The organism is Pseudomonas sp. UF-293, from assembly GCF_058245595.1.
This window is the reverse complement of record NZ_JBSICA010000023.1, coordinates 1-57,671: the sequence shown is the minus strand read 5'-3', so window position 1 is coordinate 57,671 and position 57,671 is coordinate 1. Positions and strand designations below refer to the sequence as shown.

Below are 57,671 nucleotides of genomic sequence, written 5' to 3'. Positions count from 1 at the left end.
TCGGAAAACTTTGAACGCTGGACTGAATATCTGTAGGAGCTGACGAGTGCAACGAGGCTGCGATCTTTTGATCCTGATCTTTAAAAGCAAGACCAAAAGATCGCAGCCTTCGGCAGCTCCTACGGTAAATCTGCAGGCCAACCCTCAAGCTATCCGGTGCAGTTTGAAAAAGGTCGCGCAGTGTAACGGCAAAAATCGCGATTGCTAAGTGCCAATCGGCGCCAATTCATGTGTTCTTTGCGACGTCGCTTTGCTGCGCCTTGAGATAGCGCTTCAGCGCGGCCAGAGAGTCCGGGCAATAAGGCTTTTCGCTGATTTCGCGCATGACCTGTTCAACCGGGATGAATCGCGCTTCGAGGACTTCTTCCGGCTGCAGTTTCAGCGGCCCGTCCCACACGGCGGAAAACGCCGAACACCACAGACGATTGCCGGTGTCTTCGAAGTAGAAGTGATCGTGAGCGGTGAGTTCGACGCCGCTGACGCCCAACTCTTCCTCCAACTCGCGCGCCGCCGACTCGGCGTAGCTTTCGTCAGCCTGAACCATGCCGCCTGCGGCGACATCCCAGTAACCGGGGTAAATCGCCTTGCTCAACGTGCGCCGGTGCACGCACAGCTCACCGGCGGAATTGAACAGCATGATGTAGGTGCCACGGCCGATCAGCCCGCGCTCGCGCAAATCGGCGCGCACCAGCGCGCCGAGCAGGTTGTCCTGCTCGTCGACCCAAGCGATCTGTTCAGCGTCCGAGGCGGCGCGATGGGCCGCCTCTCTTGCAGTCTGGCTCACGTATCAGCCCTGATTGAGCAGTTGACGCAAATCGATCACCGCCGCGTTGGCCCGGGAAATGTAGTTGGCCATGACCAGCGAGTGGTTGGCCAACACGCCGAAACCGCTGCCATTGAGGATCATCGGACTCCACACCGGCTCTTGCGAAGCCTCCAGCTCACGGATGATCTGGCGCACGCTGACGGTGGCGTTCTTCTTCGCCAGCACATCGGCGAAGTCGACTTCGATGGCGCGCAGCAGATGCGACAGCGCCCAGGCCTGACCGCGTGCTTCGTAGAACACGTTGTCGATTTGCATCCACGGGGTTTCCACGACTTCTTCGTCAACCTGCGGCACTTCGCCGACCGCCGGGACTTCGGTCTTCAGCGCAGTATTGAGCTTGACCCGACCGACACTGGCCGACAGGCGTTGCGACAGCGAACCGAGACGGGTACCGACATCGCCCAGCCAGTTGTTGAGGTTGTCGGCGCGCGCATAGAACAGCGCGTTTTTCTGATTCGGATCCGACAAGCGCGACTGATAGCGGCTCAGGGAGTTGATCCCTTCCTGATACTCCGACTCGCTGGACGGCAGCACCCAGCTCTTGTTGTCGAAGTTGAAGCGCGGTTCGGCCTTGGCCAGATCGGCGTCTTCGGCGGACTGCGATTGCGAGCGGGCGAAGTCTTTGCGCAGGGCGCGGGTCAGGTCACGCACCTGCACCAGCACGCCGTATTCCCAGCTCGGCGTGTTGTCCATCCACAGGCCCGGCGGGAAACGATCGTTGGAAATGTAACCGCCCGGCTTGTTGAGCAAGGTGCCGGCGACGGTCTTCAGGGTTTCGACCGTGGTGTAGCCGACCACCATTTGCTTGCCTTCCTTCTCGGCAGCGACCTGGGCGTTCTGCGCCACCGGAAACAGCTCCGGTTCCTGGCTCCAGTACCAGCCCAGCGCGATGGTGACCAGCAAGTACAGACCGACCACTGTGGCCAGCGCCCGGCTGAACAGCAGCCCGCCGACATAGCTGCGGGTGGCCGACTTGGGCTCGGCGGCACGTTCAGGCGCGCTGCCCGCGCGGTTTTTCCAGTCCAGCATGGCGATATCCTTTCAATCACTTGGGTTCAACGGTTCGACCACAACCATACAACAACGTGCCAAGGCCTAGCACCCGCTATCGCGGCACTGGCGCAAAACAAGCGAAGGACGTCGCGAAAGAAAGAATAAACGCAGGTTTCAGACGTTGAAGATGCGCAGCGAAAGCTGCCGCACTTGATCGTCGGTAAACAGATGAGCAATGCCTAAGACGTCAGTTCGACGCTGACTGGGTATTCCATCGATCGTGGCGATGTAGGCCTGCGCGGGTAAAGGCTCACCGGTAACACTGTCGACCAGACGAAAGATTCGCGCCGTGCGGGTGGGCTGCTCGGGAGGGTTGTTCATCAGCTCGAGCACGGCTTGTTGGAACACCGCTTCGGCGCCCTGCCAGTAGCCATAGTCGGCTTCGGCTTTGATCAGGCACCATTCACCCTGCTTGATCTGCGCCAGGACTTCGCTGTCCAGATTGATCATCAAGCCCGCGCGCAATTGGTCCAGCCCTTCGAGCGATTGGCGCATGCTCAACAGGCTGCTGACGTGGGCCAGCGCCTCCTCCACGCAACAGACATGCTGGCGCTCGTGGTCGGTCAGGCTCATTTCACGGACCAGCCTCAACGGAGTTCCTCGCCTTGCCACTCGTCCGAGCCCATCGTCCGGCTGATTTCGTGGCGCCAGTAGATGCGCCGGTAGCTGAAGTGGACTTTCTCCAGTTGGGTGAGATGCGACGTGGCCGTGTCGAGACAGTTCGGCATCAATAGTTCGCTGCCGACGACCAACGCGTCCTCCAGTTCCACCGTGTAGAAGTGCTCCTGCACGCCGCTGGCCGACGTGCGATAGAACTCCACGCGACACTCGCTCAGCAACTCGCCGCTGGACAGCGCCATGTTCAGCAAGGGCGAAGCCTTGTCGAGGGTTTTGGTGATGATCAATGGCCTGTGCATCCGCCGCCCGGCGCCCTGATCCTTGGGGATATACATGCCATGGCTGAGGGCCTGAACCATGATCTTGTCTTCGCGCCCGCTCTGGTAGGTATTGCCCACCGAAGCTTCAGTGAAAGCGCCGGCGGTGATCAGGCCCTGGCGGCTGCCGTGAATGGTCATGAAGGCTGGGATGGGCATGGGATGGCTCCTTTTTCGGGTAGGGGTGGGAGGAAATGATGGGATTCGAGGCGGCGATCTTCCATCTCGTCGAAAGGAATCCACGGTTCGGCAACGTCGAGAGTGATGAGGTAGCGCTCCTGATCGAGGTGCCTTGAATCTCTGAAGCGCGCAAGAATCAGCATTGCCTGGTATTTATCACCGGCCTGCCAATAGGACACCCCCGAAAGCACTCCCTGTCTGACGTATGCGCGCCATTCGGGGGTGTCCGCGATTGTCGGGTCACCCTGCGTACCCATCGGTTTCCAGCCTTTGGCGCACCATTGGTTCTGCAGATCGGTGACAACCTTCATGGCGTCGTCGATCAGCAGAGGTTCGATTTGCGGAGACATGCGGATGCTCACGGTCAGATTGTTGACGAACGTCACGGTGAAAAACCGAGCCAGCGGCGTCTCGAACCCGTACTGCGGATCAACGAAGCGCAGGCGCGCATCCGTCTTCGGAATGCCACCGGAAACAGACTTGCTACCCCGCCCCCACACACTGAACGGAGCGGTCGAATGCGCCTCCATGTACTCGTAGGTTTCGCCGATCCCCAAAATAATGACTGGTTCGTTCCACAGCGGTTGCATCAGTTGCCGTAAAGCGGCCAATGCAACAGCAGCACTTACCACCAACCACACCCAGCGACGCCGGCCTATTTGCCTAAGGCGCAAGCTCATCAGCCCTCCTCCCTCATCGCAATCTCGCGAATTGACTGCGCCAACAATCCTCTGTTGCTGTCGTTGAGCAAGAGATCAAAACGACTTGCCGCCCGCAGCACAAACTTCATCCGCTGGTCGATATCGGACAAATCCGCCAGCGGATTGCTATCAAAATCAATGGTCCGGCCGTCATCGACACGCTGGCATTGGCTGGTCAGCGTCAGCTCCATGGCCTGAGCGACACCGGAAGGAAAGTTGGTGACGAAAGAAAAATGATTGCCGCGCAAAAGCGCAACCAGGTGGCTGTTTTCGTAAATGGTCGGCTGGAGGATATTTTGCTGCTCGTGCCACGCCAAATGCTTCACGCTTTCGGCAACGCTGCCCGCGTCTATAGCTTCGAAGGCTTTCTCTATTTCAGAATAATCACGACCGAAACCAAGCGTTTCCTCACCTACCGGCCAAAGCACCGGCCACTTCGCATGCGCATGAATCTTCCGCCTTTCACGAAGACATTTCTTCAACTCCGCCAATCCCCGCACCGCATAGAACTGATGCAACGGATAAACATCCAGAAACAGCGTGGTATTGCCCATCGCCATCATCTCGTAGACATGCCGGAACTGTTGCCCGGCCACCGACAGCTCTTCGCCCGGCACCCGGACATCCATGACAGACAGCGGATTACGCGCCTGAGCCTGTTGATATTCACGCAGGTCTTCGGCCTGCCCCGGGATTTTTTCCGGCGTGAGCAATCCGGATTCGCGTCGGCTGTCTCGCAGCCGCTGCCGCGCTTCGTATTCCTCGCGGATGCGTTCAATACTCTGTGCCGCATGCAGCAAGCCACAGCCGACCTGCTTGGAGGCAAACGCCGCCAGGCCCGCCCATTGAAAACGTGAGTCGTGCAACCACAACCGGGCATAAGCCGCGTTGATCGCTCGGTTGCGCGCGACCGGATCGGCAATCAGCACGCCGTTCGGCGCGACGATTGCTTCGGCCTCTCGCTGATAGCGCCGCCAGAGGCATTGGCAGGTCAGCACTGGCACCTCTGTCACCTGCACCCTCTCGCCATACAACAACTCTTCGCCGCAAGCGCAGTCGTCGATGGGCGTGATGTTGTGATTGAGGCGCTGGGCATCACTGGCGAGTTCGGTGAAACATTGGCTCATGGCGGATGGACGGCAACTAGGGGAATCCCTGAACCGTACCAGCCAACCGGGCCGGTGAAAGCGCTTAGAAAAAAAATCAGAAAGCGCTGTCAGACGCCGCCCATCAAGGCCGGTGAAATGTCGACAGCGCTGGCAGGATTGCTCGTAAAACCCCAGCATGCGGGCACTTGGAAAAAATCAGAGGTAAAAACAAAACCACCCGGTCAGAAACTGAATCGTGTCGTCCAGCAGATTATTGACGTACGACACTCGTCTAAGGGAAAAGAGGTGCTAGCATAGAGCCACCAGTCGATCTCAGCATGCACCCTAACTAGTAGTCAGGATATGACCGAGCCAGAAGACCCCAGCCGTGAGCGTCTCAAGCACCACTTTGCCCAGCGGGTAATTCATCAGGCACGTCAGATTCTTGAGATATGGCAGCGCCTGCAACGCAGTGAGTGGTCCACCGTCGATCTCGCCGAACTGAGCGAGGCGAATCTGCGTCTGCTGCGTTTTGCCGAGCGCTTCGAACAGCCGGAACACACTCAGTTGGCGCACCACATCAGCCAGTCGTTGCAAGCGGTGGATGCCAACCGTGGGCGCCTCAGCAGCGGCCTGATCACCGACCTCAATCGGTTGATGCAGCGCCTGTCGCGCACCGGCCTGCGCCATGGCGACCAGCTCGACCAGACGTTCCTGCCGCCGCTGCGCAAGCCGATCTACGTGATGTTGCAGGATCACGATCGGGCCGAACGCCTGGCCAAGCAGCTCGAATTCTTTGGCCTGAGCGCACAGGCGCTGGACAGCGTGGCGGCGTTTCGCTCGTCGATGGTCGAGCGCTTGCCCGCGGCGATTGTCATGGACGTGGATTTCAGTGGCCCCGGCATCGGCCTGAAACTCGCCGCCGAAGCTCAGGTCGGGCTCGAAGAACCACTGCCGCTGCTGTTTTTCAGCCTGCACGAAACCGACACCCCGACCCGCCTCGCCGCCGTGCGCGCTGGCGGTCAGGAATTTCTCACCGGCACCCTCGAAGCCTCGAGCCTGCTGGAAAAAATCGAAGTGCTGACCTGCGTCGCTCAATACGAGCCTTATAAAGTGCTGATCATCGACGACTCGCGCGCCCAGGCCTTGCACACCGAGCGCCTGCTCAACAGCGCCGGAATTGTCACCCGCACCTTGATCGAACCGATTCAGGCGATGGCCGAACTGGCGGATTTCCAGCCGGATCTGATCATCCTCGACATGTACATGCCGGCCTGCACCGGCACCGAGCTGGCCAAAGTCATCCGCCACAACGACCGCTACGTCAGCGTGCCGATCATTTACCTGTCGGCCGAGGATGATCTGGACAAGCAGCTCGACGCCATGAGCGAGGGCGGCGATGACTTCCTGACCAAGCCGATCAAACCGCGACACCTGATCACCACCGTGCGCAACCGCGCCGCGCGGGCGCGCAATCTCAAGGCGCGGATGGTCCGCGACAGCCTTACCGGCCTGTACAACCACACGCACATCTTGCAATTGCTCGAAGACTGCTCGTTCCGCGCCCGCCGCGAAAACAAGCCGCTGAGCTTTGCCATGCTCGACATCGATCACTTCAAGCGGGTCAACGACAGCCACGGCCACCCCATGGGCGACCGGGTGATCAAGAGCCTGGCGCTGTTTCTCAAGCAGCGTTTGCGCAAGACCGACTTCATCGGTCGTTACGGCGGCGAAGAGTTCGCCATCGTCATGCCCGACACCGATATCGACGCGGCGCATAAAGTCCTCGACGAAATTCGTCAGCGCTTCGCCGAGATTCATTACCCGGCGCAGCCGCAGGACCTGTGGTGCACCTTCAGCGCCGGCGTGGTGGAAATGTGCGATGACTCCGACAGCCTGATGATGGCCAGCCAGGCCGACGAGGCGCTGTATCGCGCCAAGGGTGCAGGACGCAATCGGGTGCAGGCCGCGCGACAGTCAAAGCAAAGTGCCACTTTTTCATCGGAATCCACTGATTCGGTCATAACCTTGTAATGGAACCGCAATAAATTCAGGCGCTTACCATTTCTGCCGTTGGTAGCCGTCATGCGCCTGAAGTTGCTCACCAATCTCAACACTCTGCTGCTGGTCGCCGTCTGCGTGGCCCTTGGCGCCACGCTGTGGTGGTCGCAAAAAGCCCTCGAACGTCCGTATCTGTTGATGGAGCGTTACCTCGGGCTGTCGCAACAATTTCAGAACGAGGTGGCGCGCAACGTTGAGGATTACCTCGCCAGCGGCGACGCGCTGCGCCTGAGCAGCGCCGCTCAGGCCATCGACAGCGTGCAGAAACAACTGGATGAATTGCCTCCGGCGTTGGCCGACGCCGTGCGGCCAAGCCTGTCGAGCCTTGATGAATTCAGCAAAACCGACCTGCTCGCCGCCGGCAAACTGGCTGGCGATCCGCAGGCGCTGCTGTTGCAGGCCGAACGCGAACTCAGCGCCAGCCTCGACCAGCTCAATACCTACGCCAATGGCAACGCGACTTATCTCGCGCCACTGCTCGCCGCGTCGCAGCATCTGGGCAGACTGTCGCTGGCGCGGGACAAACTGGTCAGCAGCGGGCGCAGTGAACTGGCCGCCGATGTCGAGCGCGAAGTGAGCAACATGCGCGCTCAGGCCGAGGCCATCGATGCCCTGCCCTTGCTCGGTGTGGTCGCCAGCAACGAATCGAGCAGTGACGATTTCGCCGCATTGATGGGCATCGAAAACACCGAAAAAGCCGCCACCGAAGATGCTGGTGTCGCCCTCAAACGCGAACTGAACAGCTTGCTTGGCCGCTATCCGGCGGAACTGGCGCGCACCCGCGAGCAGATCCAGAAACGCGCCGATCTCAGCGCCGCCACCCACGAAAAAATCGCCAGCGTGCAACACGCCATTGCCGGCCTCGAACCGGTGGTGCGTGCGCAACACGGGCAGATCCAGGGTGAAGTGCGCCTGATGCAAGGCGTGATGATCGGCCTGATTCTGCTGATCGCCCTGCTCATCGATACTTTGCAGCGGCGCCTGGCCCGCACCCTGACCAACCTCGCCCCGGCGCTGTCGACCTGGGCCGAAGGCGATTTCAGTCGCGACATCCAACTGGGCAAGACCAATCGCGAACTGCACGACATCGAAGCCTCGCTCAATCGCTTGCGCGCCTATCTGGTGGACCTGGTCGGCACCATTCGCGGCAACGCCGAGCAGGTCGCGGGCAGCAGCCGCACCCTCGCCGAACTGAGCAATGATCTGCACAGCGGCGCTGAGCATCAGGCCGGCGATACCGCGCTGATTCGCGACTCGCTGGGTGAACTCGAGGCAACCATTCAGCAAGTGGCTGGCGATGCCCGTCAGGCTGCGGACGCCAGCCGCCACGCCGGACTGGCCGTCGAACATGGCCAGACGGTGATCGGCCAGAGCCTGACCGGGCTGCATGCGCTGGTCGGTGAAGTTCAAGGCAATGCGCAGATGATCGAACATCTGGCTGAAGAATCGGCAACCATCGGCGGCGTGCTGACGGTGATTCGTTCGATTGCTGACCAGACCAATCTGCTCGCCCTGAACGCCGCGATCGAGGCCGCCCGCGCAGGGGAGATGGGCCGTGGTTTCGCCGTGGTCGCCGAGGAAGTACGCTCGCTGGCACAACGCACCGCCGGGGCCACGGCGGAAATCCAGACGCTGATCGCCGGCCTGCAGACCGCCGCGCGCCAATCGGTCGAAGGCATGCGCGCGCAGGTCGAACACGCCGAGGCCACGGCCAGTCAGGCGCAAGCGGCGGACGGTGCATTGGACAAAATCGTCGGCGCGATCCAGACCATCGCCGACACGGCTGTGCGCATTGCCGATGTCACCGCGCAGCAAAGTGGCGCGGTCAGCGAAATCCGCGACCACAGCGAGCGCATTCATCAATTGGGTGGGGATAACCTGCTGCGCATCGGCCAGGGGCGCGAACAGGGCGAGAATTTGTTGGTTCTCGGCGGCCAACTGCACACAGCCGTTCAGGCCTTTCGCGTCTGACACACCGCCTTCGCGAGCAGGCTCGCTCCCCCACTGGAATGCATACCCCTGTGGGAGCGAGCCTGCTCGCAAAGAGGCCCTTGCCAACATCGCGAATGACCGGATCAGCTCACCCGGTCACAAATTTCGCGCAAACATCGGCCATCGTGCCGCCTATTGCATGGAACTGGACAGTCACAAAGGCTTTGCGGCATAGTCGCCGGGTTCTGACGACTGCTCATTGATAACAAGGACAATGCAGATGGCAACGCTACTGGTGCTGCACGGCCCCAATCTGAACCTGCTCGGCACCCGGGAACCGGGGACCTACGGGTCGACGACCCTGGCGCAGATCAATCAGGATCTGGAGCGGCGCGCCCGTGACGCCGGGCATCATCTGCTGCATCTGCAAAGCAACGCCGAGTACGAATTGATCGACCGCATCCACGCTGCACGCGGTGAAGGCGTGGACTTCATTCTGATCAATCCGGCGGCTTTTACGCACACAAGTGTCGCATTACGTGACGCGCTGCTGGGAGTGAGCATCCCATTCATCGAAGTGCATTTGTCCAACGTGCACAAGCGCGAACCTTTCCGCCATCACTCCTACTTCTCCGATGTAGCGGTAGGAGTGATCTGCGGCCTTGGCGCCAGCGGTTACCGACTGGCCCTGGAGGCCGCACTAGAGCAGCTTGAACACCAAGCTATACGCCCCTGACCGACCCTTGGGAGTTGATGATTCATGGATATCCGTAAAGTTAAGAAACTGATCGAATTGCTGGAAGAGTCCGGCATCGACGAGCTCGAGATCAAGGAAGGCGAAGAGTCCGTACGCATCAGCCGCCACAGCAAGACCCCGGCGCAGCAGTATTACGCGCCAGCCCCGATGCAGGCTCCGGCCGCTGCCCCTGCCGCCGCGCCAGTCGCTGCCGCAGCCCCGGCTGCCGCTGCTGCACCTGCGCTGAACGGCACCGTTGCCCGTTCGCCGATGGTCGGCACCTTCTACCGTAAATCTTCGCCAACCTCGCCAGCCTTCGTTGAAGTCGGCCAGACCGTGAAGAAAGGCGACACCCTGTGCATCGTCGAAGCCATGAAGATGATGAACCACATCGAAGCTGAAACCAGCGGTGTGATCGAATCCATCCTCGTCGAAGACGGCCAGCCGGTTGAGTACGACCAACCGCTGTTCACCATCGTTTGAACCGCGGAGAGCCTTTGATGACTGCGAAGTTGGAAAAAGTTCTGATCGCTAACCGCGGTGAGATCGCCCTGCGGATTCTGCGTGCCTGCAAAGAGATGGGCATCAAGACCGTCGCCGTTTACTCCAAGGCCGACAAAGAGCTGATGCACCTGGGTCTGGCAGACGAATCCGTCTGCATCGGCCCGGCGTCCGCCGCTCAGTCTTACCTGCACATTCCGGCCATCATCGCTGCCGCTGAAGTGACCGGCGCTACCGCCATTCACCCAGGCTACGGTTTCCTCGCGGAAAACGCCGATTTTGCCGAGCAGGTCGAGAACTCCGGCTTCGCCTTCATCGGCCCGAAAGCCGACACCATCCGCCTGATGGGCGACAAGGTATCGGCCAAGCACGCGATGATCGAAGCAGGCGTACCGACCGTTCCAGGTTCTGACGGCCCGCTGCCGGAAGACGAAGAAACGGCGCTGCGCATCGGTCGTGAAGTCGGCTACCCGGTGATCATCAAGGCCGCCGGTGGCGGTGGTGGTCGCGGCATGCGCGTGGTGCACAAGGAAGAAGACCTGATCGCCTCGGCGAAACTGACCCGCTCCGAAGCAGGTGCGGCGTTCGGCAACCCGATGGTCTATCTGGAAAAATTCCTCACCAACCCGCGCCACGTCGAAGTGCAGGTACTGTCCGACGGCCAGGGCCACGCCATCCACCTGGGCGACCGCGACTGCTCGCTGCAGCGTCGTCACCAGAAGGTTCTCGAAGAAGCGCCGGCACCGGGCATCGACGAGAAGGCGCGCCAGGAAGTACTGGCTCGCTGCGTCAAGGCGTGCATCGACATCGGCTACCGTGGCGCCGGTACTTTCGAGTTCCTCTACGAGAACGGTCGTTTCTACTTCATCGAAATGAACACCCGTGTTCAGGTGGAGCACCCGGTTTCGGAGATGGTCACCGGTATCGACATCGTCAAGGAGATGCTCAGCATCGCCGCTGGCAACAAGCTGTCGTTCACTCAGGATGACGTGGTCATTCGCGGTCACTCGCTGGAATGCCGGATCAACGCTGAAGATCCGAAAACCTTCATGCCGAGCCCGGGCACGGTCAAGCATTTCCACGCTCCAGGCGGCAACGGCGTTCGCGTCGATTCGCACCTGTACAGCGGGTATGCCGTGCCACCGAACTACGACTCGCTGATCGGCAAGCTGATCACTTACGGCGCAACCCGCGACGAAGCCATGGCCCGCATGCGCAATGCCCTGGACGAAATCGTGGTCGACGGGATCAAGACCAACATCCCGCTGCACCGTGATCTGGTTCGTGACGAAGGCTTCTGCAAAGGTGGTGTGAACATTCACTACCTCGAGCACAAGCTGGCCAAACAGTCGTAAGACTGAAGCGCTTGAAAAACCCGATCCCTGCGGATCGGGTTTTTTTATGCCTGGAACAGCCCCTCAGTTCAGCGACACCAGCGAAAAAGCATGCCCTTGAATCAATTCAGGAGTCGCTTGACGCCCGCCCTGATCGACCACCGCGCCAGAGGCATCCTGTTGCAGCGGCTTTTGACGAAACCGCTCCATGAATAACCTGGCGCGTTTCGATACCGGATCGGTGGCATATCCCGCTCGCTGCAAAGGTACCCGACCGGATAATCCTGGCCGGCCAGCATCTCGGCGACGAATGCCGGTTCCAGCGGCTGATTGCGTCGCGAAGGACCACTGGTCACTTCGAGAACAACGGCGAAATCCGTACCGATCGGCCCCGCTGCGAGCAACTCGCTCAGACTGCGGTTCTGCGTCGGCTCGCCAACCGCTGAACGCCATCTCAGGCGAACGTCAATGCGGTCCGGTTCGACCTCCATGTCAAGCTTGAGCTGAATGTAGTCAATCGCCTGTTGCCGGGCATAGGCGCGCAACGAGCCGTAGCCCTCCAGCAGATCATCGAGCGCTGCCTGGGCCTGCGCCGTCTGCTCTTGATAACCGCGCAACCTCGCACGTTCCGGCTCATTCAGCACCCGCAACCAATGTGGCAACTGCGCGTATGACTGCGCTTCGAGCCTCCTCTTTTCTGCGCCCGTTGCCAGCGCCGTCAACCGATAGCGCCGAGCGCCCCGTTCCTGAACCTTTTCGATCTGCCTGCGCAATCGATCCGGCGTCAGTCCCGCGAGACGGTCCGAGTGGAACAGCGCGTCGATATCGCTGATGTAGCGCCGCAACTTGCGCAGGACCAACTGATCGAAGGCAGCCTCCAGCCCTTTGGTTTCCCAATGTGTTCGCAGGTAGTTTTTGTATTGATCAAGGAAGTGCCCGGAAACACTATCCACGGTCTGGACGACCGCTTGACGATGGCCGACCGGCAATCCCCGATCAGTTGCACCCGGCCAGCGGTACGGCGCATCACGGATCGCCAGGTACGTCACCGGCTTGCCGTCGATGATTTTTTGCAGGATCGCATCAATCAAAGCCAGCACGAACCCCGGATCGATATTGCCGTGCGGGTAATGATTGCGCAGCTCGGTCAATGCGAAATCTTCCATGGCCTCCAATAAGGTCAGCTGACTGCTCAGACGCTTGTCGATCAGCACCTGCCAGCGCGTAATCCGCAGCAGAATTTCCTGGGTCGTTCCTGTGGGCGCAGCGGCTTGCGATCGTTTGTCTTCTCCAATCCCTTGTTCATCCGCCATATCGTCCAGCCCGTTTGTACGTATAAATGAGCTTTCACTCTATTTATCGCCATCCGCACGCAGGCGATACCTATGTATATCGCCCCGGCGAATGTGTAACAGCAAAGCGGCGTGTCCACTTTGCCGGCGACCTGGCGTAAACTGCGCGCTTTTGCAGCTTCGGGCTGCCCCACAGATTTTCAAAGGTGCCCGCCATGCCTTGGCTGCAAGTCCGTCTCGCCATCACCCCGGAACAAGCCGAAACCTACGAGGACGCATTTCTCGAAGTCGGCGCCGTGTCGGTGACCTTCATGGACGCCGAAGACCAGCCGATCTTCGAACCGGAACTCAATACCACGCCGCTGTGGTCGCACACCCACTTGCTGGCGCTATTCGAAGGCGGCACCGAACCGGGGCCGGTGCTGGCTCATCTGGCGTTGCTGACCGGCAGCCCGCTGCCCGAGCACCACAGCGAAGTCATCGAAGACCAGGACTGGGAACGCACCTGGATGGACGGTTTCGAGCCGATGCGTTTTGGCCAGCGCCTGTGGATCGTACCGAGCTGGCATGCGGCGCCTGAGCCTGACGCGGTCAATCTGCTGCTGGACCCGGGCCTGGCGTTCGGCACCGGCACCCACCCGACCACCGCGCTGTGCCTGGAATGGCTCGACGGCCAGGATCTGAAAGACTGTCACGTACTGGATTTCGGCTGCGGCTCGGGGATTCTGGCGATTGCCGCCCTGCTGCTCGGCGCCAAGGAAGCCGTGGGCACCGACATCGACGTGCAGGCACTGGAAGCCTCGCGCGACAACGCCGGGCGCAACAACATTGCCGATGAACTGTTCCCGCTGTACCTGCCCGAGGATCTGCCGCAGGTTCAGGCCGACGTGCTGGTGGCCAATATTCTCGCCGGTCCGCTGGTGTCTTTGGCGCCGCAATTGTCCAGCCTCGTCAAGAGCGGTGGGCGTCTGGCGCTGTCGGGCATCCTCGCCGAGCAGGGCGAAGAAGTAGCGGCAGCCTATGCGCAGGACTTCGAACTCGACCCGATCGCCAATCGCGACGGCTGGGTGCGCATCACCGGGCGTCGGCGCTAAAATGACCGCTTGCCTGAACCGGATCGCCGCATGACCGACAGTTTCGTCACCCAGTGCCCGCATTGCCAGACCAGTTTCCGCGTCAACCATGCCCAGTTGAGCGTGGCGCGCGGGGTGGTTCGTTGCGGCTCCTGCCTGCAAGTGTTCAATGCTGCCAAGCAGTTGCTCGAGCAACATGCCGGCAAGGACACGGTGACGCCGGTCGCACCAGCGCTGCCTGAAGCGCCCGCGCCTGTCAGCGATGCTGCGGTCGTCGAACAGCCCCCCGCACCGCGCGCCATCAGCCAGAAGCAATGGAGCGCGTCGGAACTGGATCTGGACAGCCTCGATCTGGACGAAGAACTCGCCCGCCTCGAACAGCGCGAAATCCAGCCGGTCGCCGAATTCGGCCGGGCCCGCGAAGAATCCTTGAGCGCCCGGCGCGACAGCCCGGAACCGGACGAAGGCACATGGTCCGACAGCCTGTTCAGCGAGCCCGCCGATGAGCGCAGCACCGCGTCGGATGTCGAGCCAGATATCGAGCCGTATATCGAGGTCGTAGAAATCCTCGAACCCGAGCGCACCGAACCCTCGTTGTCGCTGGAGCCGGTGGATCTGGATGACGAGCCGCCGATCCCGCAACTGCGCCTGCACGATCCGATCGACCCCAACGCCCGCCGCGAACGGTTCTCGGCCAGCGACGACAGCGATGACGACGATCTGCCATTGATCACTTCGCCGCGCAAAAAACGCGAACGGGCCGAGCCCGGCGTGCGCGCCGAGGTCCTGCAGGATCTGACCGACGACCCGCTGCAGCTGGACTGGCAGCAACGTCGCTCGCCCTGGGGCCGGCGCCTGCTGTGGCTGGTGCTGGTGGTGTTGGCGGCCGGCGGTCTTGCCGCTCAGTACGTTGCCTATCACTTCGAAGAACTGGCGCGACAGGATCAATACCGGCCGTGGTTCCAGCAAATCTGCCCGCAGATCGGCTGCACCGTGCCGTCCAAAGTCGACATCGGCAAAATCAAGAGCAGCAACCTGGTGGTGCGCAGCCATCCGGAGTTCAGCGGGGCATTGGTGGTCGATGCGATCATTTACAACCGGGCGACGTTTTCCCAGCCGTTCCCCTTGCTCGAACTGCGCTTTGCCGACCTCAACGGTCACCTGATCGCCAGTCGTCGCTTCAAACCCGGCGAATACCTGAGCGGCGATCTTGAGGGCCTGGCGGAGATGCCGCCGCAGACGCCGATCCACATCGCCCTGGATATTCTCGATCCGGGGCCGAAAGCGGTGAATTACAGCCTCAACTTCCACTCACCGGAATGAACCGCTTCAGCGTTTCCTGATTGACGGCATTTTTCTGACTGGATCGCAGCCAACCAAACCGTTGGCGATAACAGAATAACTGTTCAGATTTTGTTCAATTCAGCCTTTAACCAGTCATCGAGAGCGGGTATCATGCCCACCCTTTTTCGAACTCTCATGATCCGGCCCCACTTCAGGGAAGTCCTATGTCGGCGGTACGCATCGGCCCATATACATTGCAGAACGGTTTGATTCTCGCCCCAATGGCGGGCGTCACCGACCAGCCCTTTCGTCAGCTGTGCAAGCGTCTGGGCGCAGGGCTTGTAGTCTCGGAAATGGTCACCAGCGACATGAGCCTGTGGAATACCCGCAAGTCGCGCATGCGCATGATCCACGAAGGCGATCCCGAGCCACGCTCGGTGCAGATCGCCGGTGGCGATGCGCAGATGCTGGCCGATGCGGCACGGGCCAACGTCGAGCTGGGCGCGCAGATTATCGATATCAACATGGGCTGTCCGGCCAAGAAGGTCTGCAACAAGGCCGCCGGCTCCGCGTTGCTGAAAGACGAAGCACTGGTGACCGAGATCCTGCAGGCCGTAGTGGCCGCGGTTGATGTGCCGGTCACCCTGAAGATCCGCACCGGTTGGGATCGCGAGAACAAGAATGGCCTGAACGTGGCGAAGATCGCCGAACAGGCCGGGATCACAGCGCTGGCCGTGCATGGCCGCACCCGCGCCGATCTGTACACAGGGGAAGCCGAGTACGACACGATTGCCGCGATCAAGCAGGCCGTGTCGATCCCGGTATTTGCCAACGGCGATATCGATTCGCCGGAAAAGGCCCGTTACGTGCTTGATGCGACCGGTGCCGATGGCCTGCTGATTGGCCGTGCCGCTCAAGGGCGGCCATGGATTTTTCGCGAGATCGAACATTTCCTGCGCACCGGCGAGAAATTGCCCGCGCCGGAACTGAGCGAAGTGGAACGCATCCTGCTGGAGCATCTGGCTGCCCTTCACGCTTTCTATGGCGACGTGATGGGCGTGCGCATTGCCCGCAAGCATGTGGGCTGGTATCTCGCAACCTTGCCGGGCGCCAGGGAGTTTCGCGCCCGTTTCAATCGTTTGGATGGTACGGAAACACAATGCGCCGACGTTCGGGAGTTCTTCGCCGAGCGTTACAAGAGCCTGACAGGGGACGAAGAAGGGGTGGCCGCATGACGATGATGACCGAGACTTTAGTGAGTGGAACAACACCCGTGAGCGACAACGTGAATTTGAAACAGCACCTCAACACGCCGAGCGAAGAAGGCCAGACCCTTCGCGGGAGTGTCGAGAAGGCGCTGCACAATTATTTCGCCCACCTTGAGGGCGCGTCCGTCACGGATGTGTACAACCTGGTGCTGTCCGAAGTCGAGGCGCCCCTGCTCGAAAGCGTGATGAACTACGTCAAGGGCAACCAGACCAAGGCCAGTGAGCTGCTGGGACTGAACCGCGGCACGCTGCGCAAGAAACTCAAGCAGTACGATCTGCTGTAAGCATTCAATCAAACCAGAAAGGCGCCCGCGTAAAAAACGGTCGCCTTTTTTGCTGACTTCCTTTGCTTTTGATGGAAATTGAGATGACCGACCAGACTACCCGCCTGCCGATCCGCCGCGCCTTGATCAGCGTTTCCGACAAGACCGGGATCCTCGAATTTGCCAAGGAGCTTGAAGCTCTGGGCGTCGAGATCCTCTCCACCGGCGGAACGTTCAAGCTGCTGCGCGACAACGGCGTTGCCGCAGTGGAAGTCGCGGATTACACCGGTTTCGCCGAGATGATGGACGGTCGGGTGAAAACCCTGCACCCGAAGATCCACGGCGGCATCCTCGGTCGTCGCGGTACTGACGATGCGATCATGAACGAGCACGGCATCAAGCCGATCGATCTGGTAGCGGTCAACCTTTACCCGTTCGAAGCGACCATCAACAAGCCAGGCTGCGACCTGCCGACCGCCATCGAGAACATCGATATCGGCGGGCCGACCATGGTCCGTTCGGCAGCGAAAAACCACAAAGACGTGGCCATCGTGGTGAATGCCAGCGATTACGCCAACGTTCTGGAAAACCTCAAGGCCGGCGGCCTGACCTACGCTCAGCGTTTCGACCTGATGCTCAAGGCCTTCGAACACACCGCCGCCTACGACGGCATGATCGCCAACTACATGGGCACCGTGAACCAGGCCGCTGAAACCCTCAGCACCGAAGCTCGCAGCGAATTCCCGCGCACCTTCAACAGCCAGTTCATCAAGGCCCAGGAAATGCGCTACGGCGAGAACCCGCACCAGAGCGCGGCGTTCTACGTGGAAGCCAAGCCTGCCGAAGTCGGCATCGCCACCGCGACCCAACTGCAAGGCAAAGAACTGTCGTACAACAATGTCGCCGATACTGACGCGGCACTGGAATGCGTGAAGAGCTTCGTCAAGCCGGCCTGCGTGATCGTCAAGCACGCCAACCCGTGCGGCGTGGCGGTCAGCCCGGACGCTGAAGGCGGCATCCGTCAGGCTTACGAACTGGCCTACGCCACCGACACCGAATCGGCGTTCGGCGGCATCATCGCCTTCAACCGTGAACTGGATGCCGAGACCGCCAAAGCGATCGTCGAGCGTCAGTTCGTTGAAGTGATCATCGCCCCATCGGTCAGCGAAGAAGCCCGTGCCATTGTTGCCGCGAAAGCCAACGTACGCCTGCTGGCCTGCGGCGAGTGGTCGGCTGACCGCGCCGCTGCCTGGGATTACAAGCGCGTCAACGGTGGCCTGCTGGTGCAGAGCCGCGATATCGGCATGATCAGCGCCGATGACCTGAAAGTGGTGACCAAGCGCGCACCGACTGAACAGGAAATCCACGACCTGATCTTCGCCTGGAAAGTCGCCAAATACGTCAAATCCAACGCCATCGTCTACGCCAAGAACCGTCAGACCATCGGTGTCGGCGCCGGCCAGATGAGCCGCGTCAACTCGGCACGCATCGCCGCGATCAAGGCTGAGCACGCCGGCTTGCAGGTGGCCGGCTCGGTCATGGCGTCCGACGCGTTCTTCCCGTTCCGCGACGGTCTGGACAACGCGGCCAAGGTTGGCATCACTGCGGTGATCCAGCCGGGCGGTTCGATGCGTGACAACGAAGTGATTGCTGCTGCTGATGAAGCCGGCATCGCGATGGTCTTTACCGGCATGCGCCACTTCCGTCACTGATTCCGCTCCCTCTGGATGCAGGCTTTGTGTAGGAGCTGACGAGTGAAACGAGGTTGCGATCTTTTGATCCTGTATTCAAATAGCAAGATCAAAAGATCGCAGCCTTCGGCAGCTCCTACAGGGCCCGAGCTCAGAGGTTTGGCAGCGCCCCACAGAATTTGAGGTTTTTGAAATGAATGTTTTGATCATTGGCAGCGGTGGCCGTGAACACGCTCTGGCCTGGAAAGTGGCTCAGGATCCGCGCGTGCAGAAGGTTTTCGTTGCACCGGGCAACGCTGGCACCGCCATTGAAGCCAAGTGCGAAAACGTCGCCATCGACGTGTTGGCGCTCGAGCAACTGGCCGATTTCGCTGAAAAGAACGTGTCCCTGACCATCGTCGGCCCGGAAGTGCCGCTGGTGGCTGGCGTCGTCGATCTGTTCCGCTCCCGTGGCCTGGACTGCTTCGGTCCAACCGCCGGTGCTGCGCAACTGGAAGGTTCGAAGGCCTTCACCAAGGACTTCCTCGCGCGCCACAAGATTCCGACTGCCGATTACCAGAACTTCACCGAGATCGAGCCGGCCCTGGCTTATCTGCGTGAAAAAGGTGCGCCGATCGTGATCAAGGCCGATGGCCTCGCTGCCGGCAAAGGCGTGATCGTCGCCATGACCCTGGCCGAAGCCGAAGACGCGGTGCGCGACATGCTCGCCGGCAACTCGTTTGGCGACGCCGGTTCGCGCGTGGTGATCGAGGAGTTCCTCGACGGCGAAGAAGCCTCGTTCATCGTCATGGTCGATGGCAAGAACGTCCTGCCGATGGCTACCAGCCAGGACCACAAACGCGTCGGTGACGGCGACAGCGGCCCGAACACCGGCGGCATGGGCGCCTACTCCCCTGCTCCGGTGGTCACCGCCGACGTGCATCAACGGGTGATGGACCAGGTGATCTGGCCGACCGTGCGCGGCATGGCCGACGAAGGCAACGTCTACACTGGTTTCCTTTACGCCGGTCTGATGATCGACAAGGCCGGCAATCCGAAGGTCATCGAGTTCAACTGCCGCTTCGGCGATCCGGAAACCCAACCGGTGATGCTGCGTCTGCAATCGAGCCTGGTGCTGCTGGTTGAAGCCGCATTGGCGCAAGCGCTGGACAAAATTGAAGCGCAATGGGATCCGCGTCCGAGCGTCGGCATTGTGCTGGCCGCCGGTGGCTACCCGGGCGACTACGCTAAAGGCGCGGCGATCAATGGTCTGGATGCAGCGGCGGGCCTGGAAGGCAAAGTCTTCCACGCCGGCACCGCATTGAAGGACGGTCAGGTCGTTACCGCTGGCGGTCGCGTACTCTGTGCCACGGCCATGGGCGCCACCGTCGGTGAAGCGCAGCAGCAAGCCTACAGACTTGCTGCTGCCATCGACTGGGAAGGCTGCTTCTACCGCAAGGACATTGGCTACCGCGCCATTGCCCGTGAACGCGGCGAAACCCAGGAGTAAGCGACCTATCAGGCCCGGCGCGGGATGCCATTCCTCGCCGGGCTGTTCGGTCGTCGCGCATCGTTATATTCTGGCATCAACCTACGAAGGGATTTCGCCGTGCGCTGGCTCAGGATTGCCATAAGCTTCACCGTCACGCTGATGACCTTGCTCTGCATGCTCCCGGCCCAGGCCGCGCAAGGCAGTGGCTGGTCGGTATTGCTTGACGATCAGGGCATCCTGCAACTGAGCGACATCCGCTCCGCTCGCTACACCAATCAATTCAGCCCCATCGAGCTTGACCGCCTGACCGCGGCCGAACCCGAGGGCGCCCTGTGGCTGCGCTTCAAACTGGCGCCGGGCAAGCACGAACAAGTGCTGCGCATCTTTGCCCCCGACCTGTCACAGCTCAATCTCTACGTGCTCGACGGCGACCGGCTGATCGAGCAACGCAATACCGGCAACGAACGGCCCCAGGCCGAACATCCTTTGCCGAGCAGCGATTTCATGCTGCCGCTGCCCCAGGCCGACAAGCCGCTGGACGTCTATGTACGCATGGTTTCCGGCCATCAGCTGCGCCCGCACATCACCCTGCAAGCGGCAATCGAAGGCGCAGCCGATCAGAAGCAGACGCTGATTTTCGGCCTGCTGTTCGGCTGCCTCGCGATGCTCCTGCTGCACAACCTGGTGCGCTACGCCTACTCACGCTCGCGCAGCAGTCTGTGGCTGGCGATCTGTGAGGGCCTGCTGGGGCTGAGTCTGTTCCTGTTGCTCAACCTCGCCGGTCCGTGGCTGCCGAACTGGCAAGCCATTCAGACGCCGGGCGCTTATCTGGCATTGCTGCTGACGGCTCCAGCCGGGTTGATGTTTGCCCTGCGCTTCTTTGCGCCACTGGGCCAGCACCCGCTGAACAAACTGCTGTGGGGCGACATTCTGTTGATCGTTACGTGCAGCCTGTTGCTGCTGTTCGTCAACACCCTGCCGCTGAACATCATCACCTACGCACTGGTGGCGCTGGCCGGCCTGAGCATGTTGCTGGTGGGCTTCTATCACTGGCAAAAAGGCTATCGCCCGGCGCGCCTGTTCGTCGCCGCGATGGTCGTGTTCAACATCGGCACGCTGGTCATCCTCCCGGCCCTGCTCGGTCTGACGCTGGTCACGCCGCAGGGCCTGATCATGACGCTGATGGTGTTCATCTGCATCAGCGGCCTGTTGATGAGCATTGCCTTGGGTGAGCGACAGCGCAGCATCACCGAAAGCCGCTTCAGCATCAGCCGCGACCTGGCGGCAAGCAACGCCGAAATCAACGCCAAAGCCGAATTCCTCGCCAAGATCAGCCACGAAATCCGCACACCGATGAACGGTGTACTGGGCATGACCGAGCTGCTGCTGGGCACGCCGCTATCGGTCAAGCAGCGCGATTACGTGCAGACCATCCACAGCGCCGGCAACGAACTGCTGACACTGATCAACGAGATCCTCGACATCTCCAAGCTCGAATCCGGGCAGATCGAACTCGACGACGTGCAGTTCGACCTCAATGCGCTGATCGACGATTGCCTGAGCATCTACCGGGCCAAGGCCGAGCAACAGAACGTCGAGCTGATCAGTTTCATCCAGCCGCAAGTGCCACGGGTGATCAGCGGCGATCCGACGCGCCTGCGCCAGACCTTGCTGAGCCTGCTGGAAAACGCCCTGAAGAAAACCGAAGAGGGCGAAGTGCTGATCGTCGTCGCCCTCGACGAGCGCAGCAGCAAACCGCGCCTGCGCATCGCCGTGCAGGACAGCGGCGCGCCGATGGAGCCGGAAGAGCGCGAAGCGTTGCTGCACGCCGAACTGCACAGCAAGCACTTCCTTTCGGCCAATCGCCTCGGTGGCAATCTCGGCCTGGTGATCGCGCGGCAGCTGATTCGTTTGATGCAGGGCGAGTTCGGCATCAAGAGCGGCGCCACTCAGGGCAGCACTTTGTGGCTGACCTTGCCGCTGGACCCGGATCGCCTCGAGCATCCGACGTCCGACCTGGACAGCCCGCTGCAAGGCGCGCGGGTGCTGGTGGTCGACGATAACGACACCTGCCGCAAAGTGCTGGTGCAGCAATGCAGCGCCTGGGGCCTGAATGTCAGCGCCGTGCCGTCGGGCAAGGAAGCGCTGGCGCTGCTGCGCACCAAGGCGCACCTGCGCGACTACTTCGACGTGGTCCTGCTCGACCAGAACATGCCCGGCATGACCGGCATGCAACTGGCAGCGAAGATCAAGGAAGACCCGAGCCTGAACCACGACATTCTGCTGATCATGCTCACCGGCATCAGCAATGCGCCGAGCAAGATCATTGCGCGCAATTCGGGGATCAAACGGATTCTGGCGAAACCGGTGGCCGGCTATACCCTCAAGACTACGTTGGCGGACGAACTCAATCAGCGCAACAAGGGCCAGGTGGTCTACCAGCCGCAAGTGCTCACGGCGGCTACGGCGGCCAAAGTGCCGAGCGACTTCCGCATCCTCGTCGCCGAAGACAACACCATCTCGACCAAAGTGATTCGCGGCATGCTCGGCAAGCTCAACCTGCAGCCGGACACCGCGAGCAATGGCGAAGAGGCGCTGCAAGCGATGAAGGCCCAGCGTTACGACCTGGTGCTGATGGACTGCGAAATGCCGATCCTCGATGGCTTTTCCGCCACCCAGCAACTACGTGCCTGGGAAGTCAGCAATCAGCGCATCCGCACACCGATCGTGGCCCTCACCGCGCATATTCTCGCCGAACATAAAGAACGCGCCCGCCAGGCCGGCATGGACGGGCACATGTCCAAACCGGTCGAGCTGTCGCAGTTGCGCGAGCTGATCGAGCACTGGGTTGCGCAGCGCGATCAACAGAACCGGGCCACGACCCAGCCGTCGTAAACCGACAGAGCCGGCAGTGCCTGATAGACTCCCCCACGACTCCATCGCCAGTGAGCTTGCACCATGCTCCATGTGTTGTTCAGCGTTTACCTGAAGATGCTGGTGCTCTACAGCCCGTTCTTCGTGTTGTCCTGCTTTATCAGCCTGACCCGCGGCTATTCGCGCAAGGAGCAGCGGCGTCTGGCCTGGAAGGTCGCTCTTGCGACGCTGATTTCCAGTGTTTTGCTCTATTTGTTCGGGCGGGTGATTTTCGATGTCTTTGGTATCACTGTGGATGCGTTCCGCATCGGCGCCGGCAGTGTGCTGTTCATTTCCGCGCTGGGCATGGCCCAGGGCAAACCAGCGGTGCAGGCCGACAATGTGCAGCAGGACGTGACCATCGTGCCGCTGACCATTCCACTGACGGTCGGCCCGGGCACCATCGGTGCATTGCTGGTGATGGGCGTCAGCCAGCCGCACTGGGACGACAAGCTCACGGCGATCATGAGTATCGCGCTGGCCAGTTTCACGGTCGGCGTAGTGCTGTATCTGTCCAATCGTATCGAACGGATACTGGGTGATCAGGGCCTGCAGATCGTCAGCCGCTTGATGGGGTTGTTTGTTTGCGCGCTGGCAGCGCAAATCATATTTACCGGTGTGAAAGGTTACCTGGTGCCCTGAGCGGCGCCGCAGCGCAATGACCACAGCGAAACGCCGCGCACGGTCACCGTGTGCGGCGTTTTAGTGTGCAGCGACCTCAGCGCAGCGCAGCGATCACCCCTGTCAGGCTGGCCGTTGGCTCGGCACCGCGCGCACTGACAAAGGCTTCCAGCCCTTGAGCCAGCATGAAACTGTACGGCAGGCCGGCAATGGGCAGCACCAGCTTCAGCGGCTGGCGCGGATCGAAATTGCGCACGATCAGACTGCGCCCGGAGTCGGGATCGGTCAGCACCACATTGCCATCGACCCGCGACATCAACCAATGCCCACACTCGTCGAGGTCCAGAAACAACAGGCACGGTTCTGTCGTATCAGCGGCGCAAGGCTGCCGCACATCGACCACGATGCAATCCAGACGCTGCCAGGCCTCTTGCGATACCTGGTAGCCGCCAGTCTGCGGACCGAAGGCCAACAGCAGCTTGTCGACGCCATCGGGCAGCAACCTGGCGACCTCGGTAATGTCATGACCCACTTCGAGCGTCATGACCTCAGCATCGCGATGAGCATGACTCTCGGGTAGCCAGACGCCTTCTTTCGGGCCAGCGCTATAGATCAATTGGTCGACCGGGTCGAACAGCAACGGATACCTGGCCCCACGTGTGCCGAGCCAGGCCGACCACTGTCCGTCGCTGCGACCGGCCAGGTCGAATAATCGATCGAGTTTCGGCAAGTAATACAGATAGCGTCCGGGCACGCTTGAGACTTGCACGACAGCCGGGTGGGAATGGTCGCTCAGCAACGCTTTGAGGCGCGCACGTAATTGCTCATCGGTCTGACTCGGCACGTAAGACCAGCGATTTTCCACGGCAACGATCATGGCTGGCTGATTATCCGACAATTGCAGATGCACCCCATCGAGCGTCTGCGCGACCAGCCCTTCACCCTGGCGCCGCACCTCGCTAAAGGCCCATGACGTCCATACCTTTTGAGCCCTGAGCAGCGACTGCGGCTTGAGCAAACGATGCTCAGCCGAAAAAGCTCCGCGCAGCGCTTCGATCGCCACCAGCGGCTGGCGATAAAGTTGTCCCGTGCCTGGCTCTGACAACCACACAGCTTTTTTATCCGGCGTCGGGCCGAGCAGCGATAACTCCTTGCCTTGACCGATATCGGCCAAAGCGATTTGCCCTTCTACGTACCATGCCGCCAGCAAAGCCTGCCCCGCCGCATCGCGCAAACCAAGGATCGGAAAAGGCGTCAACGGTGCGGTTTTGACCAACCCGGGCAGTGCGCTCAACCAATCGGCGTTACGCTGCAGCCAGCGCTGGCCAATGCCGGCAAACCGCAGGATCGAGGGTTTATCTGCCTGATCTCGCCACGCTTCATCGCTTCTGAGGGGTGGCACCCCGAACTTGAGCGCAATGGCTTCGTCGCTCACAGCCGCTGCGGGCACATCAATGATATCGACCTCAAACAGGCGGCCGTCTTCTCTGGTGGCGATGAAGCGCTGACGGGTCTGAGTGAGCTCGACCACATCGCGCTCGATCACCACATTCTCCCAACGCCCGACACGCGGTTCGATGCCGCGACTGATCGTTCCCTCCTGCTGGCTATAGAACAGCACCGCGTTGTTTTCACGGCTGGACGGCATCAGCATCAACAAGTCTTCGGGCCAGGACAGGTCTTGTCCGGCCTGAATGCATTTGCCGGTCGTCTTGTTCAACCAGGCCCGGTCGCTTAACCGCAGCCCCGCATAGCCCTCGACGACTATGAAGGGAGCGTAAGACCACTCGCTGGTGCTGACGGTCGTGCCTGGCGAGTCGTGCGCGAATGGCACGTCGATCTGGCGCAATGCTTCGCGCGGCTCAAACCGGTAGTCCTCGGCCGCGAAAACAACCTTGCAAGCCGTCAACTCCACGTGCTGCGTGGTAATGCGGTACTCGATAGTCGTGGTGCCGTGCGATGTTTCTGCCGTCAGCTTTTGCGAAACCCGCAGCGCGCCATCGGTCAGTTGCTCGCATCCGGTGATCGTCGAGCCTATGCGCGGGTTCTTCAAACGGTAGCGATGCTCAACGGTGCCGGTCAGCACATCGACGCGCCATACCGTGGGATGAGCTCGATGGTAGAACCACGCATGGTGAGCGCTGACACCCGCCAGAACCAGGCCTTCATTGACCTCTTGCGGGGCGTCACGTGCAAACAGCACTCGATCCCGCACAGTGTCGTACCAGGCGGTGGTGACAATTTGCCGACTCGGCGCACTGAACGGCACCCTGAAGTTATGCAAGGGCACATACGCAGTTGTCAGTTGTCCGGTTCTGACCTGAGCCTGCAAGAAGTTCAGCACTGGCGCCGCAATGCCTCTGGTTGCCGCGTTGGCGAGGCGCATTTGCTCGGCGACTTTGTCGCGGCCGGTGCCGTAGTTGAGGATGATGCCGACCAGATGCAGGCTGAGGCCTGTCCAGTCGACCCGGAACAGCCCTTCGGCCAGCTCGATGATGCCATCGAAACGATTCAATACGAGGCCATCGACCAGCATTTCAGGTGCGCTGTCGACACTGTCTCGTGGTTTCCGGCGGAAGCTGACCTGTTCCATCCGTGCCCAAGACGCTTGCACCGTCCAGGTCACTTGTTGCCACCCCTCCGCTTGCTCGAAGTTCACTGCCAGCAAGCCCGGCACCAGTCGAATCCGGTACTGCCCCTGCGGTGCAGTGATCTGGTAGGCGATTTTCCTGCGCCACTCCTGCGGCAGATCCGGGACAACCAGCTCACGCACCTCTTCACTCAAGCGGACCTTGATCGTCGTGACCATGAATACCGGATGCAGTTTGTAGAGGATGTGCGGCGCAAACGGCGTACTGAACAGATAAAACACACGGTTGCCCTGGGTGTCATATTCCAGCTGCTGCGCCAGGCGGTCGTGCAACCGCGGATAGCGGGTGGTGGCAAAAGGCACAGCCCCCGCGCTGCCGATCTGATATTCGTAGCCGTAATAACAAATCGGCGAGCACGGCAGCACCACGGCTTGCGGCGAAGTCCCCCAAATGCTGCCCACAGCAGGTCGCTCAAAGGCACTGGGAATATTGATCGCGGCATGGCGCCTGGCCGGATCGTCGTCGTACTGCGGCAGCTCCAGCGCACTGCCCTTCCAGGGATAGAACTTCTGTCCTTCGAACACGACCCTTCTGCTTTGCAAGTCCAGATCGGTAATCACTGCCAGCGAAGGGAACTGCAAGACCTTGCGATAGCTTTCGTAGGACTCTTGATAAGCGTCGTAGATCTGCGACAGGTGCTCGCCGATGGCTGCAGCCTTGTCCATGATCTGCCCGAGATTACTGGCGATCGCGGTCACGCCGATGCCGATACCCAGCAACGGCACGGACAGCGACGCCGCTACACCGCCAACGATGCCCCCCGCCGCCAGGGCGACCACATCCAGTCCCAGTGCTGCGACGTTGAAGGCCAGCGATGTGGCAAACCGTGCCCCCTGCTCATGGTTTTGCGCCAGCGACAGGTTGTAGATGTCGAAGCCGATATTGGCCACGGAAAAGGCCACGCCGACTCCTGTAGCGGCACGCCCCGCCAGTCGCCCGGCCAACGACGCCTGCTGTAATGCCTGCTCGCCTGCGGCTACTTGCCTGACCAGGTTGGCGATCTGCACCGCGTCAGTGACGACGCCAAACCCCAACTGCGCATAACTGACGTACACCTGGATTTGCAGGGCGGTACTCAGAGTCGGCGGATGATCCGCCACTCGGTAATCGCGCTGGCGCATTTCGCTGATGAGGGTTTGCAGAGCGAAAGCAAAGCTCAGTCGGCTGCCACCGTCGGCGTCACCGGCCTGGCGTGGCTCGCCTGCCGCGACCTGCACGAGGCGATCGACATGCTGCCTGACCCTGCTGAAGCGCTCATCTCGGGTCGAGACTTCGAGGGTGCGTTGCGCATTCCCCGAGTCGACCAAGGTCAGACGGAAGCCACCGTCGTCGGCAGGTTTGACGGTATCGAGCAGCGGCAGGTACTCACGCCCCAGGTTTTGCTCATCGCGTAAACGCAGGGTGGCCGCCTCGAACTCGCCGGCCCAGTAACGCGCATCCAGTTGCGCCAGACTGGCGCCCATTTGCGCGTTTTCACTCAATGAGCGCGCACGGGCCAAGGCTTGCTTGTGCCACACCGAAACAGACCGATGATCCGCATCGGCCTGGTTGTGCAGGAAACTGTCTACGCGCAAATCGGAGGCCAACACCAGTTCGGCGAGGGTCCCGGTCTTCAACTCGATCACGTTGAACTGCGCCGAGGCCATTTCACCCAGGCCATAAAGACGGGCGAGCATGCTGTCATCAGCGCTCAGATAACCGGCGACGCTGCGTTTGAGTTGCGCACCATTGGCAAACGCGTAGATGGCGAAATTGGGGTCATAAAAGCGGTAGACCATTCGCTCCCCCACCCGCACCTTGGCGAGCAGCAAAGCGTGATCGCCGGTGTCGAGCAACAGGACACTGGGCGCACTGTTCGCGTCCAGCGTTTGCAACGCGCCATCAAGGCTTTGCCGGCCGCGACCCTGACCAATCTCAGCGGTAGGCAACGCTCGCAGCTCGTCCAGCGCATTGAGCAAAGCGCGCGAACCGATTTCGTCAGGGCTGAGGGTGGCGGTGGCGACGTGCCCCACCAGCGCCCGCTCCGCAGATTCCCCTGCCGCCACGGCCGCGCCCATCAGCAAAGCCAGCGGATAACAACGCCGACCGGGCTCGCTCACTGTGCTGAGCAGCAGGTCCTGAGACACTTGCCGCGCCGAAAAAGCCCCGGCTCCGACGAAGATCTCGCGCACCTGTGCGCTGCGCTGGAGGATCTGCGTACGGAACTCGTTCTGCGCCGTACGCTTGATTTGCCCGATGCGCTCGCCCCACTGACGCAGCGTCAGGGGTTGCGACATCGCCAGCACCTTGAGTGCTCGCGCGCTTTGCGTTGCCGCACGCGGGCTGCTGGCGAGGCCGGCTTCGAATGCCGGCGAACGGTTCAGGCGCAACTGTTTTTCCACGGCGTCGTAGCGCGCAAAGGTACCCTCGGCTGCGGTTTCGCCAGCCAGTTCGCGCACCGTTTGCCATGTCTGCGCAAAACCGGAATCGTCGAGGCGCGAAGCGCCAAATACGCCACCGAGCAGAACGCGCGCCATCGGGCTCAGTTGTTCCAGCGGCAGCGAGCCATGGGCAATCTTTGTCAGCAATTCGTTGAGGTGGCTGATGACGTCGGCGCCGTGGGAGAGCGGCAATTCGCTCACGGGTTGCGCGAGAATCTGCTGGCGCGTGTCAAAGCTGATGGCGACGGTTTTATCGAAGGCAATCTCGCCGCTCAACTTTTCGCGCATTGCATCGATGAACGGTTCGCCGAGGTCGTCCATCAATTGCTGCAAAACCGACGTCAGCAGCACCGGCTTGCCTTCGATCACCGGCCAGCCGCGCCTGAAGGTCAGCGTCTGCTCCCTGAGGAGTTCCGGCATCTGCCCGGCATACCGGGATTTGAGCTTTCCCTGCTGCCATTTGCCGCGCTCGTTTTCCAGCCATTGCTCGTCCGTGCCTTTGACGATCCAGCCGGACACCGTTTCCTCTTCAGTCTGAAAGTTATATCCCTCGCGCAACTTCAAATGCGCAAGCACCGGATTCAATGCGTCCGGGTCAAGATGCGCGTCGATATATTCCCTCAACCCGGCAAGTGCCGCACCCGGCCCAGTCAAAACGATAGTGCCGCCTGCCTCGTTGCGAATGCCGTCCTGGAAATAGCCGAAAATCGCCTTGAACAAGCCAGCCAGATAAACGTCATCCCAAGCGGTCAGGTTGGCCTGAGTCCTGATCTCATTGATGACGTTTTCAATCACCGTCAACAACTGCTCGGCCTGCGACCAGGCAAAACCGGAAGCCGCCATGGTCGCTTCGACTTTACGCAGAATGTCGTAATTGAAGCGGATCGTTTCCATGATCGACAAGGTCATGCCGCTGGCAGGCTGAGCCAGGAAATGCGCGTTCATCTCCGCGCCCAGCTGTTGCCCCATGCGAAAACCGTTCTCGGCCACGTCTACCACTTTCGGCGCCACGAACAACTCGCGCACGCCGGGCTTGCGCTGGGCAAATGTCACCAGCGCATCTTTATGCTGTTCGGGAATGCGCTCAGTGCTATCGGGATAGCGCTGGCGCTCGCGGCCCGGCATCAACGCCGGATCATGATTGAGCAGAAGCTGCAAGACACCGAGGCGCTGCCCGTCATTGAAGGCCGAGATATCCACACCGCCGAGGCGATCCGCCAGCGGTGGCAGATAATCCATGTCGGTATAGCGCCCACCCTCAAGGTGCTCGGCCTGCAGACGCACGACATCACTGGCGGCAGCAAAATTGCCGCGCAGCGCCACTTCCCGTTGATAGACATCCGCCAGAAAGTGCTCCGCGAACTCCTCGCGGACATCGCGCAAGCGCAGTTGCGGCCCCACCATCGCCAGATGGCTGTCCAGGCACTGTTGACGGAAAGCTTCCAGAGTTGCGCGGTCCTTGCCATACCCGCGCACCAGCAGATCGATGCGCGCCAGGTCTGCGCGACCGGCCCACTGCGGCTGCTGCAGATGCTCGAACATCTGCTGTTTGAGAACCCGGGCGCGCTCTTCAATCATACTGGCCAACTGACCGGGACGACTGACCTGATCGCCTCCTGACTCCATGGCGTCGAGCCGGGCACTGTCGAGAATGACGCGGTTCATTTCGAAGGACAGCAAGGCATCGCTGTCGTACCACAGGTTGAAACGGTAATCCTCCGGCGCGAGGACTTGTTGCCAGATGTTCATGTAGTCGCGTTGAATCGCTCCCACTTCGCTGCCGCCTACCCAGACGAAATGCACAATGTTTGGCGCGGGCCTGGCTGTGCCTGACAACATCGCAAGCGTCTCGGAAAGCCGGAAAATGTAACGCTGCAATTTGCTTGAAAGTTCATCGACAGCAGCCGGGACAGGCGTTGCCTTGCGCTTGAGCAGATTAGCCAGTTGTTCAGTGAACAAACTTGCCAACTCAAGTTTCTGCGCAGTGTCGGCTGCCGCTTTGAAACTTTCATATGTGTATCCAAGCGCTTGGTAAACGCTGTCACCGGCAAATTCACCGAGTGTCTTTTTTATCAATTCATACTCTGGCAGCGAGACAAACTCACGGCCACTGAAGTCACGATTTCTGAGCGCCATTGCGTCATCCTTGATTTATTCATAAATGGCGCAGGCGAACGCATCATTGCGCCGCCAGTGGCCACAGGTGCGGGCTGAAACGACGGCAAAGCGCGCCTCAGGGCAGCAACTTATGGCGCACCACTGGAACATTCAAACATCAACAAATTCAGGAGATTTCGATAACGGCTGGCAACGCCATGCCAGCAATAAATCCGAAACACTTACAGCGCAAAAAAAGCCTGGCCAACGTTGTCGTCGACAAGCACAAAGGCCGTAAATCGGGGATTTACGGCCTTGGCGACAGTTTTCAAGTTGAGTGGCGACCGCTGGAGTTTTACTTACAACTTTTCTGGCAAGTAATTACCCCTCAAGTGACCGGCTTGTTGCCATACCAACGCGGTGTGTAAACCCAGTTACCGCCGTTGGCACGGGCAAAAGTGCATGTCGTGGAGGAACCGATCAACACCATGGTGCGCATGTCGACTTGTTCCACGGTCAATGCGCCCAGTGTCGTGGTACGCAGACTCTGCCCCGGACGGCCAATATCGCGCCCGAGCACAACCGGTGTTTCAGCCGCGCGATGCTGCGCGACGATTTCCAGCGCCCGGCCCAACTGCCATGGGCGTGCGCGGGAAATCGGGTTGTAGAAAGCCAGGGCCAGATCCGCCTCGGCGGCCAGATCCAGACGTTTCTCGATGATCGCCCAGGGCTTGAGGTTGTCCGACAGCGACATCACGCAGAAGTCGTGGCCCAGCGGCGCACCCGCCTGAGCCGCAGTAGCGAGCGAGGCGGAGACGCCCGGGAGGATTTCCAGATCCACGCTGTGCCACGCCGGATCATCCGACTCGTGCAAGGCTTCGAGCACCGCAGCGGCCATGGCGAACACGCCCGGGTCGCCAGAAGACACCACGATCACCGAACGTCCTTCGGCGGCAAGCCTGAAAGCGTGGCGGGCACGCTGCATTTCTTCACGATTGTCGGTGCAGTGTTGCACCTGATCGTCACGGAAAGGGCCAGCCATGCGCACGTAGGTTTCGTAACCGAGCACATCAGTGGCGCGAGCCAGTTCGGCTTTCACCGCCGGCACCATCAGTTCGGCGGCGCCAGGGCCAAGGCCGATCACCGCGAGTCGACCCCGTGGACGACCGATCTGCGCGACGTCCAGCGGTTGCTCGGCAATCGCGATCGCCAGATTTTCACCGCCACTCACGTTCGCCGCTGGCACTGCAACGCGGGCCAATGCCTGCAGATCGCTCTGCGCTGCCACGAAGCGCAGCGGCACGCCCAATTCGAGCGCAGCCTCGCGCAAATTCGTCGCGGCCATATCAGTGTCGGCGGCCACCAGGCAGGCCAGTGCCGGAACGGCGACGTTGGCCGCAAGTAACGCATGGCGAACGACGTTCGGCAGGTCCGACACTTCAGCACTCACCGCCACCGCCACACTACGCGGGTAAATCAGCAGTTCATCGGCACTGGCCACACGCTGCGCACTGCTCACATGAATCGACCGCTGCGCCTGCGGATCCTGCGGCAACTGCGCCTGATCCAGCCACGGCGCCGCGCCTTCAATGCGCACGCTATGTCCGGCGAGAAGATCGGAGACGAAACGTTTGCCCGACTCCAGATCCGCCAGTGCGTAGCCGCTCGGCGGGTTGAGCAGGCAGGTGCCAAAGCGCAATTCGCCGCTGGTGGTGATCGCTGGCGCCACTTGCAGCGCCGCCGCGATTTCCCGGGCCATGACGTTGACTCCGCCAAGTCCACCGAGCAATGGCACCACCGCGCTGCCGTCTTCGGCCACCGCCAGCACCGCCGGTTCGGCACCTTTCTCCAACAGCAGCGGCGCCAACGTGCGAATGACAATCCCGGCCGCACACAGGGCGATGATCGGCGTGTCCTGTTGATAGAGCGAGCGCAGGGTCGCGCCGAATTCCTGATAAACGCTGTCGGCGCCATCGACCCGTCCGGCAAGGCCATGGACCTGCGCCGCCGGATAGACCTGCTGAATGCGCCGTGCCGTCGCGAGGCTGCCCTGGCCGAGGATGACGATGGCGGGAGTCGATTGGCTCATCAACCTTGCCACCGTTCGCCCGGGACGATGATCAGCGAGAAGTATGGCGAGGACATCGGCTCGACCTGATCCATCGGCACGATCTTCTGATTGGCCATGGTTGCCCGTTCGACGTACAGCGCGCGGGCGGCGAGACCGAGTTCTTCCAGCACCTGACGCACTTTGGGAAAGTTGCGCCCCAGCTTCATGATCACTGCCGCGTCGGCATCGGCCAGACGCCGTTTCAGCTCTTCATGGGGCAGCACGCCGGAGAGCACCGACAGGCTCTGATTGCGATACACCAGCGGCGCGCCGAGCACCGAAGCGCCGCCGAGCATCGAGCACACGCCGGGCACGACTTCGGCCTCGTAATGGCTGGCGAGACGATCATGCAAATACATGTAGGAGCCGTAGAAGAACGGGTCGCCCTCGCAGATCACTGCCACGTCGCGGCCGGCGTCCAGATGCTCGGCGACCGCCACAGCGGCTTCGTCGTAGAAATCGCTGATGACTTGCTCATACGACAGCGGCGCCGGCAAGGCCTCGGTGGTCACCGGGTAGACCAGCGGCAGCAGATTCTGCGCCTCGACCAGGTGCGCCTCGATGATGCCGAACGCATTGCCCTTCTTGCCCCTGGCCACGAAGTACGCGACCACCGGCGATTCGCGCAGCAGGCGCAAGGCTTTTACGGTAATCAGTTCCGGATCACCGGGACCGACACCGAGGCCGATCAGACGTCCTTTGGCCTGCATCATTCGATCTCCGTGGCGAGGGCATTGACGGCGGCGGCGGCCATGGCGCTGCCGCCCAGACGACCCTGCATGATCACGAACGGCACGCCGCGACTGTCGGCGGCCAGCGCCGCTTTCGATTCGGCAGCGCCGACGAAGCCGACCGGGAAGCCGAGAATCAGTGCTGGTTTCGGCGCGCCGGCGTCGAGCATTTCCAGCAAGTAGAACAGCGCGGTCGGCGCGTTGCCGATCACCACCACACTGCCTTCGAGGTGCGGGCGCCACAACTCCAGCGCGGCGGCCGAGCGGGTATTACCCAAATCGCGAGCGAGCTCCGGCACGCTGTCGTCGCGCAAGGTGCAGATCACTTGGTTGTTGGCCGGCAGGCGCGTGCGGGTCACGCCTTCGGAGACCATGCGCGCGTCGCAGAGAATCGGCGCGCCGGCCGCCAGTGCATCGCGCCCGGCCTGGCCGGCGCCCTCGGAGAATTGCAGACCGTCGACGGCCTCGACCATGCCGCAGGCGTGGATCACTCGCACCGCGAGTTTTTCCAGATCGGCGGGAATGCGCGCCAGATTGGCCTCGCGGCGAATGATTGCGAAGGAGTTGCGATAGATCTCCTGACCGTCGCGGATGTAATCAAGCATCAAGGGGGCTCCGGGAGCGGTCGTCGAGCAGGGTCGCGGCCGCTTCAATAGTAAGGTTGCAGGCGTGCAGCGAGCCGAAACCGGGCTGTGCCGCATCGCGAATGTAGAGATCGTAATGACCAGGGCTGACGGCCAGCAGCGTCACTGGCGCGCAGTGGGCGGCGGCACAGGAGCGCGAGCAGCCCGACAGGTGCACGCTGAGCCCTGTGGGCAGCAAAGGTGCCAACTGCCGGGCATCCTGTTTGGTGTCGGCCAGGCCTTTGCCGCACCCATCGGAGCCGGTGCAGGCGATCAGGCGAGTCAGGGGTTCGGCTGCGGTCGTCAACAGGCCCAACGCCCGCAACTGCTCAAGGACTTGGTCGGTATCAGTGGTTTTCACGTTCGGCAACAGCAGGGTCTGCCACGGCGTGAAGCGCAGGCTGCCATCGCCCAATTGTCGGGCCAGTTGCGCCGCGCCACGCAGCATCGCCGGATCAAGTCGACCCAGTGGCGGCACCGCGCCGACGTAGCAGAGACCTTGCGCGATCTGCTGATGAGCGCCGATGTGCAGCGCGTCTGCCGACGTCGGGCGCTGCCAGTTGCTGATCGCTTTGAGCGATACGCGCTCGCGCAACGAGTCAAGCAACGCGAGCCTTGGCAACTCCTCGAGCAGATGGCGCATTCGTGTTTGTTCTGGCCGGGCCAGGTCGAGGAACAACTCCAGCACAGCGACCACCAGTGCGTGAGCATTGTCCAGGCTCACAGCGCCGAGCGGGCGATCGGTCGGACAACCGGCCAGACCGAATGCCCAGAGAATTTCGCCGTCACGCTCGAACGCCGACAGCCACAGATCATGCCGATGTTCGAGCATCGCCAGCGCTTCACCGCCATCGAGTTGCACGGCGAACTTGGCGCTCAGCTCGTGGAAACGCGGATGGCTTTGCAAGGTGTCGAGGATGTGTTCGGCGAGCGGCCGTGTGTCGATCAGCATCTGCCGATCGATGCCGGCGCCGGGGCTGAGCATCAGATTGCGCACATCGTCGCCGGCGGCGTTCTTTGGCCCGAGGCCAGCGGCCAGCAAGCGCTCGATCAACTCTGCAGATTGCGCCCCGATACCGCGAACCTGCAGATTGCCACGATTGGTCGCCTCGATCGCGCCGCTGGCGAACTGCTCGGCGGCAGCGGCCACCGCATCGGCCTGATCAACGCTGATTGAACCGCCATCAAGCTTGATCCGACAGATTCCGCCGTCCAGTGCCTGGACGATACGCAGCAACCCCGGGCAGGCCGAGGGGCGTAAGGCAGTGGACATCGGGCGTTCGTTCAAGGGGCTGACCGGTTGTGTGGCAGAAGCGCTTCGCGGGCGAAGGCGCGGTATTATGCCTGCTTTGTCCGGTGGCATGAAAAGTCTGCCCGTCGGAACCCGTCCAACGGACGAACACTATTCATCTTCAGTAGCCAAGGCGATGATTCACGTCAGGGCGAGAACCTGCTCCTGACGCCGTTCGCCGAGCAAGGAGATCACCGTTGCCCGGGAGAAATCATAGTCTTCCCTATCCAACAGAGCCTTGCTGGCAGACACGCAAACGTCACCCACTACGTCTTCCGCAGTGAAGCGATGTTGAAGAATATCCGCCCCTATCACCCCGCAGTATTCAAAAGAGATGACAACCTTGGGAATGGTGATTCCTGGCGAAACAACAGCGAACATGAATCTGATCCACTTGTCGTCCCGAACGACATGCTGGCGAAGTAAACCAAGGGTCGCCGATGTTGCGTCCAACTTTAAATCGGACAACCGCTGTCCACCAGGCAGATTTATTGCCGGCATCCAACAGTCCATTGTTTGTTGTGCCACCTCCAACAATGTAACCCCTCCTGATACCGGCAATGGAAAGTTCATGTCCTGATCGTCGGTCAGCGATGCCCCAGCCACTCTCATTGCTCTGTCCGTTATTTGCGCCCATGTCTGCACTGCGGAAAACTGCGATGCTTTACGGGACGCAGCTGTTTGCGAATAGAGCAGCGCATCCAATGCATCCTGACGCTCCTGACCCGATAAATCGTCTGTCACAAGAACCAGTGCACAGGCACAAACGAAAGCCGTACAACTTTGATCTTTACTCATTTGCACCTCCCTAAAAAGCCAGAGACTTACGTCTCTGGCTTTAATCAAGCTCAGACTTATGCACCAAACTCCAGGGTGAGCGCTTTTTCGCGCTGCGCGGTCAATGCTTTGACGATCAGGGGCTCTACATCCAGATAGTCTTCTTCTTCAATCTCCATCGTCGCAGCAGCGTTGTAAATCTCCACGTCGCTGGGCATCCATTCGACGAACAGGACTTTGGTCTGCTGAGCTTTGGCAAAATACTGCACAGCGGCAACTGCCATGGTGATCGCCCCCTCTGCATCCTGCATGGAGCTTGTCATGCAGAAGTTGCCACCTTCAGCTTTTTTAGAGTTCTTCTCGAAAAGCGTCAGCGCCTGCGGCTCGTTCTTCAGTGCTTCCATAGTCGAGTCCGCCACACTCGAGAGCACTTTCAATGCTGCCTGGCCTTGGCCAACGGCAGCGCCCACGGCACCATGAATAATCGACAGGGCGATATTATCCATTGTCACCTTGCGGGACTCGGCTTTATAACGGTTATAGGGACTGCTGAAAACAAACCACCCCGCAAGTTTCATCAGGCGCAGGAACTCATTGTAACGTTGCTCTTTTTGGCTGGGCGCCGGGTATTTCAGCAGGGCCGCGATATCTGCGTACATATATGAGTTTTTGACAATCCGCTTACTCCGCTTGGACATGCTCGGATCAAAGCCAGCAATACCCGAGCCCATAATGGCCGCGTTCAACTCATCCTTGTCGACAGGCAGATCAACTCCTGCACGCGCTGCTCGCGACCTTAGAATCGGTTGCGCGGAAACAAAAGCATTACACTCTTCAATTGCTGCAACACGCTCGGCAGCCGACATTACTTTTTCAATTACATCGCTCATCACTTTAATCCTTCAATTATTAATACGCCCTCATGGCGCAAAAACAAACTATCCATCGTAGGCAAAACATTCAAATCAGATGTCATTCAATTAATTTCAAAGTTTCATGAACCGACGCTTATCAACCGATCAAGCCAACTCAATTTCTCCAAGACGCATCTCGACCACGGCCAGACTTAACTGCTCTCGATACTTTTCAATCTGATCAGGCGTTATAACAAAACGCCTTGACTGAATATCAAGTTGCGAACCTTCATGCTTCACCGTCCAGAACAGATAGGTGGAAAACCATTCGGAACTCACTAAGCGGACATTACTGATGACGATTTCAAGCTCTTTATGAAGATTGTAACTGGCAGGAGAGAATCGAAAATCTCCCCATTTTCGCGTGCTGTTGGTGAAGATTTCGACTCCATTGGAGTCGAGCTCAAGCATTTGAAAAGTTTCTTTCATACGCCTGACCTTTTCCCGACTGAGTTGCGCCGACAAAGACTTGGCCCACGCGTCCAGAACGTCTCCAAAAAAATTCTTGTCTGACACTATCACTGGCGCGTGGTCCAGGCGCCAGCCGACAGACCACATGACGCCCGAGTAATACTCGAACCAGGCAGCAGGTTCTCGTTTGCGGTCCAAGCGAAGATCCGCCTTGTACTCAGCCCAACGCATGCTGTTTTTTATGAATCGTTTGTCTTCCCTGGTCACGTCGACAAAGAACGACAACAGATTACTTCCCATTACAGCGGAGCAGCCCTCATCCGGCAGCAGCCCCGAATTATTTTTGTCAGTCACTATGAATACCTTATTGAGTTATTGCCTCAAAATTAAAATCGAGGATGTCGAAAACGCCTCGCGATTGTTTGAAAGTCCAACGACAACAAACTAACAACCCGCCAACGACGTTAAAAAAAACAATCAAGACATTTGATTTCGTTCATTCAGTGAAAGTTATTGCGGTCAGTTGATCCACGTCGCGTTATCATTGTTGACCGGTAAAAGCACGCGCGTGAGGAACGGCATGAGCACTTGGCTGACAGTTGTAGGCGTAACTGAAGATGGCTTTAAGGGTCTTGGCAAAAACGCCCGGCGAGCCCTGATGGGCGCCTCGCGGATCGTCGGCGGCCAGCGTCAGCTGGATTTGCTGCCGGCGTGTATACGTGGTGAACGACAACTGTGGCCGCGGCCCTTTTCCCTTGCGCCGGTGCTGGCGCAGCGTGGCGAAGCCATCTGCGTGCTGGCCAGTGGTGACCCGATGTTCTACGGCGTCGGTGCCAGCCTCGCCCGGCAGGTACCCAGCGAAGAGATGCTGATCCTGCCTGCGCCGTCATCCTGTTCGCTGGCGGCGGCGCGCCTCGGCTGGCCGTTGCAGGAAGTGGTCACGCTGTCGTTGGTGGCCCGACCGTTGGCGGCCCTCAATGCGCAGTTGTTCGGTGGCGTGCGCCTGTTATGCCTGAGTAACGACGGCCAGAGCCCGGCGGCGGTTGCACAATTGCTTCGTGACCGCGGCTTCGGCCCAAGTCGCCTGAGTGTGTTTGAACACCTTGGCGGCGACACCGAGCGGCGCATCGACAGTACCGCCAACGCCTGGAACGGGGCGCCGATAGCCGACCTCAATATCATTGCCATCGAGTGTCTGGCCGATGCCACGGCGCCGCGCCTGTCGCGCCTCGCCGGTTTGCCCGATTCGGCATTCCGCCACGATGGCCAACTGACCAAGCGCGACGTGCGCGCTATCACCCTCGCACGCTTGGCGCCGACGCCCGGTGAACTGCTTTGGGATGTCGGCGCCGGCAGCGGCTCGATCGGTATCGAGTGGATGCGCGCCCATCCGAGTTGCCGCGCCATCGCGGTGGAGGCCGACGAGGGTCGTCAGCAATTGATCGAACACAATCGTGATGCGCTGGGCGTGCCCGGCCTGCAACTGATCCGTGGCAAGGCGCCGCAAGCGCTGGATAGCCTCGAACGGCCGGACGCTGTGTTTATCGGCGGCGGCGTCACCCGCGAGGGTGTTTTCGAAGCCTGCTGGGAACAGCTCAAGCCCGGCGGCCGTCTGGTGGCCAACGCCGTGACGTTGCAAAGCGAAGTCACCCTGATGCATTGGCGCGAACAATACGGCGGCGAACTGACACGCGTTCATGTCGCGCAGGCTCAGCCGCTCGGCGAGTTCGACACTTGGCGTCAGGCCTTGCCGATCACCTTGCTCGATCTGGTCAAACCCCACGATGCGTGACGAAACCGCCGAACAACCCGCGCCCCTGCGCAGCGGCCTCACCACCGGCAGCTGCGCCACCGCCACCAGCCTCGCCGCCGCGCGCCTGTTGCTCACCGGCGTCAGCGCCGACGCGGTGCAGATCACGCTGCCCAAGGGCAAACAGGTGCAGATGCGCCTGGAGTTCTGTCGCCTGAGCGAGGCCGGCGCCGAGGCCGGCACGATCAAGGATGCCGGCGATGACCCCGACGTCACCCATGGCGCCCTGCTTTATTCACAGGTGCGACTGTGCGCCGAACCGGGAATGCGCTTCAACGCCGGCGTCGGCGTCGGCACGGTGACCCGACCCGGTCTGGTATTGGCCGTTGGCGAGCCGGCAATCAATCCGGTGCCGCGTAAAATGATCAGTGATCATCTGGCCTTGCTCGCCGCCGAAACCGGTTACGGCGGCGGCTTTGACGTCACAGTCAATGTCGAGGGCGGCGCAGAACTGGCGCTGAAAACCATGAATCCACGGTTGGGCATTCTTGGCGGCCTGTCGATCCTCGGCACCAGCGGCATCGTCCGGCCGTTTTCCTGCGCCGCCTATATCGCCTCGATTCATCAGGGCATCGATGTAGCGAAAACCAACGGTTATCTGCACATCGCCGCGTGCACCGGCAACGCCAGCGAGGACACCATGCGTCGTGTCTACGATATGCCGGAAATCGCCCTGATCGAAATGGGCGACTTCGTCGGTGCGGTTCTCAAGCATCTGCGCAAGGTACCCGTGGATAAACTCAGCCTGTGCGGCGGTTTCGGCAAGATCAGCAAGCTCGCCGCCGGACATATGGATCTGCACTCGCGACATTCGAGCATCGACTTGCCGCAATTGGCGCAGTGGGCGGCGGCGCTTGGCGCGGATGCGGTATTGCAACAGGGCATTCGTGAGGCCAACACCAGCCAACAAGCCTTGGCCATGGCCAGTGCGGCGGGGATTGCTTTGGGTGATGAGGTATGTCGCCATGCGCTGAATTTCGCCCGCAGTGTGGTGCCGGCGCAGGTGCAGGTCGAGGTGTTTGCCATTGATCGTCAGGGCGGGATTGTCGGGCATGCCGGAAGTTTTGTATGAAGCGGATCCTGCTGCTCGGCGGTGTCACTGAAGCGCTGGCGATTGCCCGCACGCTCGGCCCGCAACATATCTACAGCCTCGCCGGCGTTGGCCGGGTGCCGAGCGATTTGCGCTGCCAGGTCAGGGTTGGCGGCTATGGAGGTGCTGAGGGTCTGGCGCAGTTCATCGCTGATGAAAGCGTCGATCTGCTGCTCGACGCTACGCACCCGTACGCCGCGCAAATCAGTGCCAACGCCGCCCGCGCGGCACAGCTCGCCGGCATCCCCTGCTGGGCCTTGCGCCGCCCGGCGTGGCAGCCGCAAGCGGGCGATGACTGGCGTGAGGTCAGTGACTGGGCAGAACTCATCGCCGCCCTCGAACCGTTCCACCGCCCGCTGTTCACCCTCGGCCGCGAACCGCTGCAACACCTCGAGGAAATCCCCGCCCACCAGTTCTGGACCCTGCGCGCCCTCGACGTTTACCCCGGCAACGCGCGCTGCGAAGTGATCGGCGCACGCGGGCCGTTTCTGCTGGAAGACGAGCGCGCGCTGTTCGAGCGCCGGCAGATCGATGTGCTGATCAGCAAGAACAGCGGCAGCACCGCCACCGAGCCGAAGCTCGAAGTGGCGCGCGAGCGCGGCGTGCCGGTGCTGGTGTTGAAGCGCCCGGGGTTGCCGGGGGTTGATCAGGAGTTTGAATCAGTCGCTGAAGTCCTCGCTGCCCTTTCCCACTGAATCGGCACGGCCCTCTGTGGAAGCGAGCCTGCTCGCGAAGACGTCAGCACCAGTAGCCTTCCATTGTCTGACACAGCGCTTTCGCGAGCAGGCTCGCTCCCACATGACTCCGGCTCGGCGGAATTTATGTCTCGATTCCTACAACCCGGCCAGACACCACCCACATAAATTCAAAACAACACCGACTTTCAGCGTTCAGGCACACCACTTACCCTTCGGCCTTTGAACTCAAAGGCGTGATATTCAATGTCAGAGAAATTTCTTCCTTTTGACGTTCGGGACTACCTGAAAACCCCAGCGGATCTGGGCCAATACATCAAGGGCTGTGAACTGGAAGAATCGGGAGATGGGCAACTTAACCGAGCAGCAGGTCGAGACGTTATGCAGACCATACGAGCACGAATAGAGACCGATGCGGATTTCGCCCAGGCATTGCGAGTCGAAGCCGCTACACTCATTCACAGCGGCGAAATCAAAACGGGGCGCAGACTGTTACAACTTTTGCAGCAAGCACTGCGACACCAAACCGCACGACGCTTTTTTACTTATCGGCCCTGATCAGGCTAAATGGGCCGCGCCTGATCGCCCACCCAACGGACCTGTCCCATGAACCGACGCCGGTTAGCATTTGCCTGGATCGCCTGCCTTGCAGTGCTGTTCAACATGCTCGCCATGCCGCTGAGCGGGGCGATGGCGCAGGCGGCCAGTTCACCGGCCGAGCAGATCCTGTGGAGCAGTTTCTGCACCGGCAGTGGGATGAAGATGGTGGCGATCGACATCGGCGCCATAGATCAGAAAGCCCCGCAGAACGACAGCCATTCGAACATGCAGCACTGCTGGTGTTGCTCAGGTGGGGCGCCATTGCTGGCACTGCCGGGGCATTCGCCGCAGCTGTATTTCGCGCAATTTGAAAGCAACCGGAGCGTTGCGCCCGTCTCCCTGCAAGCCCCGACGCCGCGCCAGCAATGGCCGAGTCTCAATCCCCGTGCTTCCCCTCTGGTCTGATTTGTTCGCGCCATAATTCCGCGTTTCAAATCGTTCTGGAGAACTGCCATGTTGAAGAAACTCTTCGTCCTCGCTGCGCTGCTTTTGCCGGCGTGCTTCGCCCATGCCCATGAATATAAAGTCGGTGCGCTGGAGATCGCCCATCCGTGGTCGCAGGAACTGCCGCCGAATGCGCCGACCGTCGCCGCCTACTTCATCATCCACAACACCGGCAAAGGCGCCGATCGCCTGCTCAGCGTCGACTCGCCCATCGCTGCACAAGCGCAGTTGCACGAGCACCTGATGCAGGGCGATCTGATGAAGATGCAGCAAGTGCCAAGCGTGGAAATCCCCGCCAGCGGCACCGTGACCTTCGCGCCGATGGCTTACCACGTGATGCTGCTCAACCCGAGCGATCGCAGCCTGCTCAGCGACGGCAAGCGTTTCCCGATGACCCTGCATTTCGAAAAGGCAGGTGACGTCAGCGTTGAAGTTGCCGTGCAGAAGAAAGCGCCGGAATCCGCCCAGGGCCACGTGCACGCTCAGTAACCGTTTCGGCTGACTTCGCCCATGTGTCCGTTGCGCGCTAGGCCCGTCCCGCATCACCGTCAGACTCAAGCGCTGACGCGTGGCAGCTGGATCGCCCTGTTCGCCATGTTGATGATCTTCATCGGCCCACTGATTTCTCAGTCGATGCCGATGGATCAGCACGCCTCGACACCGATGCCAATGAGCATGGCCATGTCGATGGACATGCCCGGCATGGATCACGGCGGCCATGCAGCCCAGCCTTCTGCCGAGCATTGCCCGCCGCAGTCCTCGCACCACGTGCTGTGGGAAAAGTGCGGCTATTGCAGCCTGCTGTTCAACTGCCCGGCACTGACCGGCGGCGGCGATTTCGTCGCTTTCAACATCCCGCCACCGAACACCTTCACCCCACCCTCGCCGCGTCTGGGCCATGCCCGCCAACCCTTCTTCCCCGGCGCCCGCACCCGCGCCCCGCCCATCGCCACGTAAACACGCACCTCTGATTGCACACGGTTGAGAAGACAGCTCCAGGCTGCCGGCCGTGGTGTTTACGACTGTTCGATGGAAATTGTCATGTCCAGGTTTACTGCTGTCCTCTGCGCGGAATCTGCCCGCGCGCACTTTGCCCTGAATGAATCGCGGATTCGTTGCAGGCAAGCTATTGCCGTCCTTTGCGGCCTGCTGCTGACACCGCTGGCGTTGGCTGATGATCACGCGAGCCACGAAAATGAACTGAGCCCGACGGTGATCACTGCCATTGCCCCGAGCTCACCACTGACGATCGTCACCAACCCCAAGGATCCGCGCCAACCGGTGCCGGCCAGTGACGGTGGCGATTACCTGAAGACCATTCCCGGCTTCGCTCTGGTGCGCAATGGCGGCACCAACGGCGATCCGGTGCTGCGCGGAATGTTCGGTTCGCGACTGAATATCCTCACCAACGGCAGCATGATGCTTGGCGCCTGCCCCGGCCGCATGGACGCGCCAACCTCATACATTTCGCCGGAAACCTACGACAAACTCACGGTGATCAAAGGCCCGCAGACGGTCCTGTGGGGGCCGGGTGCATCGGCCGGTACGGTGCTGTTCGACCGTGAGCCGGAGAGCTTCGGCGAACTCGGTACACGGGTGAATGCCAGCGTGCTGGCCGGTTCCCACGGTCGTTTCGACAAAGTTGTCGACGCGGCTGCCGGTGGCCCTCTGGGCTACGTGCGAGTCATCGGCAACACGGCGCATTCCGACGATTACCGCGACGGCAACAACGACATCGTCGCCTCGCGCTACGACAAGTGGAACGGCGATGTCGCACTGGGCTGGACGCCGGATGCCGACACTCTGATCGAACTCACCGCCGGCAAGGGCGACGGCGAAGCCCGATATGCCGGGCGAGGCATGGACGGCTCGCAGTTTTTGCGCGAAAGCCTCGGCCTGCGTTTCGAGAGATCCAATATCAGTGAGGCGCTGGAAAAACTCGAGGCGCAGGTCTATTACAACTACGCCGATCATGTGATGGACAACTACACCCTGCGCACACCGTCCGGCACCGGGATGATGGCCGGGCCCATGGCGTCCAACGTCGACCGGCGCACCCTCGGCGCGCGGCTCAAGGCGACCTGGCGTTGGGCGGATATTCAACTGATCACCGGGCTGGATGCGCAGACCAACGAGCACCGTCAGCGCAGTGCGATGGGTATCGATACCTACAAGCAACTGCCGTACAGCAAGGACGCCGATTTCCACAATTACGGCGTGTTCAGCGAAATGACCTGGTACGCCGCCGAGCGTGATCGCTTGATCACGGGCGCGCGGGTCGATCGCGCCTCGGCCAAGGATTATCGGCAAACCATAGGGTCGGGAATGATGGCTCGGCCCAACCCGACCGCCGACGACAGCCGCGCCGACACGTTGCCAAGCGGCTTCATCCGTTACGAGCATGACCTCGCCGACAGCCCGACCACGCTCTACGCCGGCCTCGGCCACGCGCAACGCTTCCCGGATTACTGGGAGTTGTTTTCGCCCAAGTCCGGCCCGGCAGGATCGGTCAATGCCTTCGACTCGATCAAACCGGAAAAGACCACGCAATTCGACTTTGGCGTGAACTACAAAAGCGCCGACCTCCAAGCCTGGGCCTCGGGCTATGTCGGCGTGGTGCGCAATTACATCCTGTTCGACTACACGCCCGGGGTGATGGGCATGAGCACCTCGCGCGCCGAGAACATCGACGCGCGGATCATGGGTGGCGAACTCGGTGCTGCCTACAACCTCACCGACAACTGGAAAGCCGATGCGACCCTGGCCTACGCCTGGGGCAAGAACAGCAGCGACGGCTCGGCCCTGCCACAGATGCCGCCGCTGGATGCGCGTTTCGGCGTGAGCTACAGCCAGGACAACTGGAGCGCCGGCGCATTGTGGCGAGTGGTCGCCGCGCAGCACCGCATCGACGCGAACAAGGGCAACGTGGTCGGCAAGGATTACGCCCAGAGCTCGGGCTTCGGCGTGTTTTCGCTCAACGGCGCGTACCGCATCAACCAGCACTGGAAGGTCAGCAGCGGCGTCGACAACCTGTTCGGCAAAGCCTACGCCGAGCACCTGAATCTGGCCGGCAACGCCGGGTTCGGCTACCCGGCCAATGACCCACAGGCAATTAATGAACCGGGGCGCACGCTCTGGACCAAAGTCGATATGAGTTTCTGACACCAACACCTACCCATGTAGGAGCGAGCCTGCTCGCGAAGAGGCCGGCGCATTCAGCAGTGATGTCGTCTGGCATGACGCCTTCGCGAGCAGGCTCGCTCCCACAGGTAAACAGACAACGAAAAGAACCCAGCCAAGCGGAGCACACGTGATGCAAAAGCCTCAACCCAATTTCTACAATCTGGCCTGGCGCTGGCATTTCTATGCCGGGCTGTTCGTCGCGCCGTTCATGGTGATGCTGGCCCTGACCGGGATCATTTATCTGTTCAAACCGCAGCTCGATTCGCTGATGTACAGCAGCCTGCTCGAAGTACCGGCGGGGCACCATACGGTGCCGGCCGATGACTTGCTGCAACGGGTGAAAGCTGCCTATCCGCAGGGCCAGGTCACCCAGTACCTGCCGCCGATGAATGCCGAGCGCAGCGCGCAATTCGTGCTGAAAAACGCTGGCCACGAACTCAACGTATTCGTCGATCCGTATCACGGCGACATCCTCGGCGAGCAGGATGCCAAGCAGAATCTGCAAGCCATCGCCCGTGCGATTCACGGCGAATTGATGATCGGCACGATCGGCGATCGCCTGATCGAAATGGCTGCTGGCTGGGGCGTGGTGCTGGTGGTGTCGGGGCTGTTCCTGTGGTGGCCGCGCGGTCAGGCAGCGGGCATTCTGTGGCCGCGCCTGAGCAGTCGCGGGCGGATATTGTGGCGCGATCTGCATGCGGTCACCGGGTTCTGGGGCGCGACATTGCTGCTGGTGATGTTGCTCAGCGGCATGACCTGGACCGGTTTCTGGGGCAAGCAATACGCGCAGGTGTGGAACGTGTTCCCGGCGGCGATGTGGAACAACGTGCCAACCTCCGACATCGAGGCGCGCAGCCTCAACAGCGCCACTCGCCAGACCGTGCCATGGGCGATGGAAAACACGCCGATGCCGATGTCCGGCGACCACGCTGAACACATGAACCACGGCAACGCTCACGCCGGCCCTGCTGCCCCCGCCATCAGCCTGCAGGACGTGCAGAACATCGCCCGCGAACGCAAGGTCGAGCCCGGCTACAGCATCACGCTGCCGACCACTGCCACCGGCGTGTTCACCATTGCCGTGTTCGCCGATGATCCGCGCAACGACGCCACCCTGCACGTCGATCAGTACACCGGCAAGGTCCTCGCCGATGTGCGCTTCGAGCACTACGGCACCGTCGCGCGCGCCACGGAAATCGGCGTGATGCTCCATGAGGGCAAGATGTTCGGCACCTTCAACCAGATCGTCGTCCTGCTGATCTGCCTGATGATTCTGCTCAGCGCCGTCAGCGGCGTGGTGATCTGGTGGAAGCGGCGTCCCGAAGGCAAGTTCGGCGTGCCGCCGCTGCGCCATGATTTACCGACATGGAAAACCGGCGTGGCGATCATGCTGGTGCTGGCGGTGGTGTTTCCGCTGGTAGGGGCTTCGCTGCTGGTGGTGTGGTTACTGGATCGACTGCTGCTGTCGCGGCTGCGTAAGCAAACCGAATCCACCTCGGCTTCATCATGAATCAACTTCTGCAGGGGCAGCCTGCGGCAGCTCCTGCAGAAGTTGATGTATCCCGTCCCGAGTGCTGATCTAGACTACGTGCCCTTTTCAAGTCTCGGGATGAGTGTCATGCGCAAAACGGTTGCCCTGTCGTTGTTGGTGTTGGCTTGTGGTTCAGTGCAAGCCGATACGACGGTCGATGTCTCGCGGATTTACGGCAAGATCAAGTTCGTCGACAGCTTTCCTGATTACAAAGTGAAAGTGGTGGATTCGTTTCCCGATCTGAAGGTGAAGAAAGTCGACTCATTCCCGGATTCCGCAGGCAAGTGGAAAACCGTCGACAGCTTCCCGGATTACAAAATCCAGGTCGTCGACTCCTTCCCCGATTTCACTATCAAGTATGTCGACTCCTTCCCCGGCGTGGACTGAGTCCTGCTTAAAGCCACTGCCGTGTTGCGGTAGCACCACAATGAAGCACTTGATCGCACCACCCCCCACTGCGCGTTCCTTCCTGGTGCGCCATCACTACGTATAACCGCTCTAACACGACATTTCCCCGCCTGATCGCGACCGGGCACAGCCTTTGCAAAACCCCCTTCAGTCGTCCGCATCTGCCAATCAAAAAAAATCGAATGTTCATGGAGATCGCACAATGAAGCGTCGCAGTTTGATCAAGGCTTTCACACTCACGGCATCCATTGCCGCGATGGGCATGACCTGGACTGTCCAGGCTGCCGAGACCATCAAGGTCGGGATTCTGCACTCGTTGTCCGGAACCATGGCGATCTCCGAAACGTCGCTCAAGGACATGGCGCTGATGACCATCGACGAGATCAACGCCAAGGGCGGCGTGAACGGCAAGATGCTCGAGCCGGTGGTGGTCGACCCCGCTTCCAACTGGCCGCTGTTCGCCGAGAAAGGTCGGCAGTTGCTGACCCAGGACAAGGTCGCGGTGGTGTTCGGCTGCTGGACCTCGGTGTCGCGCAAATCGGTACTGCCGGTGTTCGAAGAGCTCAACGGTCTGCTGTTCTACCCGGTGCAATACGAAGGTGAAGAGATGTCGCCGAACGTCTTCTACACCGGCGCCGCGCCGAACCAGCAAGCGATCCCCGCCGTTGAATACCTGATGAGCGAAGAAGGCGGCAGCGCCAAGCGCTACTTCCTGCTCGGCACCGACTACGTCTACCCGCGCACCACCAACAAGATCCTGCGCGCGTTCCTGCACTCCAAAGGCGTAGCCGACAAGGACATCGAAGAGGTCTACACGCCGTTCGGTCACAGCGATTACCAGACCATCGTCGCCAACATCAAAAAGTTCTCCGCCGGAGGCAAGACTGCCGTCATCTCGACCGTCAATGGCGACTCCAACGTGCCGTTCTACAAAGAGCTGGCCAACCAGGGCCTGAAGGCTACCGATGTACCGGTGGTGGCGTTCTCGGTCGGTGAGGAAGAGTTGCGCGGCATCGACACCAAACCGCTGGTTGGCAACCTCGCGGCGTGGAACTACTTCGAGTCGGTGGAGAATCCTGCGAACAAGAAATTCGTCGCGGACTGGAAAGCCTACGCGAAGAAACACAACCTGCCGGGCGCCGATAAAGCCGTGACCAACGACCCGATGGAAGCCACCTACGTCGGCATCCACATGTGGGCGCAGGCAGTCGAGAAAGCCAAATCCACCGACGTCGACAAGGTTCGCGAAGCGCTGGCCGGGCAGACCTTTGCTGCGCCGTCCGGTTACACGTTGACCATGGACAAAACCAACCACCACCTGCACAAGCCAGTGATGATCGGTGAGATCCAGAGCGACGGTCAGTTCAACGTCGTGTGGCAGACCGAAGGCCCGATCCGCGCACAACCGTGGAGCCCGTTCATTCAGGGCAACGACAAGAAGCCGGATTATGCGGTGAAGAGCAACTGAGTCACCGGATGTCAGTCTCGCGCCTGGCGTGAGACCGACACAATCCCCCTGTGGGAGCGGGCTTGCTCGCGAAGACGTCGGCGCATCCAATATCCATGTGACTGACAGACCGCCTTCGCGAGCAGGCTCGCTCCCACAATGTCCGCGTCAAGGCGACTGACTATGCCCACTGCCCTTTTCCGATTTATCTGTGCCATCGCACTGTTGCTGCCACTCCTGGCCCACGCCGGCGACGCCGAAGACTTCGTCGCGGCCAATCCGATGCAACAGGCCAAACTGCTGGAAGCCTGGGCCGCGCAGCCCGATCCGGCCCGTATCGAATTGCTCAACGCCCTGCAACAAGGCGAATTGAACATCGACGGCCAGCAAAAAACCCTGCGCCTGAACAATCGCCTGCGGGGTCTGATCGACACCGCCATGGCCAGCCATCAATTGCTCGCCGCCGACGCCAAACTCCGTCTGAGCGCCGCGCAGCAATTGCAGAAAAGCGCGAAACCCGCGCAGCTGAGATTTCTCGACCAGCAGCTCGCTGGGGAAAAAGATGAAAGCGTGCATGCCGCCCTGAGCCTGGCGCTGGCCAACCTGCAACTGGTCGACAGCGACCCGGCGGTGCGCCTTGCGGCGGTGCGATTGCTCGGTGAAACCGGCGACCCGCTGGCACGCACGCGCCTTGAAGGTCTGCTCGAACCGGGCGTGGAAAGCGATGCCGGGGTGCGCACCGCCGCCGAAACCAGCCTCGCTCAGGTCAAACGCAAACTGCTGATCGGCGAAGTGCTCGGCCAGGCGTTCAGCGGCATGTCGCTGGGCTCGATTCTGCTGCTCGCCGCCCTCGGTCTGGCGATCACCTTCGGCCTGCTCGGGGTGATCAACATGGCCCACGGCGAGATGCTGATGCTCGGTGCCTACTCGACCTACGTCGTGCAGTTGATGTTCCAGCGCTACGCGCCGCAGGCCATCGAGTTCTATCCGCTGATTGCGCTGCCAGTGGCGTTTTTCGTCACTGCCGCCATCGGCATGGCGCTGGAGCGTACGGTCATCCGCCACCTCTACGGTCGGCCGCTGGAAACCCTGCTCGCGACCTGGGGCATCAGCCTGATGCTGATCCAACTGGTGCGGCTGGTGTTCGGCGCGCAGAACGTTGAAGTGGCCAACCCGGCGTGGCTGTCCGGCGGCATCCAAGTGCTGCCCAATCTGGTGCTGCCGTACAACCGCATCGTCATCATCGCTTTCGCATTGTTCGTGGTGGTGCTGACCTGGCTGCTGCTGAACAAGACCCGCCTCGGTCTCAATGTCCGCGCCGTCACCCAGAACCGCAACATGGCCGCCTGCTGCGGCGTGCCGACCGGGCGCGTCGATATGCTCGCCTTCGGCCTCGGCTCGGGCATCGCCGGCTTGGGCGGCGTGGCGCTGAGCCAGATCGGCAACGTCGGTCCCGACCTTGGCCAGAGCTACATCATCGACTCGTTCCTGGTGGTGGTGCTCGGCGGCGTCGGCCAACTGGCCGGGAGCGTGCTCGCCGCATTTGGCTTAGGCATCGCCAACAAGATTCTCGAACCGCAGATCGGTGCGGTACTCGGCAAGATCCTGATCCTCGCGCTGATCATTCTGTTCATTCAGAAACGTCCGCAAGGCCTCTTCGCACTGAAAGGACGGGTGATCGACTGATGAACCAGCCTCTGTTAGTCACGGCCACGCAAAAGGCCGGGCCGAAAGTCACGCTCGCGGTCGGCGGGGTGATCCTCGCGCTGCTGATCGTTCTGCCGCTGCTGTCACTGCTCGCACCAGACAATGCCCTGCACGTCTCGGCCTACACGCTGACCCTGGTCGGCAAAATCCTCTGCTACGCCATCGTCGCCCTGGCGCTGGATCTGGTCTGGGGTTACGCCGGCCTGCTGTCGCTGGGCCACGGTCTGTTCTTCGCCCTCGGCGGTTATGCGATGGGCATGTACCTGATGCGTCAGGCCGCCGGCGATGGCTTGCCGGCGTTCATGACCTTCCTGTCGTGGAGCGAATTGCCGTGGTACTGGACCGGCACCAGCAGCTTCCTCTGGGCCATGTGTCTGGTGGTGCTGGCGCCGGGTTTGCTGGCGCTGGTGTTCGGCTTTTTCGCCTTCCGTTCGCGGATCAAGGGCGTGTATTTCTCGATCATGACCCAGGCCCTGACCTTCGCCGGCATGCTCCTGTTTTTCCGCAACGAGACCGGGTTTGGTGGTAACAACGGCTTCACCAATTTCCGCACCATTCTCGGCTTCGGCATCACCGAACCGGGCACCCGCGCGGTGCTGTTTCTGGCGACCGTGCTGTTGTTGGTGGCGAGCCTGTTCATTGGCTGGCGCCTGGCGCAGAGCAAGTTTGGTCGGGTGCTGACGGCGTTGCGTGATGCGGAAAACCGTTTGATGTTCTGCGGCTACGATCCTCGCGGTTTCAAGCTGTTCGTCTGGGTGCTGAGCGCGGTGTTGTGCGGTCTGGCCGGTGCGTTGTATGTGCCGCAGGTCGGCATCATCAACCCCAGCGAGATGTCGCCGACCAACTCCATCGAAGCGGCGGTGTGGGTCGCCCTCGGCGGGCGCGGCACGCTGATCGGGCCGCTGCTCGGCGCCGGCGTGGTCAACGGCATGAAGAGCTGGTTCACCGTGGCCTTCCCGGAATACTGGCTGTTCTTCCTCGGCGCGCTGTTCATCGTCGTGACGTTGTACCTGCCCAAAGGCGTGATCGGTCTGCTGAAGAAACGAGGTGAACAATGAGAGTCACAGCGAGTGCCGATTTCATGCTCGAACCGGCGTTTTTCCCCGTGGAACCGAACAAGGACGAAGGCACCAGCCGCGACTCGATCGGCCTTGGCCAGCGCGTCGGCCCCGGCCTCGATACGCGTCACGGCACGATCCTGACCCTGGAAGACATCAGCGTCAGCTTTGACGGCTTCCGTGCGCTGAACAATCTCAACCTGTACATCGGCGTCGGCGAGCTGCGCTGCATCATCGGCCCCAACGGCGCGGGCAAGACCACGCTGATGGACGTGATCACCGGCAAGACCCGGCCCAGCCACGGCAAGGCCTGGTTCGGTGAAACCCTGGACCTGACGCAGATGAGCGAAGTGCAGATTGCCCAGTCCGGCATCGGCCGCAAATTCCAGAAGCCGACGGTGTTCGAAGCCTTGAGCGTGTTTGAAAACCTGGAGCTGGCGCAGAAGACCGACAAGTCGGTGTGGGCCAGTTTGCGTGCGCGCCTGAGCGGCGAGCAGAGAGACCGCATCAGTGAAGTGCTGGAGACGATTCGCCTGACCACTTCGGTCAATCGCCAGGCCGGCCTGTTGTCCCACGGCCAGAAGCAGTTCCTCGAGATTGGCATGCTGCTGATGCAGGACCCGCAATTGCTCCTGCTCGACGAACCGGTGGCGGGCATGACCGACGCCGAAACCGAGTTCACCGCCGAACTGTTCAAATCGCTGGCCGGCAAGCATTCACTGATGGTGGTCGAGCACGACATGGGCTTTGTCGGCTCGATTGCCGACCACGTCACGGTGCTGCATCAGGGCAGCGTACTGGCCGAGGGCTCGCTGGAACAGGTGCAGGAAAACGAGCGGGTGATCGAGGTCTACCTGGGCCGATGAATCGGCCAGCTGCAAGCGACAAGCTTCAAGCAGCAAGTAAAAGCAAAGTCATAAACAGCACTGCTCTTGCTTGCAGCTTGCAGCTTGCGGCTTGAAGCCCAACTAACGGAGTTCCGATGCTACAGGTCCAACAACTTCATCAGTACTACGGCGGTAGCCACATCCTGCGCGGTCTCTCGTTTGACGTAAAAGTCGGCGAAGTCACCTGCCTGCTCGGGCGTAACGGCGTGGGCAAGACCACCCTGCTCAAATGCCTGATGGGCCTGTTGCCGGCCAAGGAAGGCGCGGTGAATTGGGAAGGCAAACCGATTACCACGTTCAAACCGCATCAGCGCGTGCATGCCGGCATCGCCTACGTGCCGCAGGGTCGTGAGATCTTCGGGCGCCTGACCGTGGAAGAAAATCTGCTGATGGGCCTGTCGCGGTTTCCAGGCTCAGAAGCCAAAGAAGTTCCAGGTTTCATCTACGAACTGTTCCCGGTGCTGCTACAAATGAAGCAGCGCCGTGGCGGCGATCTGTCCGGCGGTCAGCAACAGCAACTGGCGATCGGCCGGGCACTGGCCAGCCGCCCGCGCCTGCTGATTCTCGATGAGCCGACCGAAGGCATTCAACCCTCGGTGATCAAGGAAATCGGCGCGGTGATCAAGCAGCTCGCGGCGCGCGGTGACATGGCAATTCTGCTGGTCGAGCAGTTCTACGATTTCGCGGCGGAACTGGCCGACCAATATCTGGTGATGTCGCGGGGCGAGATCGTTCAGCAGGGTCGCGGTGAAAATATGGAGGCCGAGGGTGTACGCGGGCTGGTCACGATCTAACGCGCCGGTCTAATCTGTAGCTTCCTAACGATAATCACAAACCATGAATTCGATTGTTGCACCTGCCCTGTTTACCCCGAGCTGGCACGCCGAGCTGGAACTGGCCTACGCGCGTTTCGGCGATTGCACGCGTCCGGTCATGCGCCGCCACCTCGGCCCGCTGCGCGTGCAAAAGCATCTGTACGCCGAAGGCCCCGAGGTCTGCCAGCACATCATCGTCCATCCGCCGGGCGGAATTGCCGGTGGTGATCGTCTGGATATCAGCGCTCGCGTCGAAGCCAACGCCTGGGCGCAAATCACCAGCCCCGGCGCGGCGAAGTGGTATCGCGCGGGTGGGCCGGCGTATCAGCAGCTCGACTTGAAAGTCGCTGCCGGTGCGACACTGGAATGGCTGCCGCAGGAAACCATCGTCTACAGCGCCGCGCAGGCCGAGTTGTGCACGACGATCGAGCTTGAAGGCGATGCGCGGCTGTTCTACTGGGACGTCGTGGCGCTCGGTCGTCCGGCCAGCGGCGAGCGTTTCGATCTTGGGCATTTCCAGGCGCACCTGGATATCCGCCGTGATGGCCGGTTGCTCTGGCACGAACGGCAGCGCATTGTCGGCAACGATGGTTTGCTCGACTCGCCCATCGGACTGGATGGCAATCCGGTGTTTGCGACGCTGCTGGTCACCGGTGAAATTGATGCCGCATTGCTGGAGCACTGCCGCTCGCTGGGGCATGAGGTGCGTGGGGATTTGACTCAATTGCCGGGGTTGCTGGTGGCGCGATGTCTGGCCGCTGAAGCGTTGCTCGCCCGCGCCTGGCTCATCGAGTTATGGCGTTTGCTCAGACCTGCGCTGCTCGGACGCGAGGCCATGCCCCCACGAATCTGGAACACCTGAAATGGATTGCCCTGTAGGAGCTGACGAGTGAAACGAGGCTGCGATCTTTTAATCTTGATCTTTAACAGCAAGATTAAAAGATCGCAGCCTTCGGCAGCTCCTACAGATCGCGATCGACCTGATCATTCTTAACTGCCGATATTGGATTCCAACAATGGACCTGACCCCACGCGAAAAAGACAAGCTGCTGATCTTCACCGCCGGCCTCGTCGCCGAGCGGCGGCTGGCCCGTGGCGTGAAACTCAACTACCCGGAAGCCATGGCCTACATCTCCGCCGCGCTGCTCGAAGGTGCACGTGACGGCCAGACTGTTGCCGAGCTGATGCACTACGGCACTACCCTGCTCAGCCGCGAGCAAGTGATGGAAGGCATCCCGGAAATGATCCCGGAGATCCAGGTCGAGGCGACGTTCCCCGACGGCACCAAACTGGTCACCGTTCACCAGCCGATCGTCTGAGGCCGCGCCATGACTTACACCATTCGCGATGCCAGCCGGGCCGATCTGCCGGCGATCCGCGACATCTACAACGACGCCGTGCTCAACACCACGGCGATCTGGAACGAACAAGCGGTCGACCTCGGCAATCGCCAGGCATGGTTCGACGCGCGTCAGTTACAGGCGTACCCGATTCTGGTGATCGTCGACAGCCAGAACGCGGTGCTGGGTTACGCCTCGTTCGGCGACTGGCGGCCGTTCGACGGATTCCGCCACACCGTCGAGCACTCGGTGTATGTGCGCAGCGATCAACGCGGCAACGGCCTCGGCCCGCAACTGATGACCGCGCTGATCGAACGCGCTCGCACCTGCGGCAAACACGTCATGGTTGCCGCCATCGAAAGCGGCAACGCCGCTTCGATCCGCCTGCACGAGCGCGCCGGTTTTCGCATCACCGGGCAGATGCCGCAAGTGGGCACCAAGTTCGGCCGCTGGCTCGATCTGACCTTCATGCAGCTGACCCTCAATCCCGGCGCTCCGCCGCCGGATGCTCACAAGGAGTGATGTCGATGAACGCCGCCCAGTTGCGCCGCGTCAACGCTGAGAGCTTTGCCCACTATCGCCAGGGCCTGATCGATCTGCTGCTCGACGCCGTCGGTTACGGCGCCAGCGTCGGTTTCATGGCCGACCTCGATGCCGCCCAGGCGCGCGCGTATTTCGATGAGGTGCAGGACAACATCAACAAGGGCAGCACGCTGCTCTGGGTGGTGGTGAAGGACGAGCAGGTGCTGGCCAGCGTGCAACTGGGCCTGTGCCAGAAGGCCAATGGTCTGAACCGCGCCGAAGTGCAGAAACTGCTGGTGCGCGAACACGCGCGGCGCCGTGGCCTCGGCCAGCAACTGATGCAGGCGCTGGAACTCGAAGCGCCCAAGCACAAGCGCGGCATGCTCTATCTCGACACCGAGGCCGGCTCGCCGGCGGAAGATTTCTACAAGGCACTGGGCTATGTGCGCGCCGGCGAAATTCCCGATTACGCCTGCGACCCCAACGGCATCTATCGCCCGACCGCTCTCTATTACAAAGTCCTGCAAGGAGCCCAGCGATGATTCCTGGCCAATACCAGATCCAGCCCGGCGACATCGAACTCAACGTCGGCCGCCGCACCGTGAGCCTGAAAGTCGCCAACAGCGGCGACCGGCCGATCCAGGTCGGTTCGCACTTTCACTTTTTCGAAACCAACGACGCGCTGACCTTTGATCGCGCCGCCAGTCGCGGCATGCGCCTGAACATTCCGGCCGGCACCGCCGTGCGCTTCGAGCCGGGCCAGAGCCGCGAAGTCGAGCTGGTCGATTACGCCGGGCATCGCCGGGTGTTCGGCTTTGCCGGACGCATCATGGGTGATCTCGACTGATATCGGCGAGCCCCGAAAAGATCGCAGCCTTCGGCAGCTCCTGCCAATGTCACCTGGTCTCAAGCCGATCACTGACTGTAGGAGCTGTCGAGCGCAGCGAGGCTGCGATAGCGAGCTATGCGAGCGATCTCAAAAACAATTGAATCCCAAGGCAAGCACATGAAGATTTCTAGAAGCGCCTACGCCGACATGTTCGGCCCCACCGTCGGCGACAAGGTGCGCCTGGCCGATACCGAGCTGTGGATCGAGGTCGAAAAAGACTTCACCACCTACGGCGAAGAGGTGAAATTCGGGGGCGGCAAAGTCATCCGCGACGGCCAGGGCCAGAGCCAGTTGCTCGCCGCCGAAGTGGTCGACACGCTGATCACCAACGCGCTGATCATCGACCACTGGGGCATCGTCAAGGCCGACGTCGGCCTCAAGGACGGGCGCATCGCCGCGATCGGCAAGGCCGGCAACCCCGACGTGCAGCCCAACGTGACCATCGCCATCGGCGCCGGTACCGAAGTGATTGCCGGCGAAGGCATGATCCTCACCGCTGGCGGCATCGACACGCACATCCACTTCATCTGCCCGCAGCAGATCGAAGAAGCGCTGATGAGCGGCGTCACCACCATGATCGGCGGTGGCACGGGACCGGCCACCGGCACCAACGCCACCACCTGCACGTCCGGCCCGTGGCATCTGGCGCGCATGCTCCAGGCCGCCGATGCCTTCCCGATGAACATCGGTCTGACCGGCAAGGGCAACGCCAGCCTGCCGGAGCCGTTGATCGAACAGGTCAAGGCCGGCGCCATCGGCCTCAAACTGCACGAGGACTGGGGCACCACCCCGGCGAGCATCGACAACTGCCTCAACGTTGCCGATCAGTACGACGTGCAGGTGGCGATCCACACCGACACCCTCAACGAATCCGGTTTCGTCGAAACCACCCTCGGCGCATTCAAGGGCCGCACCATCCACACCTATCACACCGAAGGCGCCGGTGGCGGCCACGCGCCAGACATCATCAAGGCGTGTGGTTTCCCCAACGTGTTGCCGAGCTCGACCAACCCGACGCGGCCGTTCACCCGCAATACCATCGACGAACACCTCGACATGCTGATGGTCTGCCATCACCTCGACCCGAGCATCGCCGAAGACGTCGCGTTTGCCGAAAGCCGTATCCGCCGCGAAACGATCGCCGCCGAAGACATCCTTCACGACCTCGGCGCGTTCTCGATGATCAGCTCCGACAGTCAGGCCATGGGCCGCGTCGGCGAAGTCATCACGCGCACCTGGCAGACCGCCGACAAGATGAAAAAACAGCGCGGCCCGCTGCCCCAGGACGGCGAAGGCAACGACAACTTCCGCGCCAAACGCTACATCGCCAAATACACGATCAACCCGGCAATCACCCACGGCATCAGCCATGAAGTCGGTTCGATCGAAGTTGGCAAATGGGCAGACCTGGTGCTGTGGCGCCCGGCGTTTTTCGGCGTCAAACCGACGCTGATCCTCAAGGGCGGTGCGATTGCCGCGAGCCTGATGGGAGATGCCAACGCCTCGATTCCGACGCCGCAACCGGTGCACTATCGCCCGATGTTCGCCAGCTATGGCGGCTCGCTGCACGCCACCAGCCTGACCTTCATAAGCCAGGCGGCGCACGAAGCGGGATTGCCGCAAGCGTTGGGGTTGAAGAAGAAAATCGGCGTGGTCAAAGGCTGCCGCGACGTGCAGAAAACCGACCTGATCCACAACGACTATCTGCCGAACATCGATGTCGATCCGCAGACTTATCAGGTCAAGGCTGATGGCGTGTTGCTGTGGTGCGAGCCGGCGGAAACACTGCCGATGGCGCAGCGGTATTTTCTGTTCTGACTACAAAAAGGCCCTGCGGGGCCTTTTCAAGGTTGAGTCAGAAAGACCGCGTTATCGTTCTTCGCGAGCAGGCTCGCTCCCACAGGGACCCGCGTACACCGATCCCTGTAGGAGCTGCCGAAGGCTGCGATCTTTTGATCTTGACCCTCATTAAAGATCAAAAGATCGCAGCCTTCGGC

49 protein-coding genes are annotated in these 57,671 nt (G+C 61.0%); 34 read left to right on the top strand and 15 right to left on the bottom strand.

All coding sequences use genetic code 11. The features are described from left to right. Positions 1–226: 226 nt before the first annotated feature. The 6 genes from AC4IHP_RS21135 to AC4IHP_RS21110 all read right to left on the bottom strand — a co-directional run bounded on the left by AC4IHP_RS21135 (position 227) and on the right by AC4IHP_RS21110 (position 4,822). Positions 227–784, bottom strand: coding sequence for an NUDIX hydrolase (locus tag AC4IHP_RS21135; RefSeq protein WP_490832662.1), 558 nt, complete (start codon positions 782–784; stop codon positions 227–229). A gap of 3 nt (positions 785–787) precedes the next feature. Continuing rightward, on the bottom strand, positions 788–1,855 hold the full coding sequence (locus AC4IHP_RS21130) for a DUF2333 family protein (RefSeq protein ID WP_016771859.1): 1,068 nt from the start codon (positions 1,853–1,855) through the stop codon (positions 788–790). Positions 1,856–1,993: 138 nt separating this feature from the next. Further along, positions 1,994–2,452, bottom strand: coding sequence for a hypothetical protein (locus AC4IHP_RS21125; RefSeq protein ID WP_490832661.1), 459 nt, complete (start codon positions 2,450–2,452; stop codon positions 1,994–1,996). Positions 2,453–2,466: 14 nt separating this feature from the next. Then, positions 2,467–2,973, bottom strand: coding sequence for an Hcp family type VI secretion system effector (locus AC4IHP_RS21120; protein WP_460123614.1), 507 nt, complete (start codon positions 2,971–2,973; stop codon positions 2,467–2,469). Next, positions 2,952–3,674: a hypothetical protein gene (locus AC4IHP_RS21115; RefSeq protein ID WP_460123611.1), complete on the bottom strand. Its 723-nt coding sequence runs from the start codon at positions 3,672–3,674 to the stop codon at positions 2,952–2,954. Before AC4IHP_RS21115 ends, AC4IHP_RS21120 begins: the two co-directional genes overlap by 22 nt. Beyond that, entirely contained in the window at positions 3,674–4,822 is a 1,149-nt protein-coding gene (locus AC4IHP_RS21110; protein ID WP_490832674.1) for a DUF2515 family protein, read from the bottom strand. Before AC4IHP_RS21110 ends, AC4IHP_RS21115 begins: the two co-directional genes overlap by 1 nt. 324 nt (positions 4,823–5,146) lie before the next feature. Here AC4IHP_RS21110 and gcbA point away from each other — a divergent pair, with 324 nt between their 5' ends. From gcbA to accC, 5 genes are all read left to right on the top strand, one after another. Next, positions 5,147–6,817: a diguanylate cyclase GcbA gene (gene gcbA, locus AC4IHP_RS21105; RefSeq protein ID WP_490832660.1), complete on the top strand. Its 1,671-nt coding sequence runs from the start codon at positions 5,147–5,149 to the stop codon at positions 6,815–6,817. A gap of 51 nt (positions 6,818–6,868) precedes the next feature. Further along, entirely contained in the window at positions 6,869–8,815 is a 1,947-nt protein-coding gene (locus AC4IHP_RS21100; RefSeq protein ID WP_490832659.1) for a methyl-accepting chemotaxis protein, read from the top strand. Positions 8,816–9,056: 241 nt separating this feature from the next. Further along, positions 9,057–9,512: a type II 3-dehydroquinate dehydratase gene (aroQ, locus tag AC4IHP_RS21095; protein ID WP_125917543.1), complete on the top strand. Its 456-nt coding sequence runs from the start codon at positions 9,057–9,059 to the stop codon at positions 9,510–9,512. Between the two features lie 24 nt (positions 9,513–9,536). Continuing rightward, complete coding sequence (gene accB, locus AC4IHP_RS21090; protein ID WP_016771862.1) at positions 9,537–9,995, top strand: acetyl-CoA carboxylase biotin carboxyl carrier protein; 459 nt, start codon at positions 9,537–9,539, stop codon at positions 9,993–9,995. A gap of 17 nt (positions 9,996–10,012) precedes the next feature. Then, positions 10,013–11,368 (top strand): acetyl-CoA carboxylase biotin carboxylase subunit, encoded by a 1,356-nt coding sequence (accC, locus tag AC4IHP_RS21085; RefSeq protein WP_024011424.1) that lies wholly within the window; start codon positions 10,013–10,015, stop codon positions 11,366–11,368. 101 nt (positions 11,369–11,469) lie between these two features. Here the strand turns inward: accC and AC4IHP_RS21080 are convergent, their stop codons facing one another. Continuing rightward, positions 11,470–12,660 (bottom strand): hypothetical protein, encoded by a 1,191-nt coding sequence (locus AC4IHP_RS21080; protein ID WP_490832658.1) that lies wholly within the window; start codon positions 12,658–12,660, stop codon positions 11,470–11,472. 194 nt (positions 12,661–12,854) lie between these two features. Here AC4IHP_RS21080 and prmA point away from each other — a divergent pair, with 194 nt between their 5' ends. The 8 genes from prmA (at position 12,855) to AC4IHP_RS21040 (ending at position 23,244) form a co-directional block, all read left to right on the top strand. Then, entirely contained in the window at positions 12,855–13,733 is an 879-nt protein-coding gene (gene prmA / locus AC4IHP_RS21075; RefSeq protein WP_490832657.1) for a 50S ribosomal protein L11 methyltransferase, read from the top strand. Between the two features lie 30 nt (positions 13,734–13,763). Then, positions 13,764–15,035, top strand: a complete 1,272-nt coding sequence (locus tag AC4IHP_RS21070) for a DUF3426 domain-containing protein (protein ID WP_490832656.1) — start codon at positions 13,764–13,766, stop codon at positions 15,033–15,035. 185 nt (positions 15,036–15,220) lie between these two features. Further along, a complete protein-coding gene (dusB, locus tag AC4IHP_RS21065) occupies positions 15,221–16,231 on the top strand; it encodes a tRNA dihydrouridine synthase DusB (RefSeq protein ID WP_041480672.1) in 1,011 nt (336 codons plus the stop codon). Beyond that, positions 16,228–16,548 (top strand): DNA-binding transcriptional regulator Fis, encoded by a 321-nt coding sequence (gene fis / locus AC4IHP_RS21060; RefSeq protein WP_002555375.1) that lies wholly within the window; start codon positions 16,228–16,230, stop codon positions 16,546–16,548. Before dusB ends, fis begins: the two co-directional genes overlap by 4 nt. An 83-nt stretch (positions 16,549–16,631) precedes the next feature. Continuing rightward, on the top strand, positions 16,632–18,239 hold the full coding sequence (gene purH / locus AC4IHP_RS21055; RefSeq protein WP_460123593.1) for a bifunctional phosphoribosylaminoimidazolecarboxamide formyltransferase/IMP cyclohydrolase: 1,608 nt from the start codon (positions 16,632–16,634) through the stop codon (positions 18,237–18,239). A gap of 172 nt (positions 18,240–18,411) precedes the next feature. Next, positions 18,412–19,707, top strand: coding sequence for a phosphoribosylamine--glycine ligase (purD, locus tag AC4IHP_RS21050; RefSeq protein ID WP_490832655.1), 1,296 nt, complete (start codon positions 18,412–18,414; stop codon positions 19,705–19,707). A 99-nt stretch (positions 19,708–19,806) separates the two neighbouring features. Next, entirely contained in the window at positions 19,807–22,584 is a 2,778-nt protein-coding gene (locus AC4IHP_RS21045; RefSeq protein ID WP_460123588.1) for a hybrid sensor histidine kinase/response regulator, read from the top strand. Positions 22,585–22,647: 63 nt separating this feature from the next. Next, the gene (locus AC4IHP_RS21040; protein ID WP_016771870.1) at positions 22,648–23,244 is read left to right on the top strand and encodes a MarC family protein; all 597 of its coding nucleotides are present in this window, start codon (positions 22,648–22,650) and stop codon (positions 23,242–23,244) included. 76 nt (positions 23,245–23,320) lie between these two features. Here the strand turns inward: AC4IHP_RS21040 and AC4IHP_RS21035 are convergent, their stop codons facing one another. The 8 genes from AC4IHP_RS21035 to AC4IHP_RS21000 form a co-directional block, all read right to left on the bottom strand. Further along, positions 23,321–30,430 (bottom strand): TcdA/TcdB pore-forming domain-containing protein, encoded by a 7,110-nt coding sequence (locus tag AC4IHP_RS21035; protein ID WP_490832654.1) that lies wholly within the window; start codon positions 30,428–30,430, stop codon positions 23,321–23,323. 349 nt (positions 30,431–30,779) lie between these two features. Further along, a complete protein-coding gene (cobJ, locus tag AC4IHP_RS21030) occupies positions 30,780–32,480 on the bottom strand; it encodes a precorrin-3B C(17)-methyltransferase (RefSeq protein WP_490832653.1) in 1,701 nt (566 codons plus the stop codon). After that, on the bottom strand, positions 32,480–33,211 hold the full coding sequence (locus AC4IHP_RS21025) for a precorrin-2 C(20)-methyltransferase (RefSeq protein WP_490832673.1): 732 nt from the start codon (positions 33,209–33,211) through the stop codon (positions 32,480–32,482). Before AC4IHP_RS21025 ends, cobJ begins: the two co-directional genes overlap by 1 nt. Continuing rightward, positions 33,211–33,837 (bottom strand): precorrin-8X methylmutase, encoded by a 627-nt coding sequence (locus tag AC4IHP_RS21020; RefSeq protein ID WP_460123579.1) that lies wholly within the window; start codon positions 33,835–33,837, stop codon positions 33,211–33,213. The genes AC4IHP_RS21025 and AC4IHP_RS21020 overlap by 1 nt, the downstream gene beginning before the upstream one ends. After that, positions 33,830–35,128: a precorrin-3B synthase gene (gene cobG / locus AC4IHP_RS21015; protein ID WP_490832652.1), complete on the bottom strand. Its 1,299-nt coding sequence runs from the start codon at positions 35,126–35,128 to the stop codon at positions 33,830–33,832. Before cobG ends, AC4IHP_RS21020 begins: the two co-directional genes overlap by 8 nt. 159 nt (positions 35,129–35,287) lie before the next feature. Further along, on the bottom strand, positions 35,288–35,944 hold the full coding sequence (locus tag AC4IHP_RS21010) for a hypothetical protein (protein WP_490832651.1): 657 nt from the start codon (positions 35,942–35,944) through the stop codon (positions 35,288–35,290). Positions 35,945–36,000: 56 nt separating this feature from the next. Beyond that, a complete protein-coding gene (locus AC4IHP_RS21005; RefSeq protein WP_490832650.1) occupies positions 36,001–36,813 on the bottom strand; it encodes a hypothetical protein in 813 nt (270 codons plus the stop codon). Positions 36,814–36,942: 129 nt separating this feature from the next. Beyond that, positions 36,943–37,602, bottom strand: a complete 660-nt coding sequence (locus tag AC4IHP_RS21000; RefSeq protein WP_490832649.1) for a hypothetical protein — start codon at positions 37,600–37,602, stop codon at positions 36,943–36,945. A gap of 226 nt (positions 37,603–37,828) precedes the next feature. Between AC4IHP_RS21000 and cbiE the strand changes: the two genes are divergently transcribed. The 21 genes from cbiE (at position 37,829) to ureC (ending at position 57,492) form a co-directional block, all read left to right on the top strand. Continuing rightward, positions 37,829–39,040, top strand: coding sequence for a precorrin-6y C5,15-methyltransferase (decarboxylating) subunit CbiE (gene cbiE, locus AC4IHP_RS20995; protein ID WP_490832648.1), 1,212 nt, complete (start codon positions 37,829–37,831; stop codon positions 39,038–39,040). After that, a complete protein-coding gene (locus tag AC4IHP_RS20990; protein ID WP_490832647.1) occupies positions 39,033–40,130 on the top strand; it encodes a cobalt-precorrin-5B (C(1))-methyltransferase in 1,098 nt (365 codons plus the stop codon). The genes cbiE and AC4IHP_RS20990 overlap by 8 nt, the downstream gene beginning before the upstream one ends. Further along, entirely contained in the window at positions 40,127–40,843 is a 717-nt protein-coding gene (locus AC4IHP_RS20985; RefSeq protein WP_490832646.1) for a cobalt-precorrin-6A reductase, read from the top strand. Before AC4IHP_RS20990 ends, AC4IHP_RS20985 begins: the two co-directional genes overlap by 4 nt. 246 nt (positions 40,844–41,089) lie before the next feature. Then, complete coding sequence (locus AC4IHP_RS20980; RefSeq protein WP_490832645.1) at positions 41,090–41,401, top strand: hypothetical protein; 312 nt, start codon at positions 41,090–41,092, stop codon at positions 41,399–41,401. Between the two features lie 48 nt (positions 41,402–41,449). Further along, positions 41,450–41,848, top strand: coding sequence for a DUF2946 domain-containing protein (locus AC4IHP_RS20975; RefSeq protein WP_490832644.1), 399 nt, complete (start codon positions 41,450–41,452; stop codon positions 41,846–41,848). Between the two features lie 48 nt (positions 41,849–41,896). Next, positions 41,897–42,376, top strand: coding sequence for a copper chaperone PCu(A)C (locus AC4IHP_RS20970; RefSeq protein ID WP_490832643.1), 480 nt, complete (start codon positions 41,897–41,899; stop codon positions 42,374–42,376). A gap of 21 nt (positions 42,377–42,397) precedes the next feature. After that, the gene (locus AC4IHP_RS20965; RefSeq protein WP_490832642.1) at positions 42,398–42,844 is read left to right on the top strand and encodes a DUF2946 domain-containing protein; all 447 of its coding nucleotides are present in this window, start codon (positions 42,398–42,400) and stop codon (positions 42,842–42,844) included. A gap of 84 nt (positions 42,845–42,928) precedes the next feature. After that, positions 42,929–45,049 carry a TonB-dependent copper receptor gene (locus AC4IHP_RS20960; protein WP_490832641.1) on the top strand — a complete coding sequence of 707 codons (2,121 nt, stop codon included), beginning with the start codon at positions 42,929–42,931 and terminating at the stop codon, positions 45,047–45,049. A gap of 151 nt (positions 45,050–45,200) precedes the next feature. After that, positions 45,201–46,580 (top strand): PepSY-associated TM helix domain-containing protein, encoded by a 1,380-nt coding sequence (locus tag AC4IHP_RS20955; RefSeq protein WP_490832640.1) that lies wholly within the window; start codon positions 45,201–45,203, stop codon positions 46,578–46,580. 108 nt (positions 46,581–46,688) lie between these two features. Beyond that, positions 46,689–46,988, top strand: a complete 300-nt coding sequence (locus AC4IHP_RS20950; RefSeq protein WP_460123537.1) for a 7(1) septoil knot domain-containing protein — start codon at positions 46,689–46,691, stop codon at positions 46,986–46,988. A 223-nt stretch (positions 46,989–47,211) separates the two neighbouring features. After that, a complete protein-coding gene (gene urtA / locus AC4IHP_RS20945) occupies positions 47,212–48,477 on the top strand; it encodes an urea ABC transporter substrate-binding protein (RefSeq protein WP_056787644.1) in 1,266 nt (421 codons plus the stop codon). A gap of 162 nt (positions 48,478–48,639) precedes the next feature. Beyond that, positions 48,640–50,142 carry an urea ABC transporter permease subunit UrtB gene (gene urtB / locus AC4IHP_RS20940; protein ID WP_490832639.1) on the top strand — a complete coding sequence of 501 codons (1,503 nt, stop codon included), beginning with the start codon at positions 48,640–48,642 and terminating at the stop codon, positions 50,140–50,142. Then, entirely contained in the window at positions 50,142–51,221 is a 1,080-nt protein-coding gene (urtC, locus tag AC4IHP_RS20935; RefSeq protein ID WP_041480690.1) for an urea ABC transporter permease subunit UrtC, read from the top strand. The genes urtB and urtC overlap by 1 nt, the downstream gene beginning before the upstream one ends. After that, positions 51,218–52,087 (top strand): urea ABC transporter ATP-binding protein UrtD, encoded by an 870-nt coding sequence (urtD, locus tag AC4IHP_RS20930; RefSeq protein ID WP_490832638.1) that lies wholly within the window; start codon positions 51,218–51,220, stop codon positions 52,085–52,087. The genes urtC and urtD overlap by 4 nt, the downstream gene beginning before the upstream one ends. A gap of 116 nt (positions 52,088–52,203) precedes the next feature. Beyond that, positions 52,204–52,902 carry an urea ABC transporter ATP-binding subunit UrtE gene (gene urtE, locus AC4IHP_RS20925; protein WP_056787636.1) on the top strand — a complete coding sequence of 233 codons (699 nt, stop codon included), beginning with the start codon at positions 52,204–52,206 and terminating at the stop codon, positions 52,900–52,902. Positions 52,903–52,945: 43 nt separating this feature from the next. Then, complete coding sequence (locus AC4IHP_RS20920; RefSeq protein ID WP_490832637.1) at positions 52,946–53,785, top strand: urease accessory protein UreD; 840 nt, start codon at positions 52,946–52,948, stop codon at positions 53,783–53,785. Positions 53,786–53,939: 154 nt separating this feature from the next. After that, positions 53,940–54,242: an urease subunit gamma gene (gene ureA, locus AC4IHP_RS20915; RefSeq protein ID WP_003221215.1), complete on the top strand. Its 303-nt coding sequence runs from the start codon at positions 53,940–53,942 to the stop codon at positions 54,240–54,242. A 9-nt stretch (positions 54,243–54,251) separates the two neighbouring features. Further along, positions 54,252–54,785 (top strand): GNAT family N-acetyltransferase, encoded by a 534-nt coding sequence (locus AC4IHP_RS20910; protein WP_460123519.1) that lies wholly within the window; start codon positions 54,252–54,254, stop codon positions 54,783–54,785. 5 nt (positions 54,786–54,790) lie between these two features. Next, positions 54,791–55,327 (top strand): GNAT family N-acetyltransferase, encoded by a 537-nt coding sequence (locus tag AC4IHP_RS20905; protein WP_460123516.1) that lies wholly within the window; start codon positions 54,791–54,793, stop codon positions 55,325–55,327. Then, positions 55,324–55,632: an urease subunit beta gene (locus tag AC4IHP_RS20900; RefSeq protein WP_016771893.1), complete on the top strand. Its 309-nt coding sequence runs from the start codon at positions 55,324–55,326 to the stop codon at positions 55,630–55,632. Before AC4IHP_RS20905 ends, AC4IHP_RS20900 begins: the two co-directional genes overlap by 4 nt. Before the next feature lie 159 nt (positions 55,633–55,791). Beyond that, a complete protein-coding gene (ureC, locus tag AC4IHP_RS20895; RefSeq protein WP_460123513.1) occupies positions 55,792–57,492 on the top strand; it encodes an urease subunit alpha in 1,701 nt (566 codons plus the stop codon). Positions 57,493–57,671 lie beyond the last annotated feature (179 nt).

What these genes read in the sequence shown, in the direction of transcription:
- cobJ (WP_490832653.1), bottom strand. Translation starts at nt 32,480, where the DNA reads ATGAGCCAATCGACTCCCGCCATCGTCATCCTCGGCCAGGGCAGCCTC.
- purD (WP_490832655.1), top strand. Translation starts at nt 18,412, where the DNA reads ATGAATGTTTTGATCATTGGCAGCGGTGGCCGTGAACACGCTCTGGCC.
- AC4IHP_RS20975 (WP_490832644.1), top strand. Translation starts at nt 41,450, where the DNA reads ATGAACCGACGCCGGTTAGCATTTGCCTGGATCGCCTGCCTTGCAGTG.
- AC4IHP_RS21125 (WP_490832661.1), bottom strand. Translation starts at nt 2,452, where the DNA reads ATGAGCCTGACCGACCACGAGCGCCAGCATGTCTGTTGCGTGGAGGAG.
- cbiE (WP_490832648.1), top strand. Translation starts at nt 37,829, where the DNA reads ATGAGCACTTGGCTGACAGTTGTAGGCGTAACTGAAGATGGCTTTAAG.
- cobG (WP_490832652.1), bottom strand. Translation starts at nt 35,128, where the DNA reads ATGTCCACTGCCTTACGCCCCTCGGCCTGCCCGGGGTTGCTGCGTATC.
- AC4IHP_RS21120 (WP_460123614.1), bottom strand. Translation starts at nt 2,973, where the DNA reads ATGCCCATCCCAGCCTTCATGACCATTCACGGCAGCCGCCAGGGCCTG.
- accB (WP_016771862.1), top strand. Translation starts at nt 9,537, where the DNA reads ATGGATATCCGTAAAGTTAAGAAACTGATCGAATTGCTGGAAGAGTCC.
- AC4IHP_RS21040 (WP_016771870.1), top strand. Translation starts at nt 22,648, where the DNA reads ATGCTCCATGTGTTGTTCAGCGTTTACCTGAAGATGCTGGTGCTCTAC.
- AC4IHP_RS21130 (WP_016771859.1), bottom strand. Translation starts at nt 1,855, where the DNA reads ATGCTGGACTGGAAAAACCGCGCGGGCAGCGCGCCTGAACGTGCCGCC.
- AC4IHP_RS20900 (WP_016771893.1), top strand. Translation starts at nt 55,324, where the DNA reads ATGATTCCTGGCCAATACCAGATCCAGCCCGGCGACATCGAACTCAAC.
- AC4IHP_RS21070 (WP_490832656.1), top strand. Translation starts at nt 13,764, where the DNA reads ATGACCGACAGTTTCGTCACCCAGTGCCCGCATTGCCAGACCAGTTTC.
- gcbA (WP_490832660.1), top strand. Translation starts at nt 5,147, where the DNA reads ATGACCGAGCCAGAAGACCCCAGCCGTGAGCGTCTCAAGCACCACTTT.
- AC4IHP_RS20985 (WP_490832646.1), top strand. Translation starts at nt 40,127, where the DNA reads ATGAAGCGGATCCTGCTGCTCGGCGGTGTCACTGAAGCGCTGGCGATT.
- AC4IHP_RS21020 (WP_460123579.1), bottom strand. Translation starts at nt 33,837, where the DNA reads ATGCTTGATTACATCCGCGACGGTCAGGAGATCTATCGCAACTCCTTC.
- urtE (WP_056787636.1), top strand. Translation starts at nt 52,204, where the DNA reads ATGCTACAGGTCCAACAACTTCATCAGTACTACGGCGGTAGCCACATC.
- dusB (WP_041480672.1), top strand. Translation starts at nt 15,221, where the DNA reads ATGTCGGCGGTACGCATCGGCCCATATACATTGCAGAACGGTTTGATT.
- prmA (WP_490832657.1), top strand. Translation starts at nt 12,855, where the DNA reads ATGCCTTGGCTGCAAGTCCGTCTCGCCATCACCCCGGAACAAGCCGAA.
- AC4IHP_RS20965 (WP_490832642.1), top strand. Translation starts at nt 42,398, where the DNA reads ATGTGTCCGTTGCGCGCTAGGCCCGTCCCGCATCACCGTCAGACTCAA.
- AC4IHP_RS20920 (WP_490832637.1), top strand. Translation starts at nt 52,946, where the DNA reads ATGAATTCGATTGTTGCACCTGCCCTGTTTACCCCGAGCTGGCACGCC.
- AC4IHP_RS20950 (WP_460123537.1), top strand. Translation starts at nt 46,689, where the DNA reads ATGCGCAAAACGGTTGCCCTGTCGTTGTTGGTGTTGGCTTGTGGTTCA.
- urtB (WP_490832639.1), top strand. Translation starts at nt 48,640, where the DNA reads ATGCCCACTGCCCTTTTCCGATTTATCTGTGCCATCGCACTGTTGCTG.
- AC4IHP_RS21005 (WP_490832650.1), bottom strand. Translation starts at nt 36,813, where the DNA reads ATGAGCGATGTAATTGAAAAAGTAATGTCGGCTGCCGAGCGTGTTGCA.
- AC4IHP_RS21010 (WP_490832651.1), bottom strand. Translation starts at nt 35,944, where the DNA reads ATGAGTAAAGATCAAAGTTGTACGGCTTTCGTTTGTGCCTGTGCACTG.
- urtA (WP_056787644.1), top strand. Translation starts at nt 47,212, where the DNA reads ATGAAGCGTCGCAGTTTGATCAAGGCTTTCACACTCACGGCATCCATT.
- urtC (WP_041480690.1), top strand. Translation starts at nt 50,142, where the DNA reads ATGAACCAGCCTCTGTTAGTCACGGCCACGCAAAAGGCCGGGCCGAAA.
- AC4IHP_RS21115 (WP_460123611.1), bottom strand. Translation starts at nt 3,674, where the DNA reads ATGAGCTTGCGCCTTAGGCAAATAGGCCGGCGTCGCTGGGTGTGGTTG.
- ureA (WP_003221215.1), top strand. Translation starts at nt 53,940, where the DNA reads ATGGACCTGACCCCACGCGAAAAAGACAAGCTGCTGATCTTCACCGCC.
- AC4IHP_RS21035 (WP_490832654.1), bottom strand. Translation starts at nt 30,430, where the DNA reads ATGGCGCTCAGAAATCGTGACTTCAGTGGCCGTGAGTTTGTCTCGCTG.
- AC4IHP_RS21100 (WP_490832659.1), top strand. Translation starts at nt 6,869, where the DNA reads ATGCGCCTGAAGTTGCTCACCAATCTCAACACTCTGCTGCTGGTCGCC.
- urtD (WP_490832638.1), top strand. Translation starts at nt 51,218, where the DNA reads ATGAGAGTCACAGCGAGTGCCGATTTCATGCTCGAACCGGCGTTTTTC.
- AC4IHP_RS20970 (WP_490832643.1), top strand. Translation starts at nt 41,897, where the DNA reads ATGTTGAAGAAACTCTTCGTCCTCGCTGCGCTGCTTTTGCCGGCGTGC.
- ureC (WP_460123513.1), top strand. Translation starts at nt 55,792, where the DNA reads ATGAAGATTTCTAGAAGCGCCTACGCCGACATGTTCGGCCCCACCGTC.
- AC4IHP_RS20905 (WP_460123516.1), top strand. Translation starts at nt 54,791, where the DNA reads ATGAACGCCGCCCAGTTGCGCCGCGTCAACGCTGAGAGCTTTGCCCAC.
- AC4IHP_RS21110 (WP_490832674.1), bottom strand. Translation starts at nt 4,822, where the DNA reads ATGAGCCAATGTTTCACCGAACTCGCCAGTGATGCCCAGCGCCTCAAT.
- fis (WP_002555375.1), top strand. Translation starts at nt 16,228, where the DNA reads ATGACGATGATGACCGAGACTTTAGTGAGTGGAACAACACCCGTGAGC.
- AC4IHP_RS20960 (WP_490832641.1), top strand. Translation starts at nt 42,929, where the DNA reads ATGTCCAGGTTTACTGCTGTCCTCTGCGCGGAATCTGCCCGCGCGCAC.
- aroQ (WP_125917543.1), top strand. Translation starts at nt 9,057, where the DNA reads ATGGCAACGCTACTGGTGCTGCACGGCCCCAATCTGAACCTGCTCGGC.
- purH (WP_460123593.1), top strand. Translation starts at nt 16,632, where the DNA reads ATGACCGACCAGACTACCCGCCTGCCGATCCGCCGCGCCTTGATCAGC.
- AC4IHP_RS20910 (WP_460123519.1), top strand. Translation starts at nt 54,252, where the DNA reads ATGACTTACACCATTCGCGATGCCAGCCGGGCCGATCTGCCGGCGATC.
- AC4IHP_RS21025 (WP_490832673.1), bottom strand. Translation starts at nt 33,211, where the DNA reads ATGCAGGCCAAAGGACGTCTGATCGGCCTCGGTGTCGGTCCCGGTGAT.
- AC4IHP_RS21080 (WP_490832658.1), bottom strand. Translation starts at nt 12,660, where the DNA reads ATGGCGGATGAACAAGGGATTGGAGAAGACAAACGATCGCAAGCCGCT.
- accC (WP_024011424.1), top strand. Translation starts at nt 10,013, where the DNA reads ATGACTGCGAAGTTGGAAAAAGTTCTGATCGCTAACCGCGGTGAGATC.
- AC4IHP_RS20955 (WP_490832640.1), top strand. Translation starts at nt 45,201, where the DNA reads ATGCAAAAGCCTCAACCCAATTTCTACAATCTGGCCTGGCGCTGGCAT.
- AC4IHP_RS20980 (WP_490832645.1), top strand. Translation starts at nt 41,090, where the DNA reads ATGTCAGAGAAATTTCTTCCTTTTGACGTTCGGGACTACCTGAAAACC.
- AC4IHP_RS20990 (WP_490832647.1), top strand. Translation starts at nt 39,033, where the DNA reads ATGCGTGACGAAACCGCCGAACAACCCGCGCCCCTGCGCAGCGGCCTC.